At 63.2% G+C, this 57,671-nt stretch carries 46 protein-coding genes (1 of these 46 running past the window's edge); 27 read left to right on the top strand and 19 right to left on the bottom strand.

The genetic code is table 11. From position 1 onward, the window contains the following. From acs to G3480_RS03125, 5 genes are all read right to left on the bottom strand, one after another. Positions 1-623, bottom strand: partial view of an acetate--CoA ligase gene (acs, locus tag G3480_RS03145; RefSeq protein WP_164652213.1) — the 5' portion only. The gene continues 1,324 nt to the left of window position 1, outside the view; only the first 623 of its 1,947 coding nucleotides appear in the window; its start codon is at positions 621-623; its stop codon lies off the left edge, out of view. Positions 624-772: 149 nt separating this feature from the next. Next, positions 773-1,450, bottom strand: a complete 678-nt coding sequence (locus tag G3480_RS03140; RefSeq protein ID WP_164652212.1) for an exonuclease domain-containing protein — start codon at positions 1,448-1,450, stop codon at positions 773-775. A gap of 48 nt (positions 1,451-1,498) precedes the next feature. Continuing rightward, on the bottom strand, positions 1,499-3,364 hold the full coding sequence (locus G3480_RS03135) for a putative nucleotidyltransferase substrate binding domain-containing protein (RefSeq protein WP_164652211.1): 1,866 nt from the start codon (positions 3,362-3,364) through the stop codon (positions 1,499-1,501). Positions 3,365-3,854: 490 nt separating this feature from the next. Continuing rightward, the gene (locus G3480_RS03130) at positions 3,855-5,660 is read right to left on the bottom strand and encodes a sodium:solute symporter family protein (RefSeq protein WP_164652210.1); all 1,806 of its coding nucleotides are present in this window, start codon (positions 5,658-5,660) and stop codon (positions 3,855-3,857) included. A 13-nt stretch (positions 5,661-5,673) separates the two neighbouring features. Then, positions 5,674-5,931, bottom strand: coding sequence for a DUF4212 domain-containing protein (locus G3480_RS03125; RefSeq protein WP_164652209.1), 258 nt, complete (start codon positions 5,929-5,931; stop codon positions 5,674-5,676). Between the two features lie 408 nt (positions 5,932-6,339). On the opposite strand from G3480_RS03125, the gene thrC reads away from it, so the two are divergent. Together thrC and G3480_RS03115 are read left to right on the top strand one after the other, a co-directional pair. Further along, complete coding sequence (gene thrC / locus G3480_RS03120; protein WP_164652235.1) at positions 6,340-7,737, top strand: threonine synthase; 1,398 nt, start codon at positions 6,340-6,342, stop codon at positions 7,735-7,737. Next, the gene (locus G3480_RS03115; RefSeq protein ID WP_164652208.1) at positions 7,734-9,344 is read left to right on the top strand and encodes an alpha-isopropylmalate synthase regulatory domain-containing protein; all 1,611 of its coding nucleotides are present in this window, start codon (positions 7,734-7,736) and stop codon (positions 9,342-9,344) included. Before thrC ends, G3480_RS03115 begins: the two co-directional genes overlap by 4 nt. A gap of 126 nt (positions 9,345-9,470) precedes the next feature. Here G3480_RS03115 and G3480_RS03110 read toward each other — a convergent pair whose 3' ends face one another. Then, positions 9,471-12,161: a DUF2339 domain-containing protein gene (locus G3480_RS03110; protein ID WP_164652207.1), complete on the bottom strand. Its 2,691-nt coding sequence runs from the start codon at positions 12,159-12,161 to the stop codon at positions 9,471-9,473. 180 nt (positions 12,162-12,341) lie between these two features. On the opposite strand from G3480_RS03110, the gene G3480_RS03105 reads away from it, so the two are divergent. The 6 genes from G3480_RS03105 (at position 12,342) to G3480_RS03080 (ending at position 17,942) form a co-directional block, all read left to right on the top strand. Then, positions 12,342-12,725 carry a DUF6394 family protein gene (locus G3480_RS03105; protein WP_164652206.1) on the top strand — a complete coding sequence of 128 codons (384 nt, stop codon included), beginning with the start codon at positions 12,342-12,344 and terminating at the stop codon, positions 12,723-12,725. A gap of 35 nt (positions 12,726-12,760) precedes the next feature. After that, complete coding sequence (locus G3480_RS03100; protein ID WP_164652205.1) at positions 12,761-14,467, top strand: potassium channel family protein; 1,707 nt, start codon at positions 12,761-12,763, stop codon at positions 14,465-14,467. A 45-nt stretch (positions 14,468-14,512) separates the two neighbouring features. Next, the gene (locus G3480_RS03095) at positions 14,513-15,064 is read left to right on the top strand and encodes a hemerythrin domain-containing protein (protein ID WP_164652204.1); all 552 of its coding nucleotides are present in this window, start codon (positions 14,513-14,515) and stop codon (positions 15,062-15,064) included. A 13-nt stretch (positions 15,065-15,077) separates the two neighbouring features. Continuing rightward, a complete protein-coding gene (gene hemH, locus G3480_RS03090) occupies positions 15,078-16,178 on the top strand; it encodes a ferrochelatase (protein WP_164652203.1) in 1,101 nt (366 codons plus the stop codon). Between the two features lie 135 nt (positions 16,179-16,313). Further along, positions 16,314-16,754 carry a gamma-butyrobetaine hydroxylase family protein gene (locus tag G3480_RS03085; RefSeq protein WP_164652202.1) on the top strand — a complete coding sequence of 147 codons (441 nt, stop codon included), beginning with the start codon at positions 16,314-16,316 and terminating at the stop codon, positions 16,752-16,754. Positions 16,755-16,775: 21 nt separating this feature from the next. Beyond that, a complete protein-coding gene (locus G3480_RS03080; RefSeq protein ID WP_164652201.1) occupies positions 16,776-17,942 on the top strand; it encodes a PQQ-dependent sugar dehydrogenase in 1,167 nt (388 codons plus the stop codon). A 38-nt stretch (positions 17,943-17,980) separates the two neighbouring features. Here G3480_RS03080 and G3480_RS03075 read toward each other — a convergent pair whose 3' ends face one another. After that, positions 17,981-19,201 (bottom strand): argininosuccinate synthase, encoded by a 1,221-nt coding sequence (locus G3480_RS03075; RefSeq protein ID WP_164652200.1) that lies wholly within the window; start codon positions 19,199-19,201, stop codon positions 17,981-17,983. Between the two features lie 262 nt (positions 19,202-19,463). Between G3480_RS03075 and G3480_RS03070 the strand changes: the two genes are divergently transcribed. The 10 genes from G3480_RS03070 (at position 19,464) to ald (ending at position 31,908) form a co-directional block, all read left to right on the top strand. Beyond that, positions 19,464-20,276: a UDP-2,3-diacylglucosamine diphosphatase gene (locus G3480_RS03070; RefSeq protein ID WP_164652199.1), complete on the top strand. Its 813-nt coding sequence runs from the start codon at positions 19,464-19,466 to the stop codon at positions 20,274-20,276. Between the two features lie 812 nt (positions 20,277-21,088). After that, positions 21,089-21,904: a response regulator gene (locus G3480_RS03065; protein ID WP_164652198.1), complete on the top strand. Its 816-nt coding sequence runs from the start codon at positions 21,089-21,091 to the stop codon at positions 21,902-21,904. A 25-nt stretch (positions 21,905-21,929) separates the two neighbouring features. Beyond that, positions 21,930-22,310, top strand: coding sequence for a response regulator (locus tag G3480_RS03060; RefSeq protein ID WP_164652197.1), 381 nt, complete (start codon positions 21,930-21,932; stop codon positions 22,308-22,310). Beyond that, the gene (locus tag G3480_RS03055; RefSeq protein ID WP_164652196.1) at positions 22,307-22,837 is read left to right on the top strand and encodes a chemotaxis protein CheW; all 531 of its coding nucleotides are present in this window, start codon (positions 22,307-22,309) and stop codon (positions 22,835-22,837) included. Before G3480_RS03060 ends, G3480_RS03055 begins: the two co-directional genes overlap by 4 nt. A 185-nt stretch (positions 22,838-23,022) precedes the next feature. Further along, positions 23,023-24,828, top strand: a complete 1,806-nt coding sequence (locus G3480_RS03050) for a methyl-accepting chemotaxis protein (RefSeq protein WP_164652195.1) — start codon at positions 23,023-23,025, stop codon at positions 24,826-24,828. Positions 24,829-24,841: 13 nt separating this feature from the next. After that, positions 24,842-28,360 carry a hybrid sensor histidine kinase/response regulator gene (locus tag G3480_RS03045; protein ID WP_164652194.1) on the top strand — a complete coding sequence of 1,173 codons (3,519 nt, stop codon included), beginning with the start codon at positions 24,842-24,844 and terminating at the stop codon, positions 28,358-28,360. Beyond that, positions 28,361-28,993: a COG4315 family predicted lipoprotein gene (locus G3480_RS03040; protein ID WP_164652193.1), complete on the top strand. Its 633-nt coding sequence runs from the start codon at positions 28,361-28,363 to the stop codon at positions 28,991-28,993. Positions 28,994-29,038: 45 nt separating this feature from the next. Continuing rightward, complete coding sequence (locus G3480_RS03035) at positions 29,039-29,803, top strand: bacteriorhodopsin (RefSeq protein WP_164652192.1); 765 nt, start codon at positions 29,039-29,041, stop codon at positions 29,801-29,803. A gap of 495 nt (positions 29,804-30,298) precedes the next feature. Then, positions 30,299-30,643: a phenylpyruvate tautomerase MIF-related protein gene (locus tag G3480_RS03030; protein WP_164652191.1), complete on the top strand. Its 345-nt coding sequence runs from the start codon at positions 30,299-30,301 to the stop codon at positions 30,641-30,643. A 134-nt stretch (positions 30,644-30,777) separates the two neighbouring features. Then, positions 30,778-31,908: an alanine dehydrogenase gene (ald, locus tag G3480_RS03025; RefSeq protein WP_164652190.1), complete on the top strand. Its 1,131-nt coding sequence runs from the start codon at positions 30,778-30,780 to the stop codon at positions 31,906-31,908. Positions 31,909-32,235: 327 nt separating this feature from the next. On the opposite strand, the gene G3480_RS03020 is transcribed toward ald, so the two are convergent. Next, positions 32,236-32,613 carry a PIN domain-containing protein gene (locus G3480_RS03020; RefSeq protein WP_276611664.1) on the bottom strand — a complete coding sequence of 126 codons (378 nt, stop codon included), beginning with the start codon at positions 32,611-32,613 and terminating at the stop codon, positions 32,236-32,238. Next, the gene (locus G3480_RS27605; protein WP_240905547.1) at positions 32,614-32,898 is read right to left on the bottom strand and encodes an antitoxin; all 285 of its coding nucleotides are present in this window, start codon (positions 32,896-32,898) and stop codon (positions 32,614-32,616) included. It abuts the gene before it with no gap. A gap of 791 nt (positions 32,899-33,689) precedes the next feature. On the opposite strand from G3480_RS27605, the gene G3480_RS03010 reads away from it, so the two are divergent. Both G3480_RS03010 and G3480_RS03005 read left to right on the top strand, forming a co-directional pair. Continuing rightward, positions 33,690-37,985, top strand: coding sequence for an EAL domain-containing protein (locus tag G3480_RS03010; RefSeq protein WP_164652189.1), 4,296 nt, complete (start codon positions 33,690-33,692; stop codon positions 37,983-37,985). A gap of 287 nt (positions 37,986-38,272) precedes the next feature. Beyond that, the gene (locus tag G3480_RS03005) at positions 38,273-38,626 is read left to right on the top strand and encodes a PilZ domain-containing protein (protein ID WP_164652188.1); all 354 of its coding nucleotides are present in this window, start codon (positions 38,273-38,275) and stop codon (positions 38,624-38,626) included. Positions 38,627-38,837: 211 nt separating this feature from the next. Here the strand turns inward: G3480_RS03005 and G3480_RS03000 are convergent, their stop codons facing one another. From G3480_RS03000 to G3480_RS02990, 3 genes are all read right to left on the bottom strand, one after another. Beyond that, positions 38,838-40,277, bottom strand: coding sequence for a methyl-accepting chemotaxis protein (locus G3480_RS03000; protein ID WP_276611663.1), 1,440 nt, complete (start codon positions 40,275-40,277; stop codon positions 38,838-38,840). After that, positions 40,267-40,785: a PAS domain-containing protein gene (locus G3480_RS02995; protein WP_164652186.1), complete on the bottom strand. Its 519-nt coding sequence runs from the start codon at positions 40,783-40,785 to the stop codon at positions 40,267-40,269. The genes G3480_RS03000 and G3480_RS02995 overlap by 11 nt, the downstream gene beginning before the upstream one ends. Positions 40,786-41,733: 948 nt before the next feature. Beyond that, positions 41,734-42,660 (bottom strand): hypothetical protein, encoded by a 927-nt coding sequence (locus G3480_RS02990; RefSeq protein WP_164652185.1) that lies wholly within the window; start codon positions 42,658-42,660, stop codon positions 41,734-41,736. Between the two features lie 254 nt (positions 42,661-42,914). Between G3480_RS02990 and pabB the strand changes: the two genes are divergently transcribed. Further along, the gene (gene pabB, locus G3480_RS02985) at positions 42,915-44,318 is read left to right on the top strand and encodes an aminodeoxychorismate synthase component I (RefSeq protein ID WP_420824604.1); all 1,404 of its coding nucleotides are present in this window, start codon (positions 42,915-42,917) and stop codon (positions 44,316-44,318) included. 269 nt (positions 44,319-44,587) lie between these two features. Here the strand turns inward: pabB and G3480_RS02980 are convergent, their stop codons facing one another. Further along, a complete protein-coding gene (locus tag G3480_RS02980; RefSeq protein WP_240905546.1) occupies positions 44,588-44,911 on the bottom strand; it encodes a hypothetical protein in 324 nt (107 codons plus the stop codon). 1,122 nt (positions 44,912-46,033) lie between these two features. Here G3480_RS02980 and G3480_RS02975 point away from each other — a divergent pair. Next, positions 46,034-46,285, top strand: a complete 252-nt coding sequence (locus G3480_RS02975) for a hypothetical protein (protein WP_164652184.1) — start codon at positions 46,034-46,036, stop codon at positions 46,283-46,285. Between the two features lie 655 nt (positions 46,286-46,940). Here the strand turns inward: G3480_RS02975 and G3480_RS02970 are convergent. Further along, positions 46,941-47,690, bottom strand: coding sequence for an IS5 family transposase (locus G3480_RS02970; RefSeq protein WP_164652232.1), 750 nt, complete (start codon positions 47,688-47,690; stop codon positions 46,941-46,943). A 375-nt stretch (positions 47,691-48,065) separates the two neighbouring features. Here G3480_RS02970 and G3480_RS02965 point away from each other — a divergent pair, with 375 nt between their 5' ends. The 4 genes from G3480_RS02965 to G3480_RS02950 are packed head-to-tail and all read left to right on the top strand — an operon-like array spanning position 48,066 to position 51,613. Beyond that, a complete protein-coding gene (locus G3480_RS02965; protein ID WP_206171465.1) occupies positions 48,066-49,475 on the top strand; it encodes a ribonuclease J in 1,410 nt (469 codons plus the stop codon). 34 nt (positions 49,476-49,509) lie between these two features. After that, a complete protein-coding gene (locus tag G3480_RS02960; RefSeq protein ID WP_164652183.1) occupies positions 49,510-50,547 on the top strand; it encodes an amidoligase family protein in 1,038 nt (345 codons plus the stop codon). Then, positions 50,520-51,185, top strand: a complete 666-nt coding sequence (locus G3480_RS02955; RefSeq protein WP_164652182.1) for a gamma-glutamyl-gamma-aminobutyrate hydrolase family protein — start codon at positions 50,520-50,522, stop codon at positions 51,183-51,185. The genes G3480_RS02960 and G3480_RS02955 overlap by 28 nt, the downstream gene beginning before the upstream one ends. Further along, a complete protein-coding gene (locus G3480_RS02950) occupies positions 51,182-51,613 on the top strand; it encodes a YqaA family protein (protein ID WP_164652181.1) in 432 nt (143 codons plus the stop codon). Before G3480_RS02955 ends, G3480_RS02950 begins: the two co-directional genes overlap by 4 nt. A 164-nt stretch (positions 51,614-51,777) precedes the next feature. Here G3480_RS02950 and G3480_RS02945 read toward each other — a convergent pair whose 3' ends face one another. The 4 genes from G3480_RS02945 to G3480_RS02930 all read right to left on the bottom strand — a co-directional run bounded on the left by G3480_RS02945 (position 51,778) and on the right by G3480_RS02930 (position 54,283). Further along, positions 51,778-52,272 carry a PIN domain-containing protein gene (locus G3480_RS02945; protein ID WP_164652180.1) on the bottom strand — a complete coding sequence of 165 codons (495 nt, stop codon included), beginning with the start codon at positions 52,270-52,272 and terminating at the stop codon, positions 51,778-51,780. After that, the gene (locus G3480_RS02940; protein ID WP_164652179.1) at positions 52,269-52,529 is read right to left on the bottom strand and encodes a hypothetical protein; all 261 of its coding nucleotides are present in this window, start codon (positions 52,527-52,529) and stop codon (positions 52,269-52,271) included. The genes G3480_RS02945 and G3480_RS02940 overlap by 4 nt, the downstream gene beginning before the upstream one ends. An 81-nt stretch (positions 52,530-52,610) precedes the next feature. Continuing rightward, positions 52,611-53,678, bottom strand: coding sequence for a Druantia anti-phage system protein DruA (locus tag G3480_RS28185; protein WP_338114046.1), 1,068 nt, complete (start codon positions 53,676-53,678; stop codon positions 52,611-52,613). 422 nt (positions 53,679-54,100) lie between these two features. Continuing rightward, positions 54,101-54,283: a flagellar basal body-associated FliL family protein gene (locus G3480_RS02930; protein WP_164652178.1), complete on the bottom strand. Its 183-nt coding sequence runs from the start codon at positions 54,281-54,283 to the stop codon at positions 54,101-54,103. Between the two features lie 633 nt (positions 54,284-54,916). On the opposite strand from G3480_RS02930, the gene G3480_RS02925 reads away from it, so the two are divergent. After that, positions 54,917-55,519, top strand: a complete 603-nt coding sequence (locus tag G3480_RS02925; RefSeq protein ID WP_164652177.1) for a DUF308 domain-containing protein — start codon at positions 54,917-54,919, stop codon at positions 55,517-55,519. A 62-nt stretch (positions 55,520-55,581) separates the two neighbouring features. On the opposite strand, the gene G3480_RS02920 is transcribed toward G3480_RS02925, so the two are convergent. After that, positions 55,582-57,171: a BCCT family transporter gene (locus G3480_RS02920; protein WP_164652176.1), complete on the bottom strand. Its 1,590-nt coding sequence runs from the start codon at positions 57,169-57,171 to the stop codon at positions 55,582-55,584. Between the last annotated feature and the right edge of the window lie 500 nt (positions 57,172-57,671).

Genomic DNA, 57,671 nt, shown 5'->3' with positions numbered 1-57,671 from the left:
TTCAATGCAGTGTCCGCATTCTTCTTGAGCGGGATGTGGCGTCCGCCGCGCACACTCTCGTCGGAGGTGATGACCAGCTTGCACTCGGAGTCCAGCACCCGATCGCGCAGCGAATCCGGGGAGAAGCCGCCGAAGACGATCGAGTGGACCGCGCCGATCCGGGTGCACGCCAGCATAGCAACTGCGGCCTCTGGGATCATCGGCAGATAGATGCAGACGCGGTCGCCCTTCTTGACGCCACGCGACTTGAAGACGTTCGCCAGCTTGCTGACTTCCTCGTGCAGCTCGCGATAGGTGATCTTGCGGTCTTCCTCGGGATTGTCGCCTTCCCAGATGATGGCGACCTGGTCGCCCCGGGTCTCGAGGTGGCGATCCAAGCAGTTGTAGGAGACGTTGAGCTTCCCGCCCTCGAACCACTTGATGTGGAGATTGTCAGCGTCAAAGCTGTAATCCAGGACCCTGCTCCAAGGCTTGGTCCAGGTCACGAATTTCTCGGCCTGCTCGGCCCAAAATCCACTGGGGTCATCGATCGAGCGCTGATAGAGGCTGGCGTATTGCTCTGCGTTGACGTGCGCTTGGGTTGCGATGTCCGCGGGGACTGGATAGACCTTTTCTTCAGACATGGGTGTCGTCTCCTCAGCAGTAGTTTGCTTGGGGTATTGAGCCAGCGGGGCGCCTTATAGATTTCTTTCGACGGCTGTCTGGCGGTGGTGGGGAATAGTAACCCTTTGAACGACCGACTATCTAGACAGTGCTTATGGTGAATTTAGCCTCAGCAGAGGAAGTCGGCGAGGGGCAGTCCCTTGCCGTCATCGCGGTAGGCGGCTTGCGCCAGGAAAAGTTCGGCCGCCGTCAGAGCATCACTCAGCGCGTTGTGTGCGCCATAGCGCGGCAGGTTGTAGCGGCTGGCCAGTGCGAAGAGTCGCAGATCGGAGACTTGATAGGGGATCTGCCGTCGCTCGAAGGTTCGGTAGGCCAAGATCTGTGTATCGATGGTCCGCATCAAGAGTCCGCGCCCCCAGCAAGCCTTGGACGCATTGCCTAGAAACCCCTGCTCGATCGTGGCGTGATGGGCGATCATGACCTTTCCGGTGAGTGCCGCAAGCACTTCCTCCATGACATCAATGAGTTCACTCCCCTGCGCAGCCTGATCGTCGGTGATTTGGTGGATCACGGCGCTGGCCTCGGGAATCGAACTATCGATGCGAACGATGCGGTGACGTGCGGTCGAAAGGTCGATGCTGGCGCCTCGGACGGTGACATAGCCAACACTCAAGATCTGGTCCTGTCGTGGGTCGAGTCCGGTGGTTTCGAGGTCGACCGACAAGAACTCCTGCTCGCGATAATCCGTGCGCGTCCGTGGGAACGGCTGGCTCAGATAATCCCTCAAGGGACCTGGCGGCGCTCGGCGCAACTGCCACCGGCGTTGCCAATCGAGAAATAGCGCCATCAGATCAGGCTCTGCCAACGGCGAGCAGGCTCGCCCGGTCGCGCGAGACTAGGCAAAGCGTCCGGCCTGATAACGTTGCCCCATCGATTCCTGCATGGTGTTGATCAAGAGAAATGCCTCCTTCAAGTGGCCCCGCTCAAGCGGTGAGAGTTCGTCTGGCGACAGGAAGTTGTCGGCCTTCTGTCCCTGGCGGAGCTGTCCGGCTTGGTGTCGAATCCGCAAGGTGCCGATGAATTCCAGGGCGTCGACGAGATTCGCCGCGCCGTCCTTGCTCAGTGCGCCGCGCTCCGCCGCGGCCTGCAACCGCTCGATGGTATTGGTCTCGGCGATGCCCGCCGTCAGCGCATAGACCCGGGCCAGGTCGATGATGGGGACGATGCCGCGGTGCTTGATATCGAACGTATGGTCGTGGTCGCCACCGTGGATGAGCACGATATTGCGGAAGAAACCGAGTGGTGGGCGGTTCTTGACCGCATTGGCGGCCATGTAGGCGATAAAGATGCGGTTGGCACGTGACTGATTGAGCACGCGCTCCTGTAACTCGGTGAAGAGGTCGGCTGGGTCGTGCAGGGGGCGTAGGTCGAAAAAGACGCTCGAGAGCATCAGTGCCATCGGCTCGGGTTTGAGAATCCAGTTGGTGAAGTATTTGTTCCAGATCCGCAGCGGCTGGCGCCACTTGGGGTTCATCGCCATGACATCGCCTGGGCAATAGACGAAGCTGCAGGCGTTCAGTCCGTCGTTGACGAACTTGGCCAGCGTCGCGAAATAGGGCTCGTCGTCGGGCTTCATCTGGTCCGAGATGACCAGGGCGTTGTCCTGATCCGAGTGCGATGATTGCTCGCGGCGGGCCTGGGAGCCGCCAACCACCCAGGCATAGGGCACTGGTGGGCTGCCGAACTCCGCCTCGGCAAGCTCGATGAGCCTTTGGGTAATGGCGTCTGTGATGGCACTGACCGCTTGGCCAACGTGGCTCGCGGTTGCGCCGCCAGTGACCAAATGAACCTGCAGCTCTGCGACCTTGGCGCTGATCTTGACCAGGGTGTCGATGGAGTCGGCGCGATGAATGTCGCCGACGAGATAGACCGAGTTGGAACTCTGAAAGCGTGTGAGGTCCGTCGAGGAGATCAGCCCGGCGACGCGGCCGTCTTCCAACACCGGCAAGTGGTGCACGTTGAGTCGCGTCATGGTGATCAGCGCCTGAAAGCCCAGCGTCTCCATGTCCACTGAGACCAGCTTTTCGGTCATGATCTCACGCACTGGCCGGTCGGTGGACAGTCCCGCCGCAACGCAACGATTGCGCAGGTCGCGATCAGTGATCATCCCGTTCAGACGCGCTTCGTCCATGATCAACAACGACGAGACGTGGTGCTCCGACATGATCTTGGCGGCGTCACGGATACTCGTCTCGGGACCTGTGGTGATGGGGCCGCGCTTGACCATGTCGCGGACGCGGACCGTCATGAGTCCGGTCCCCGTGCTCGGAGCGTCGACCACCACATCCAGCGCCTTGCGCAGCCGGCTCGACAGCGATTGATCGAAGTGCTCGGAGAACGCCTCGGATTGGCCGCGCAGCTCGGCGAGCTCCGCGCAGGGAAGCGCATAGACCAGGGTATCCTCCGAGGTCTTCCCTTGATAGCCGGGCTCGGGTAGCTGCTGGCGGCAGTGCTGCTCGCAGAGATCACCTTCGGCCAGCTTGCCGACCAGCTCTCCCTCGGCGTCCCGCAGCTCCACGGCGCCGCGTCTCAGGATATAGAGACAGGGCTGCTTCTCATCCGCTGGCGGAAAGGGCGTGCCGCGACGGAAATACCTGACCGACAGACGCTTTGGCAGTCGCTGTAGCACCTCCGCCGGGAGCTGATCGAAGGGTGGATGACTGGCAAGAAACTCTTGGATCTCGATGAGCTCGACGTCCATCGCGGATTACCCCTTCGGTATAGAGGGAAAGGAAGTTCTGGTTTCCTAGCTCGTCTGCGGGTCTTAGCGCCGCTCTAGGAGCCTGTCCGACTTAGGATGAATCGGCTGCGGAATCGGGAGAACGGTCCCTTTCGCCCCGCTTTTTCGTTACATAGAACCACTATGCGCCTCAAAACCGGAACGAAATGGCCTCGCTCTCCCACTTCCTCGCTTCGATCCCCCAAGTCGGACAGGCTCCTTGGAAGTCGTGCTGGCGTGTTGAGTCTACGCCAATCGGCAATTGAATCATGAAAGAAACATCCTGTTTCGGCGCTAAACGAATTTATTGAATTTACGCCCTCAATAATTGGCGCTCTCAATGCTAACTGGCGCGGCAGGGTTCGCGGATTCCTGCCATGCGATCCCATGACGATCCGATGTCGCACGTCCTTGAGGGCGCAACGAAAAAGCCCCGCCGAGGCGGGGCTTTTCAGCATTGCTGCTGACTGGGTCAGTGACCCGTGGGGGCTCCAGCGCCGCCCGGGACGCGGACGTCCTCGACCAGATGCTGGATGTGCTCCGGCGGAGGCGCCGTCACTGTGGACACGATGTAGGCCACGATGAAGTTGACCAGGGCGCCAACTGCACCAAAGGCATTCGGCGAGATGCCGAAGAACCAGTCTGGACCCATGCCCATCTCGGGCATGAGGAACTCTGTGCCAGGCACGAAGAAGATGCCTTTGTGCTGGAACACATAGAGCAGGGTAACGGTGATACCTGCGGTCATGCCCGCGATGGCTCCCTCCTTGTTCATCCGTTTCGCGAAGATGCCCATCATGAGCACTGGGAAGATGGACGAGGCCGCGAGACCGAAGGCGATGGCCACGGTTCCCGCCGCAAAGCCCGGCGGATTCAATCCCAGATAGCCCGCGACCAGGATGGCGACAATCATCGAGAGTCGGCCGGCGGTGAGCTCAGCCTTCTCCGAGATGTTTTTCGCGATGACGCCCTTGAGGAGGTCGTGCGAGATGGAGGAGGAGATCGCCAACAGCAGACCTGCGGCCGTGGAGAGTGCAGCGGCCAGACCACCGGCGACGACCAAGGCGACGACCCAAGCCGGTAGATTCGCGATCTCCGGATTGGCGAGTACCATGATGTCACGGTCGACCTTGACCATCTCGTTGCCCTTCCACCCGAAGGATTCAGCCTTTTCGGCGAACGCGGGGTTCTTGTCATCGTAGTACTGGATGCGACCGTCGCCGTTCTTGTCCTCATACTGGAGGAGGCCGGTCTCTTCCCACTTCTTGAACCATTCCGGACGCTCGTCGTAGAGCAGGTTGCCATCCTCGGCGCCGACGGGGCCGATTTGGATGGTGTCCATCAGATTGAGGCGGGCCATGGCGCCCACCGCCGGTGCGGTGGTGTAAAGCAGCGCGATGAACACCAGCGCCCAGCCCGCCGAGTAGCGTGCGTCACGCACCTTGGGTACGGTGAAGAAGCGGATGATGACGTGGGGCAGACCGGCGGTGCCGATCATGAGCGAGAGGGTATAGACGAACATGTTCAAGGAGCTGCCCATGACCTGGGTGGTGTACTCCTTGAAGCCCAGCTCGGTGACCACGAGGTCGAGCTTGTCGAGCAGGGACATGCCGGTGGCGACGCCGTCCTGAACGTAGCTGCCGCCGAGTCCGAGCTGCGGAACGGGGTTTCCGGTCAGGTTCAGCGAGATGAAGATGGCCGGGACCGTGTAGGCGAAGATCAGAACCACGTATTGGGCGATCTGGGTGTAGGTGATGCCCTTCATGCCGCCGGCGACGGCGTAAACGGCGACGATGCCCATGCCGATATAGAGGCCTACGTCATAGGGGACCTCAAGGAAGCGGGAGAAGGCCACGCCGATGCCCTTCATCTGACCAATGACGTAGGTGATGGAGGCCAGGATCAAGCAAACCACGGCCACGATGCGCGCTGCTTGCGAGTAGTAGCGGTCGCCGATGAACTCGGGCACCGTGAACTTGCCAAACTTGCGCAGATAGGGCGCAAGCAGCAGGGCGAGTAGCACGTAGCCGCCGGTCCAACCCATGAGGAAGACGGATGCTCCGTAGCCGTTGAAGGCGATGAGCCCGGCCATGGAAATGAAGGACGCCGCAGACATCCAGTCGGCTGCAGTCGCCATGCCGTTGGCGACGGGGTGGATGCCGCCGCCGGCGACGTAGAATTCGCCGGTCGTTCCGGCTCGGGCCCAGATGGCGATGCCGATGTACAGCGCGAAAGTCGCGCCGACAACGCCGTAGGTCCACATATCAAGTGCAGTCATTGATTCGCGCTCCTCAGTCTTCTTCGACTTCGAACTTCTTGTCCAGCTTGTTCATGCTGGTGGCATAAACGAAGATCAGGACGAGAAAGACGTAGATCGAGCCCTGTTGGGCGAACCAGAACCCGAGCGGATAGCCGCCCAGCTTGATGGCGTTCAGTGGTTCGACCAGCAAGATGCCGAACCCGTAGGAGACGATGAACCAGATAATCAACAGGATGCTTAGAAGGCCGAGGTTGGCCCTCCAATATCCCGCGCGGTTTTCGGGTGTCATTTAAGTTGTCACTCCGTTCAAAGTTTGCGGTGGTTGCAGAGTTGCTTCGGGGTGACGGGGCGCACCGACCTGCAGCCCGCGGACGCGGACTGGTCGGTCCAAATACTGGCAGAAGGCCCCCTCATTCTTCGTTATGTATCATCCGCTGTTATCTGCCTGATTCGCGGATTGTCGGCATTGTCTGGTCGCTCTTGCCAAGATGTCAACGCTTGCCGCGCGTCCAGCCGTCGGGAAATGCGGGCGAAGGACGCTGTATCGAGCCTCAAAGCCTGCGCAACGGGCGGTTGTTGCGCCTGATTGGGTGGTTGCCAATCCCCAAGGGTTTTCTTAGTCTGATCCATCACCGCACGCATGCGAGTCGTGCTGCGGATCCTTCTTGACCGAGCTAGAATTAATTTTGTGAATACAATGAATTACCTCAGTACCCGTGGTGGTGTCGAGCCCGTCGGCTTTGCGCAGGCAGTCATGATGGGACTGGCGACCGACGGCGGTCTGCTTGTTCCCGAGCGCATTCCCCAGGTCGATGCTGCCACACTGACAGCCTGGTCGAAGCTCGGTTTTCAGGACCTCGCACTGGAAGTGTTGACACTTTTTGTCGGCGAGGAGATTCCGCGGCAGCATCTCCGGACCCTGATCGAGCGCTCCTACGCCACCTTTACACACCCCGAGGTCACTCCGGTCGTGGAGCAGGATGGGCTTCGAATCCTGGAACTCTTCCACGGTCCGACCGCCGCCTTCAAGGACGTTGCGCTGCAGTTTTTGGGGAATCTCTTCGAATACCTGCTGGAGCGGGATGGCGGGCAGCTCAATATCCTCGGGGCTACCTCTGGAGACACGGGCTCTGCCGCGATCTATGGCGTGCGCGGCAAGGAGCGCATCCAGATTTTCATTCTGCATCCCAAGGGACGCGTCTCGCCGATCCAAGAGCGGCAGATGACGACGGTGCTGGATGCAAATGTCCACAATATTGCGGTGCGCGGCACCTTCGACGACGCCCAAGGCATCGTCAAGGCCCTCTTCAACGACCTCTCATTCAAGTCCAGCTACCGTCTCGGCGCGGTCAACTCCATCAACTGGGCGCGGATTCTGGCGCAGACCGTTTACTACTTCTATGCCTGGGGGCGCGTCGCTGAGGGAGATCCCGGCAAGCGCATCAGCTTCTCGGTTCCGACGGGCAACTTCGGGGATGTCTTCGCCGGCTATCTGGCCAAGCGCATGGGGCTGCCGGTCGACCGCTTGGTCATTGCCACCAACCGCAACGATATCCTGACGCGCTTCATTCAGACGGGTCGCTATGCCGTCGGCGACCAGGTCTATCAGACGCTGAGTCCCGCCATGGATATCCAGATCGCCTCGAATTTCGAGCGCTATCTCTACTATCTATACGACGGCGATAGCGCGACAGTGCGGACGCTGCTCGAGCAGATGCAGCGGAGCGGACACCTCGAGGTCGACGCCGCCCGTCACGCCCAAGCCTGTGCCGATTTCGACGCGGCCGCCGTCACGGACGAGGAGACGCAGGCGCAGATCAGGGCGACCTTCGCGGCAACTGGCTACATCCTCTGCCCGCACACCGCCGTTGGCGTCCACGCGGCTCGCGGCAGGTCCGACATCATTTGTCTTGCCACGGCTCATCCGGCCAAGTTCGTCGATGCGGTCCGCGACGCCATTGGGCGCGAGGCCGCTCAGCCGCTCTCGCTGCAGGGTTTGATGGACAAAGCGCCGCGCTGCGTCGATCTGGACGCGACCGTCGACGCCGTCAAGGCCCAGCTGGAGGCGACCCTGTCGACGGGGGCGGGCGCATGAGCGAGGCCGCCCGCTATGTCCGCATCATGGACACGACCCTGCGCGATGGTGAGCAGACCCAAGGCGTGTCCTTCTCGCCGGACGAAAAGGTCAATCTTGCGAAAACGCTGCTCGAGCAAGTGTGCGTGGACCGGATCGAGGTGGCCTCGGCACGGGTGTCCTCAGGTGAGGCGAGCGCGGTCTCGCAAATCGTTGCTTGGGCGGAAGAGCGCAACCTTGCAGAGCGGGTCGAGATCCTCGGCTTCGTCGATGGCGGTCGGAGCGTCGATTGGATCGCCGGCGCTGGCGGACGTGTGATCAACCTGCTTGCCAAGGGCAGCGAGAAGCACTGTCGGGGACAGCTCGGCAAGACCTTGGAGCAGCACCTTGCCGATGTGCGCGAGACCGTCGCCCATGCTCAGGCGCGCGGCTTGGCCGTCAACCTCTATCTGGAGGACTGGTCCAATGGCTACCGTGACAATCCCGACTATGTTTTCGGCCTGGTCGAGGGGCTCGCCGACACCGGCATCGGGCATTACATGCTCCCGGATACGCTGGGCGTGATGACGCCGGAGCGCGTCTTCGCTGCGGTCTCCGACATGGTGCAGCGATTCCCCGGGCTGCAGTTCGATTTCCATCCGCACAACGACTACGGCTTGGCGACCGCGAACGTCCTGGCAGCGGCCCAGGCCGGAGCCGCGGCGGTGCACTGCACCATCAATTGTCTGGGCGAGCGCGCGGGCAACGCCTCGCTCGCCGAGGTGGCGGTGAATCTGCGCGATCAGCTCGGCGTCGAGATTGGTATCGACGAAAGCCATCTCGCGCGGGCCAGTGAGCTGGTCGAGTACTTCTCGGGCAAACGGATCGCCGACAACGCCCCCATCGTTGGCGCCGACGTCTTCACCCAGACCGCCGGCATCCATGCCGACGGCGACAAGAAGGGCAGCCTCTACCACAGCCGCCTGTCGCCCGAGCGCTTTGCGAGGCGGCGCAAGTACGCACTGGGGAAGCTCGCCGGGAAGGCCTCGCTGGCCAAGAATCTCGAGCGTCTGGACATCGAACTCTCCGAGGAGAACCAGCGCAAGGTCTTGCAGCGGGTCGTCGAACTCGGGGACTCCAAGAAGACCATTACGACCGAGGACCTACCCTTCATCATCGCGGAGGTGCTGGAGAGCAAGGACTACGACCATGTCGAACTCCTGGCCTGCAACCTCTCCTCGAGTCTGGGGCTGGACTCGACCGCGAGCATCAAGGTCCGGGTTGGCGAGCAAGCGCATACCGCCGTCGGTAGCGGCAACGGCGGCTATGATGCCTTTACCAGTGCGCTGGCCAAGGTCGTCAAGAAACAAGGGCTGGTCTTGCCTCAGCTGACGGACTTCGAGGTGCGCATCCCCAAGGGCGGTCGCACGGATGCACTCACCGAGTGCAGCATCACCTGGCAGACCGATGAGGGTGAGTTGCGCACCCGTGGTGTGCATGCCAACCAGGTGTTCGCGGCTGTGGGTGCCACGGTACGGATGCTCAATATCCTCATGCACCGCAGGCTGGTCGAGCCGAAAGAAGCGACCTCTGCCTCAGCGTCGACATCCGGGCCGGAACTCGAGCCCATGCGGGTCGCCGCGAGCTGATCTGCTCAGGTCCGGCAATGCGAACCGCACAGCCGTAAAGGACGCCAAGACATCGCAGTGCAGGGAGAGCCCCGTCCCGTCTACGCCATGCCTTGCGACGCATCGAGCGTCTCCGCTCCTTCGCGGTCACACCGCTGCTTCAGAGTGCACTCCGCGCTCGTCTTCCCGAGCGCCGCCACGCGGCGGCAGCGGTGACCACCAGCCGATCCCAACCAGCAGTCCGCCGACCGCGAGGAAGGAGACGATCCGCTCGATCGTGCCGCTCGCGGCGAGATCGACCGCGAAGAGTTTGACCACTGCCGCGGCGAGGACGCTTGCGCCAGCGATCCAGAGCGGACGCGAGCGCCGTGCCCGTGCGAGCAGCAGGAGCCCGACGCCGACGAGTCCCCAGAGCACGGCGAGCGCGGTCTGGGTGAGATCCGAGCGGAAGAGTGCATCCCATTCGTAGGGAATCAGCCACAGGTGGTGCAGGCTGCGTAGCAGCACCAGATTCACCCAAAGAAATGCTAGGAAGCCGAAGACCGCTCGGAACAGATCCGTCTCGCCAGGCGTTGGTCGGATCAAGGGCCGGCGCTCGAGATCCCTGCGCCATTGCCAAAGTGCCGCGAGGACAAGCGCAAAGGTTATGTCCGAGGGATTGAACAGGGGCAGCCAGCGGAGCGGTCCAGCATCGCCGGCGGAACGCACCGACCAGAGCGCCCAAAGCAGCAGGCCGAACGCCAGAACACTCCCCGCAACGACCCCATAGCCAAAGGCCCAAGGTCCGATGGGCCAGGTCCGCAGCTTGGTCAAGAGCGGCAAGGCGGCGAGTGGCACCCAGGCCACGGCCGCCGCGCGCCAGCCTGAGGCCAGCTGGGATTGCTCGATCACGCGCCAAAGCAGCTCCCACTCCAGGACAGCGATACCCAAGAGGGCGAGTGCGACGTGGCTCCAGGCGAGGAAGGGCCGGGTTTCGCGGCGCTCGACCCGCCACAGCAGACCATAGGCCGCGATCAGAAAGGCTGGCCAGGCCGCCAGACCACCGGAGCCGCCCGGGTGTGCGATCCGCTCGATACTGGCGCCCAAGGCCGCGATACCCAGGAGCGGCAAGGCGGCCTGCGCGCGATGCAGTCTTGGCCAAGGCAGGATGCTGGCGACTGCCTCGCTCAAGACGGCTGTCAAGACGCCATACCAGAGCAGGTTGGCTGGAAAGGCTCGGTCTGCGTCCAGTTGCAAGAGTTCGACCACCCCGGCGCAGAGCCACCAGGTCAATCCCCAGAGCAGCAGCCAGGGTGGTCCGCCGCGCTCCCAGCCGCGTCGACTCGGATCCTCGCGGTCCAACCAATAGGCGCTGACGACCCCAGCGCTCGCCACCATGACGGCGCCGAGATAGGCGCTGTTGATGAAGGGGCGATCGCTCGGGTAGGGCAAGCCGGCGATCAGCGAGAGCGCCGCGCCGGCCTGCAGCAGCAGGCCGATGGCGCGTATCAGTGGACGGCCTTGGCGGCTGCCGATCCAGATCAGGCCCGCGCCCTCCAGCGCCCAAACCCCGGCCGTGGTGTCGGCGGCCAGCGCAAAGGGCACGGCGACCGACAGGAAGATAATCCCCAGCACGCCGAAGGCTTGAGCGAGCAGCTTGAGGCCAGGCGGCTTGAGCAGGCGCAGGCCGCCGCTCAGCAAGAGATAGAAGCCCCCGAGCGCGGCGGACGAGGTGGCGATGCCATGCTCGAAATGCCGCACCAACTCGATCTGGCAGGCGAAGGTGACGATCGGCGTGCCGAAGACCAGTGTTGCGTCGACATAGCCGCGCAAGCGCGGTGGCTGCCGGCTGGCGTAGAGCACGGCGATGGCGACATAGAAGAGGAAGAAGAGCAGCAGAAAGGGCTCGGTGATCGCGAAACGGCTGGGGTCATAGCGCAGCACGCCCCAGAGGATCGCGACCCCGAATGTGAAGCCGAACCCCAGCAGGTTGAGTGCACGCCAGCTGCGCATCCAGGCGACCGCGAAGATGGCGGTATTCAAGACGGCGTAGTAGCCGAACAGGGTGACCTGATCATTGTTGCCGGCCCCGGTGATCACCGGGGCCAGGAAGCCGCCCGCGAAACCGAACCAAGCCAAGGCGGACGCGTTCTGCGCCACCGCTAATGTCGCTGCCGTGAGGCCGATCAGCGCGAGGAGTGCGAAGGCCAGGGGCGGCTGCAGCAACTGCGCAAGCTGAAAGGCGCCGTAGGTATCGAGATAGAGAATGCCGATGGCCGCGCCCTGCAGCAGCAGGCCATAGTCGCGACCTCGTGTCCGCAGGATCCAGCCGAGACCCAAGAGTCCAAGCCCGGCGAGGGCGACGGCCATGAGGCGCAGCTGCAGGGTGAAGGTCAGCCACTCCTGGTCCACGGCGTACTTGATGAGGAAGGCGACGCCGAAGAAGACCAGCAGGATGCCCACCCTGACGAAGAGGTTGCCGGTGGCCAGCCAGTCTCGGGCCAGGTCCAGTGCGCGTGCTCCGGGCGCGGGTGCGAGCACCGGGTCTCCGTCGGGTTGGGAGATCGGCTTGGCGACTGCCGGCGCGGGCCAGTCCAGCTCAAGCGGTTGTTCGGCGGGCTCGGCGTGCTTATCCAGGTCGGGTGGACTGGCGCTTCGGGTGGGCGTGTGAGCGGCGCTGTCCTGCGGCTGAACCCTGGGTGGCTCTAGGTGCGTCACTCTGGCCTGCAGTGATCGCAGGCGCAGCTCGAGCGCAAGGGTCCTTCCGACGATCAAACCGAGGAGCGCGTAGAGCAGCGGGCTCTGCTGCCAAAGGCCGACGGCGAGTCCTAACAGCGCTGCAAGGAGGGTAATCAGCAAGGGCCTGTCCGGTTTAGGTAGGATCTGATGCTAGCATACGGCGATGGGCGCGGACGGCGGATGCTGGTCCGCAATCGCTTCGCCCCTTGGTGTTGACTTCTGCCTGCCTGCCGCAAGGTGCGGCGGATCCGACCAGCGGACGCGCCCCCCTCTCCTTAAGCCTTGCAGGAGCCCCCGCTCATGAACCCCGAGAAAGTCGTCTTTGGCTTCTTCATCGTGCTCGCCCTGACCCTGAATTTCGGCTTCTTCGTCGGCGAACTCGACAACCCCAATCATCATCATGCCTGGGAGCTGTTCGTCGTTATCGTCGTCAATATGATTGCGACCGTGCTCAAGTTCGGTGATCGCACCCAGATGGGCGCGGTGCTGCTTGCGACCAGTCTGGTGGCCATGATCCAGCTCATCGCGGCCAGCTTGGTTTGGACCTTCGCCGTCTACGCCTCGGATGGCGGGCTGACCAATTCGGTCATGGCCAGCATCGTATCGCTCTCGGGCGGGGCCATGATCGCCAACGTGGTGTCTGTCACCTTGCTGGTGATCGAGACCGTCATGCTGCGCCGCTAGCCCGCGGCCGCGCCCCAGTCGAGGCGTCTTGCCCGATGGATACCATCTTCTTTCTCATTCTGCGGCGGATGCGCACGCCGCTGCTGACGCTCATTGTCGCCTACGCGGTCGCGATGGCGGGTATGGCGATCATTCCGGCTCAGGACGCCGACGGCAATCCGACGACCACGAGCTTCTTCCATGCCTTCTACTTCGTCAGCTACATGTCGACGACCATCGGCTTCGGTGAATTGCCGAACCCCTTCACGGATGCGCAGCGCATCTGGGTCTCGGCCTCGGTGTTCGTGACCGTCGCGGTGTGGATTTACGCCATCGGCAATCTCATCGCGCTACTCCAGGATGCGACCTTGCAGCGCGCCATCGCGGAACGGCGCTTCCGTCGTCGGGTCGAGAGCTTAACGCACCCCTTCTATTTGGTTTGCGGCTATGGTCAGACCGGGAGTGCCTTGGTCAGGGGGCTGACCGACCGCCACCTGCAAGCCGTGGTCATCGATATCGATCCGGAACGTATCAGTCTCCTTCAGCTCGACAATCAGCGCGAGTTCGTGCCCGCGCTCTGCGCGGATGCGCGCAGCCCTGATGCGCTCGAAGCCGCTGGACTCAAGCATGCCCGCTGTCGCGGCGTGGTGGCGCTCACCAATGTCAACGAGGCGAACCTCAAGGTCGCTATCGCGGCCAAGCTGCTCAATCCAGACAGCAAGGTGATCTGCCGTGCGGATTCACACGAGATCGAGGCCAATATGGCCTCATTCGGCACAGATCACATTTATGACCCCTTCGATGCCTTCGCCCTCTATATCGCCATTGCGATCCAGGCGCCCTGTCAGACATTGCTGGTCGATTGGCTGTCCGGATTCACCGGCGACACCATTAGCGAGCCGCACTATCCGCCGCATCAAGGGCGCTGGGTGATCTGCGGCTACGGCCGCTTCGGCAAGGCGATGTACAAGCACTTGAAGCAGCAGGGGCTCGACCTGGTAGTGATCGAGGCCGAGCCGCACAAGACTGGCATCCCGGCGGAGGGTGTGGTCCATGGGCGTGGCACCGAGGCCGTGACCTTGGAGGAGGCCGAGATCCGCCGCGCCGTTGGCTTGGTCGCCGGCACCGACCACGATGCCGACAATCTCTCCATCGTCATGACTGCGCTTCAGCTCAACCCGGACCTCTTCGTCATCGCGCGCGAGAACCGCCTCCAGAACAAGGAACTGTTCGATGGTGTCGGCGCCCAAGCCATCATGAACCCCAGCACCATCATCGCCCGGCGGATTCGCGTGCGCCTGGTCACGCCGCTCCTAGCGGATTTCTCCAATCTAGCGCGCTTCCAGGATGAGGCCTGGGCGAGCACCCTGGTCGCGCGCATCATCGCCCTGGTCGAGGAGCGGATGCCCTACGTCTGGGAGGTGAACATCGACCAGGAGCACGCCTTCGCGCTGCATGATGCGGAGGATCGGGGGTTGCGCGTCACACTCGATACCTTGCTCCGCGATCCGCGCGATCGCGACCGGTACCTGCACGCGATACCGCTGCTCTTGCTGCAGAACGGTGAGCGGATCCTCTTGCCGGACCTCGATGAGCGGGTCGAGGTCGGTGATCGTTTACTCTTCTGCGGCCGCGAGGATGCACGTCGACGCATGGATTGGGTCTTACAGAACATTCACGCCCTGCGCTACGTGGCCATTGGCGAGAGCCAGCGCGAGGGCGCCGTGTGGCGGTGGATCGCGGGTTGGCAAGGACCGCGGTGATGGCATACTGATCGATCCTTGCGCGCCTATCTGAGGAGAAGGCAAATGCAACAAATCATGACCAGACTCGCGCAAGACCACGCGCGTTTGACTCAGGTACTCAACATGCTCGACGGGCTCCTGGATCGCTTTCATGAGGGGACGGAGCCGGACTACGAACTCATGAACGAGCTGCTTGAATACATGGACAGCTACGCCGACATTGTCCATCACCCGACGGAAGACCTGCTCTTTCAGCGCGTCCTGGAGAGGACGTCCGAGCGCAGCGAGGTCTTCGAGGTGCTGATGCGTCAGCATGCCGGACTGAGCCAGGTGACCAAGCGCTTCCGCGCATCCATCGAGGGCATCCTCAATGAGGAGGTGCTGCTGCGTGAGGACGTCGAGGCGAACGGCCGCGAGCTGGTGGCGACCAACCGCGCGCACCTGCTTCTGGAAGATACCGAGGCCTTCCCGATCGCCATGCAAGCCTTGACGGACGCGGACTGGAAGGAGATCGCGGACGCCGCCCCGGCGGCCGAGGACCCGGTCTTCGGCAGCCCCGATCCGCAGCGCTTCAAGGCCCTCTACAAACAGCTACACGCACAGTCGAACCTCTGATCGAGACCGCTGGATGACATTTGTAAACACGCTCGACTACCGCCACGCTGCGCCCGAAAGCCTTGGCGTCCTGCTGGTGAATCTAGGCACGCCGGATACGCCCAGCGTCGCCGACGTTCGACGCTATCTGGCCGAGTTCCTTGCGGACCGGCGCGTGGTCGAGATGGCCCGGCTGCCCTGGATGCTCCTGCTGCACGGGATCATTCTGCGGACGCGGCCGAAGCGTTCCGCCGAGGCCTATCGCTCGGTCTGGACGCCGGAGGGTTCGCCGCTGCTCGAGATCTCCAGACGCCAGCAGACGGCGCTGCAGGGGCTGTTGGACCAGCGCTTCGGCGGGCCGGTCAAGGTGGCGCTTGGCATGCGCTACGGCAATCCGTCCGTTCCGGCCGCCCTCGCCGAACTCAAGGCGGCCAACGCCCGCCGGGTCTTGGTCTTCGCGCTCTACCCGCAATACTCCGCCTCTACGACTGCCTCGGTCTTCGACGCCGTCACGCGCGAGCTGCAACGCTGGCGCTGGCTGCCCGAGCTGCGTTTCATCAACCAGTATCACGACGAGCCGGGCTATATCGAAGCCCTTGCGGCCAGCATCCGCGCCTACTGGGCGGAGCATGGTCAGGCCGAGCGGTTGCTGCTCTCCTTCCATGGCATCCCGCAGGAGTACTTCGAGCAGGGCGACCCCTACCACTGCCATTGTCAAAAGACCGCGCGGCTGCTCGCCGAGCGCTTGGAGCTGCCGTCCGAGCGCTGGTTTCTCAGCTTTCAGTCACGTCTTGGCAAGAGCGAGTGGCTCAAGCCCTACACAGATGCCACGCTCGAGGAATGGGGGCGGCAGGGCGTCAAGTCCGTCCAGGTGCTGTCGCCGGGATTTTCCGCCGATTGTCTGGAGACCCTGGAAGAGGTCTCCATCGAGAACCGCGACCTCTTCCTCGAGGCCGGCGGCGAGTCCTACAGCTATATTCCTTGCCTGAACGACAATCCTGACCACATGGCGCTGCTGGCGGATCTCATCGTCAGACATTGTGCGGGCTGGCCGGAAGTCGAGGGTCCGGCCGTGGCCGCGGCGGAGCTGAGCGCGCGCGCCGATCGGGCGCGGGCGATGGGGGCGGCGGGCTAGTCGACTCTCGAAGCGCTGAGTTAGCGGCTCCAGCCCCCTCAGTCGCTGGGCTTGATTGCCTGGGCAACGTCCCTAGCTTAGGCGCAATCCTCAACTCAGCGGTCCGGCTCAGGACGCTTTCTGCGCACCAACGCTATGGAACATCAGCCAAACCCAGTCGAGATCCAGCTTCATCAACAGTCCCGTATCCTCGAAATCGCCTTTGACGATGGGGCCGTCTTTCGCTTGCCCTGCGAATACTTGCGGGTCTATTCACCGTCAGCGGAAGTGCGCGGGCATTCACCGGCGACCGCCAAGCTCCAGTTCGGCAAGGAGGGCGTCGGAATCACAGATCTCCAGCAGATCGGCCACTATGCCCTCAAGATCTTCTTCGACGATGGCCACAACTCGGGCCTCTACGATTGGCCCTATCTCTATAAGCTCGGGCGCGCCTGGCAGCCATTCTGGATCGATTACCTGAAGCGGCTGAGCGATTCCGGCCGCGAGCGCCAAGGGCCAGACCCCTTCGAGCAGATGAAGGCGCGGGGTGAGGCGCCGTCAAGGCTGCCGAGCCAGGCAGCCGCTGCGGAGCCATAGACTGCAATCTGGGAGCGTCGCATGAAGCTTGGTCCCTCGCTCATTCTGCCCCTCCTCCTCTGGATTCCGCTCGCCAACTGTGCACCGACGGATGGTCCCGTGGCGCCGAGCGGCGACGTGCCCGAGGCCAAGGGTTGGCGCACGGAGGTCGTTGTCAGCGGGCTCCAGCATCCCTGGTCCATCGCCTGGCTGCCGGACGGCTCCGCCTTGATCACCGAGCGCCCTGGGCGGCTGCGGATACTGCGCGACGGCGCGCTGGACCCAGAGCCTCTCGCTGGCGTGCCCGAGGTGCTCGCCTATGGACAGGGCGGGCTCCTCGACGTGGTCGTGCACCCCGACTTCGAGCAAAATCGGCTGATCTATCTGACCTACGCGACCGGCACCAAGGACGCCAATCGCACCACGCTGGCACGCGCGCGACTCGGCGACGGGCGGCTCGAGGATGTGGAGGTCATCTTCCGCAATCCAGATCCCAAGGCAGACGGTCAGCATTTCGGCTCGCGCCTGCTGTGGCTGCCCGACAAGACGCTGTTGATGAGCATCGGCGATGGCGGGAACCCGCCGGTCGCCTTCCAGGGCGAGCACATTCGCAAACAGGCACAGAGCCTCAAGACCCTCTTTGGCAAGATCATCCGGCTAAACGACGATGGGTCTGTGCCCAAGGACAATCCCTTTGTCCATGAAGCGGGGGCGCGCCCCGAGATCTACACCTACGGGCACCGCAATATTCAAGGTCTCGCCTTGGATCCCAAGACCGGAGCTGTCTGGGCCAATGAGCACGGCGCCCGGGGCGGCGACGAGCTGAACCTCATCCTCGCCGGCCAGAACTACGGTTGGCCCGAGGTGACCTACAGCATGGAGTATTGGGGACCCGAGATCGCGGACGAGACCAGCCGGCCGGGGATGCGCGACCCTAAGGTGGTTTGGACGCCGTCCAAGGCGCCGAGCGGTCTGGCCGTCTACAGGGGGAATCGCTATCCCGGCTGGACCGGCAACCTCTTCAGCGGCGCCCTGAAGTTTCGCCAGATTCGCCGCATCCAGCTCGATGGCCGAGCGGTCGTCGGCGAAGACAAGCTGACCATCGGCAAGCGCGTGCGTGATGTGCGGCAAGGGCCAGACGGCTATCTCTATGTCCTGACCGACGAGCCCGACGCTGTCTTGCTCAGAGTCCTGCCGTCCAGGTTCTGACGCGCCAGCGGGCGATGACGCTCGCTGGCGGTTGGCCGCTACTTCTTCATCCGCCCTTGCACGCGCAGGCGCAGCGCATTGAGCCGAATGAATCCGGTCGCGTCCTTCTGATCGTAGGCGCCGGCATCCTCCTCGAAGGTGGCAATGGAGCTGTCGAAGAGGCTGTTGGTCTCTGACTTGCGTCCGGCCACCATGACATTGCCCTTGTAGAGCTTCAGACGCACCACACCGTTGACGACGGTCTGGGTCTTGTCGATGGCGGCTTGGAGCATCTCGCGCTCGGGCGAGAACCAATAGCCGTTGTAGATGAGGCTGGCGTAGCGCGGCATCAGCTCATCCTTGAGGTGTGCCGCCTCGCGGTCGAGCGTGAGCGACTCGATGGCGCGGTGGGCCTTGAGCATGATGGTGCCGCCTGGGGTCTCATAGCAGCCGCGCGATTTCATGCCGACATAGCGGTTCTCGACGATGTCGGCGCGGCCGATGCCGTGCTCGCCGCCGATGCGGTTGAGTTCCGCCAGGACCTCGGCCGGCGACATCGCCTTGCCGTCGATGGCCACGATGTCACCCTGCGCGTAGGTCAGCTCCAGCGTTCTTGGCGTATCTGGCGCCTGCTCGGGCGAGACGCTCCAGCGCCACATGTCCTGGCCGGGCTCGACCCAAGGATCCTCCAAGTCGTAGCCTTCGTAGGAGATGTGCAGCAGGTTGGCGTCCATGGAGTAGGGCGACTTGGTGCCATCGCGCTTCATCTCGACCGCGATGCCATGCTGCTCCGCATAGGTCATGAGTTTTTCGCGCGAGAGGAGATCCCACTCGCGCCAGGGGGCGATGATCTTGATCTCGGGATTGAGCGCGTAGGCGCCCAGCTCGAAGCGAACCTGGTCGTTGCCCTTGCCGGTGGCGCCATGGGAGATGGCGTCGGCGCCGGTCTCGGCGGCGATCTCGATCAGACGCTTGGCGATCAGCGGGCGGGCGATCGAGGTGCCCAGCAGATACTCGCCTTCGTAGATGGCGTTGGCGCGGAACATCGGGAAGACGAAATCGCGCACGAACTCCTCGCGCAGGTCGTCGATGTAGATCTCCTTGATCCCGGCGGCCGTGGCCTTGGCGCGCGCCGGCTCCAGCTCCTCGCCCTGGCCGATGTCTGCCGTGAAGGTCACGACCTCACAGCCGTACTCCTCCTGCAGCCACTTGAGGATGACCGAGGTATCCAGTCCCCCCGAGTAGGCCAGGACCACCTTTTTGACTGCGCTTTGCGCCATCGTCTCGCTCCGAATCTCTGGTTGAACGGCCCTGTGCGGGCAAACGCACAGTATAGAGCGCGCGCCTGGCGAGTGGGAGCCGCGGGATGCCTTGAGGTGCGTGCCGTCGAGCTGTCTCGAGGTTGCTATGGGTCAGTCGCAATCGCATCCAAAAAGGCTCAGTAAAACAGCAGTCTTCATCGCATCTTCACCTGGTCTCAACGGCCTCGTAACCAAGTTTCGCGACCATGCCGGGCAACGAATCTAGCGGCAGGTCGAGAGGATGTCCGAAATCAAACGCATGCACCCCCTGAAGTACCGCAGTATCTTTCTGTCGGATATTCATCTGGGGTTTCGGGGCTGTCAGGCGCAGTTCCTGATCGACTTTCTGCAGTCGACGCAATCCAAGCAGCTCTATCTGGTCGGCGACATCATCGACCTTTGGGCGATGAAGAATGGCGTCTACTGGCCAGAGGCGCACAACCAAATCGTGCGCGAAATCTTCGCGAAGGCGCGGCAGGGTACCGAGGTCATCTACATTCCCGGAAATCATGACGAACGCTTCCGCGACCACTTGGAAGCGCGCTTCGGTGATATCGTCGTCAAGGACGAGGTCGTCCATCGGACCGCCGATGGGCGCCGCTTCATGGTGCTGCATGGCGACAAGTTCGACGGCGTCGTTCAGCACAGCCCTTGGCTCGCCGAACTGGGCTCGCACGCCTACGACAAGCTGTTGGCGCTCAATGTCTATCTCAGCCGCGTGCGTGCGCTCTTCGGCATGAAATACTGGTCTTTGGCCGGCTATCTCAAGCACAAGGTCAAGAACGCCGTCAGCTATATCGGCAACTACGAGCGGGCGGTGGCGACCGAGGCCGGGCAGCGCGCGCTGGACGGCATGATCTGCGGTCATATCCATCACGCCGAGATGCGCGAGATCCAAGGTGTGACCTACTGCAACTGCGGCGACTGGGTGGAGAGCTGTACCGCTTTGGTCGAGCACCATGACGGTCGTTTGGAGCTGCTGCGCTGGACCGATGCCTATCCGGAGTCCATCGGCGCGGCGGAGCCCCTGGTGGCCTTGGCTCAGGCCAGCTGAGGCGCGGGGCTCGCATTTCTATACACCAGGGTCTAACGTCGCTCTTTCTTCACTGAGGGCAGCCCCTTGCTCATGTGAGCCTGCCCAAGATGTGCTTGCCAACTCGGATGCCGCAATGGCGTCCGCGCTGTTCCTGGCCGCCGCCCTCGGCGTGCCTGCTCCTTCACTCCCACGCTTCCGCCTGCGCGCGCTTCCGGTTCTTCCGGGCTTGCCCAGCCTTCTTGCGTCGCTGTGGCGCAAGCGGTTGCTTGATCGATGGAACGCCGAAATACAGGCTTGACTGCGAAGGACCGCATCAGAGCGGTCCGGCTGTCTGACGCAGAGATCGAACCTTCGAGATGATTTGCTCCTTGTCCAGATGACGTGGATTCGAAGCATCGTATTCGAAACGTTTTCGCGCTTGCGGAGCACTTCTGAACATCCTGTGACAGAGTTCAAAGCGACCTGCCGATAAGCCTGATTCAATCTGTAGCGAAGTCGGAGTGGAGTGTGCGGGGGAGTTGGAGGGCCAGGACGGCCGAACCTGGACCGACCTCTTCTTCGTCGAGCCCCGAAATCGGCGTCCTGTCAGCTGTTCTTGAAAGCCTCGTGCTGGGATGTCCGGACCACTGGGTTCGGCGAGGCTCCTGATGAAGTGATCCACAGTTTCTCGATGATGTTCTGTTTCGGCTTGATCACCGCTGCCGTTCGCCAGGTGCCTGCCGAGCCGGCTGGGCCAGCGCGTCGCTGAGCGTGCCCAGAGGTTGTCGTTCCTGGAACCATGACGAGGTTCGGGTCTCCATTTGAAACGGATTTATGCGCTGGGGTGACACATGGGTGCGGCCGAAAGTAGAGAGTTTGCAATTGCCCTCTGCGGTTTCCCGGATACCGACCAGAAGGCGTTGAATCGCGCCTTCATGCTGTCGAAGGTGCGTCCCCGGCGTTACTGCTTTTGGGAGGACGGTCGGCGGCGTCCGGACTTCTTTGCCGTAAACGAAGATCTGCCCGCGGGTCTGGAGGCATGGGCCGATCTGCGCGCCCAGTTCTCGGAGCACGTCATCCCGGTCGTCCGCATCGGGGCCGCCGACAAGCTCGAGGGTGACTTCAAGGGCGTGGTCAATGTCTTCTTCAAGCGGCCCGTCCTGGCCAATCGCATCCTCAAGACGCTGGATGCCTTGGTGATCGAGGTCTATCAGTTTGCCCCCGAGCTTGCGATCCACGATGACATGGCGATGCCGCTGCGGAGTGAAGAGGCGCCGGCCGTCGAGGTCGCGGCACAGGCACCGCTGTCGGCGAAACGCATCCTGGTGGTCGACGACAGTGAGTCCGTGCGCAAGATGATGGAGATGCGCCTGGTGAAGAAGGGCTACGCCGTGGACTTTGCGGTGACCGGCGAAGAGGCGCTGACCAAGGCGCGCGAGCAGTCCTACGATCTCATTTTTCTCGACGTCATGTTGCCGGGTATCAGCGGTTATGACGTGTCACGCCACCTGAAGAAGGACATCCAGGTTCGCGCCCCGGTCGTGATGCTGACCGGCAAGACCTCTCGCATCGACAAGCTGCGTGGGACGCTCGCCTCCGCCGATGCCTATCTCACCAAGCCACTCACGCTCGACAACCTGAACGATACGCTGCAGCGCTATCTGTGACGCACGCCCAAGAGGTACCTATTCGATGGCCAAGTTACTCATCGTCGACGACTCCGCGACCGAGCGCGATTTCTTGCGAGACATGCTGATCAAGGCGGGCCATGTTGTGGTGGCCGCGGGCTCCGGGCGCGAGGGCGTCGAAGTCGCACAGCGCGAGCGTCCCGATCTGATCTTCATGGATATCGTCATGGACGATGTCGATGGTTATCACGCCACCCGTACGCTCAAGGAGGACCCAGAGACCTCCGCCATTCCAGTGGTGATGGTCAGCAGCAAGAACCAAAAGGCCGACAAGGTCTGGGCTCAGCTCCAGGGCGCCAAGGCCTATGTCGTCAAGCCCTGCACGCCTGAAGCTGTCCTCAAGCACGTCAAGGAGCTTGCAGGCGGAGGCGGAGCGACCGCATGAGCCTTGCTCTGGCCAGCCAAGCCGCGTCGACGCTCGCGCATCCGGCTGACCTGCGTTGGCTGTCGCGGGCGTTCGCGGAGGACGAGACGGAAGAGGCGTCCCAGGCCATCGCGCATGCCTTCAGGATCGGGGAGCGCTGGTTTCTGATCCCGATGGATCTTCCGGCGGAGGTGTCCCCGGCCATCATGAGTGCCAGGCTGCCCTTTACCCAGCCTTGGTGTCTGGGGCTGGTGAATTTCCGCGGCGAGCTGGTCCCTGTCTATGACTTGGGCCTGCTGCTCAAGGAGGGCGCCGGCGGCGGTCTCTTTCTCATCTTGGGCCAGCGCGACGCGCGTGCCTGTCTGCCGATCGATGAGATCACGGTGGTGACGGTGCCGGCGGACCTGACGCCCGGATCACTGGACGGCCTGCCCAATCTACCGGACGAATTGGTCTGTCTCGGTCTGACGTTGGAAGGCAGAACCTACATCGAACTCGACCTCGGAGGCTTGCTGGGCCTGCTTGCGCAAGGTGCCAGTCTGCTCTGAACGCGAGCTGGTCGACCGCCTTCCTGGCAGCCAATCAGCCGATGACTCGCGATCATGCTAGAGGAGTCACCTGATTTTAATGGGTTTTTAGTTGCCTGAAGAGACCGGGCCATCCATGACATGGGCAGGCGACGCGAGCAATCAGCGATGCCCTAAGCCGGTGCTATTTCGTTGAAGGACTTCACATGAAACTTACCGATCTCACCATCTCGGCGAAACTCACCATTGCGACCACCGCCGTGGTGCTTATGGTCTTCGTGCTTGTCTCAGGCGCTATCCTCGGAGGGCTTTACGGCCTCTCAACTGAGCGCGACCAGGTCGTCCAAAGCCTCAGCGCCGGATCCGAGTCTGAGGTCGCCAGTCTGTTGCAGCAAAAGACCATCCACTCCATCGAGACCGCAGGTGCCTTGCTGGCCGACATCGCCGGTCGGGTCAAGGATCCAGGTTCGGACGCTCAGCTTGCCTCGCTGGTCGCCCTGACCGAGCAGGACCCTGAGATTGCAGCCGTCGCCATCCAAGACGACCAGGGCGCGAGCCTCATCGGTACGTCGGATGCGACCGGCGGCAGCTTCCGCGAGTTTCCCATCGAGCGCGACGGCAAGCAGATCGGCAAGGTTGTGGTTGGGCTCGAGCAAGGCTTCGAGCCGGCGGCGATCGCCTATTTGGATGAGCGTCTGTCAGCGGCATTGGTCAGCGGAGCGGATCAGCGCGAGATCACCATGGCGCTCGTCATTGCCTTGCTCATCCTCAGCGCGCTGCTGATCGGCGCCGTCATCTATCTGTCGATCGGACAGCTCTCCAAGCGCTTCATCCTGAGTCCGGCCGAGCGCATTCGCGCTGCCCTCCAAGGCATGGAGAAGCGCCGCGACTTCTCGGAGCGTTTGGCTCCGGGCGCCGATGACGAACTGGGCCGCACGGTGCTGGCCTTCAACCAGGGTATCGATTTCCTCGAGCGCCAGAACGACCAACTCAACGACTCCATCATCGAGATGCTGCAGGTCGGTGCGGACATCAGTCAACGGCGCGACCTCACGCTCAAGATGCCGATGAAGGAAGACATCACGGGTCCGCTGCGCGACGCGCTCAATCAGATCACCTCGGAGAGTGCGCGGGTGCTGGTACAGGTGCGCGGGATCGCCGAGCGTGTCGGCCAGGCGTCGGCGCAGGTGCAGGCGCAGGGCGCGCGCGTCGTCGAGGTGGCCGCGACCGAGCGTGAGCTGATCGAGCAGGCGGCTGACGAACTCGCCGAGGCGGTCGAGGCCATCAACGGCATCGCCGAACTCGCACGCTTCTGTCACGAATCCGCTGGGCAGGCCTCCGCGTCGACCGACCAGGCACTGGCTTCCGTGAAGGGTGCGGTGGAGGGCATGTCGCGGATCCGCTCGACCATCCAAGAGACCGGCAAGCGCATCAAGCGGCTCGGCGAGCGCTCGCAGGAGATCAGCGGCATTGTCGATATCATCAACAGCTTCTCCGAACGGACACACGTCTTGGCCATCAACGCGGCCATGCAGGCGGCGACGGCCGGTGAGGCCGGACGCGGATTCGCCGTGGTGGCCCAGGAGGTCCAACGCCTGGCGGACAGCTCGCGCAGTGCCACCAGTCAGATCGAGACCCTGATCGCCAACATCCAGGTCGAGACCCAGGACAGCATTCAGACCGTCAACGAGGCGACCGAGGCGGTGGGCACCGAGTCCCGCACCATCGAGAATGCCGGCGAACTCATGCTCGAGACCCAGCAGGGGACCGCCAAACTGGCCGAGGCCGTGCGCCAAATCGACGCGCGCGCCCAAGCGCAGGTGGAGGCCAACCATACGCTCATGGATCGCGTCGCATCCATGCGGGCCAGCACCGTGGAGACCACGGATCAGCTCGACCACCAGACCCGTGAGACCAACCAGCTCGTGGATGACTCCAAGAGTCTGCTCGAGGCCATCCAGCTATTCCGTCTGCCAGCTCCGGCCAAGCCCGAAGCACTCGGTCAAGCCTAGGAGCGACATCATCATGAGCTCCGGCGCGATCGCCGAGGTCTTTTCAAGCGCGGTTCCCGCTCTGCAGCAGGCTGTCGAGCTTGCGGGGGACTGCTCCGCGCCCAGCGATGACCGCCTGGAGGCGGCGAACGACTTTGCCGAGACCCTGGCGGAGCTGTGGCCGTTGTTCGAGGCGCAGGGCGAACATGTCATCGAGCTGCTCGGTTTGATCGATATGGCGGTCGCCGGTCTGCCTGAGCAGGCCGAGAACGGCAACGCCGAGGCGACCGTTCCGCTGCTCGAGCTGCTGGCGCTGCTCGAGGCCCATTTCGAGGCGCCGGCTGACGCAGAGGTCATCGAGGCCCTGCTCGAGATGGCGACCTCCGATGTCTTGGATGCGCCCTTGAGCCCCGAGGCCGCAGCCCTGTGGTTGGCGCTGCAGGATGCCGCCGATGTCTCCGCGGAAGCGGAGGCAGTCGCTGAAACCGTTGTTCCCGAGCCTGAGCCTGAGCCTGAGCCAAAGCCCGACTTTGAAGCTCAGCCCGAAGCCGATGACGCGGCGGTCGCCGAGACGGCAGGGGAAGCGCTAACTTCCGACGCGCCTGAGATTGCGGCCGAGTCCGCGATGGCAGCCGGCGCGACTTCCGCGGATCTGAGCGATGAGGCCGTCGAGCTGCTCGCGATCCTCGCCTCGGCGATCGAGGAGATGGGCGAAGAACTCGCCGCGCGGATCGAAGACATCGCCTATAACGATGCGCCGGAGTGTCGCAAAGACGCCGCAGTCGCCGCTCAAGAGATCCTAGTCTGTCTGGCCGATGCCTCCTCTCAGGCCGGCTTCCTCGCCTTCTCGAGTCTCTGTGCCAGCCTCGGCTACAAGATGGCGGCCATGCCAGCAGGCGAGGTCTGGGCGGATGCCCATGTTGAGGCCCTTCGGCAGCTGCCGGAGCGTATCCAGGCCTATCTCTTCGAGCCCTTGGCGGAAACCAGGCGCCAAGGGCTCGTTGATCTCCTCTGCTTGCCCGATTGGACCGAGCCGACCTCCCAGGAGGATGCGGCCGAGCTGCTCATCGGACTCTACCGCGACCCGCTCACGCTGGAGACCGACAAGGGACCCGCACGGCCCGAGCGGATCGAGGCCGAGGACCTCGTCCTCGCCCTCGCCGACGACATCGACGCGGCCGTCGTCGCCAGCTTCAGACGCGAGGGGCCAGACCTCGCCAACCAGCTCGCGACCGTCATCCAATCCATCATCAATGGCGGTGGCGGCGAGGATGCGCTGCGTCACGCGCAGCGGCTGGCGCACACCATCAAGGGCTCGGCCAATGTTTGCGGCGTGCGCGCCGTCGCGCTCCTCGGGCACCACCTGGAAGACCTGCTCGAGTTTCTGACCGAGGAGGAGCTGGCGCCTGGTCCCAACCTGGGCGATACCCTGGCCGCCGGTGCCGATGGCCTAGCGATCATGTTCGACGTCATCAATGGCGTCGAGCCCTATGACCCAGATGCCTTCCAGGCAATCATGCAGGAGGTCCTCGACTGGGCCAATCGCATCGATCGCGAGGGCAAGGCGGCGCTCGCCGAGGCCGCGCCTGATATCGAGATCGCCACCGTCGCGACGGCGCTGGACGCGGAGACGGAGCAGGGCGACGCGCCCGAGGTCGCCGTCGAGACAGCGACCCAGCCAGCGCCCGCGAGCGAGGCCGATCAGGAAGACAGCTATCTCCAGGTGCCCGCGCGCACCGTCGACGAGTTGCTGCGCCTCGTTGGCGAACTCTCCATGGCCCTCTCGCAGTCGGAGGAGCAGCTGGCACAGGCCCAGCGCACCCTAGGCGAGAGCAGGGAACTCGATCGCCGCAATCTGCTGCACGTCGCCGAACTCGAGCAGCTCGTGGACCTGCGCGGCTTGGGCACCCGCAGTGGTGCGCCTGCATCCGCAGCGCTGGAGGAGTCGTTCGACCCCATCGAACTCGAGCAATACAACGAGATGTACATCGCCACGCGCCGGTTGAACGAGGGCGTGAGCGATGCCCGCGAACTCGCCCAGACCCTAGATGGCACCCTCAGGAGTATGACCGAGCTGTCGCTCCAGCAGGTCAAACTCAGTCAGCAGCTGCGCCACATCACCATGGCGACACGCCTCGTGCCCGTCAGCAGCGTTGTGCCGCGATTGCTGCGCGCGGTGCGCCAGACCTGCCGCGCCACGGGCAAGCAGGCCGAGCTGAATGTCCAGGGCAGTGATGTCCGCATCGACGGCGACCTGCTGGATCGGCTCATGCCCGCCATGATGCACATGGTCCGCAACGCCATTGATCACGGAATCGAGCCGCCCGAGGAGCGGGAGGCCGAGGGTAAGCCGGGACAGGGCCTCATCGAGGTTCACTTCAAGCAGCTCGGCGATCAGGTCGAAGTCGGCATTGGCGACGACGGCCGCGGCCTGGATCTCGATCGTATCCGGACGAAGGCGATCGATAAGGGCCTCATCGACCCCTACGCCGAGCTGACGAACCAGGAGCTGGCGATGCTGACGCTGCGGCCCGGCTTCTCGACGCGCGATGAGGTCACGCAGGTCTCGGGGCGCGGCGTCGGCATGGACGTCGTCGCCAGCACCGTCCGGTCCTTGAACGGCTCACTGGAGCTGGAGACCGTGCCCGGCAAGGGCTATCGCTTCACCGCGCGCATGCCCTCATCGCTGTTGGCCATGTACTGCCTGCTCGTGGAGTGCAACGAGCAGCTACTGGCGATTCCTGCAAATGAGATCCGGCTTGCGGTGCTCTCGGACGAAGGCGACGTCGAGGAGACCCGAGAGGGTTGGATCTTCAAGCACGAGCAAGGCCGCTGTCCGCTCACTCGGCTCAACAAGCTGATAGGGCTTAAAGCGACTAAAGGGCTTAAAGCGACTAAAGGGCTCAAGGGACAGGATCCGGGCTGCGGCCGCCAGGTCGTGCTGCTCATGGATACCGACACCGGCGAGCAGGCCGTTATGGTCGACGCGCTGCTCGATGGACGTGAGCTGGTCGCCATGCAGCTCGGCCCCTTGGTGCCGCGTATTCCGGGACTCTTGTCTGCGTCCATCCTCGGCGACGGCCGCGTCGTGCCCATCATCGAGCTGCGCGCCCTGATTCGGGTGACCTCGGGCACAGATCTGTCCGAGCTGGTCGCGCAAGACGTGCGCGAGGAGATCAGGCCGCCGACCGTGCTGATCGTGGACGACTCGCTCTCCATGCGGCGTCTGCTCTCGAGGCTTGCCGAAGACGGCGGCTTCCGCCCGCTGACCGCGCGTGATGGCCTGGAGGCGGTGCAGGCGCTGACGCGCGACACCGTGGATGTGCTCCTAGTGGACATGGAGATGCCGCATATGAATGGCCTCGAGCTGACCGCGCATCTGCGCTCCTCGCCCGAGACCAGCAGCCTGCCCATCGCCATGATCACCTCGCGCTCCACCGCGAAGCACCGGCGTGAGGCCTTGCAGGCCGGTGTCGACGAATACTTCGTCAAGCCCTACCAGGAAGACGATGTCTTGGACTTTCTTCAACAGGCACTCGAGCAGGTGTCTTGAATGGACAGAGAAATGCGCATTCTGGTCGCGACCCTATTGGCGCTGTCATTCGTGTCGGCCGTCCAGGCCGAGCAAGCAAAGCAGCAGCCAGCCCAGGGCTATTATTACTATCCCCAGCCGGCCTACTACGCCCCCTACGGCGGCTACCAGGCGCCGGGTTATCCGCAGCCGCAGCCTGCCGCGCCCGCACCGGCCAAGCCGGCCGCAGGTGCAGCCGTGAAAGAGGTGCCGACCGAGGCGCCATCTCCGCGCGCCGAGGTGGATCCCAGTCGCTATCCGGTCGCCGAATCCGAGGCCATCGAAGCCGCCTCCGGCAACTTCAAGGTCGAGGAAGGGCGACTCGGTCCAGTGCTGGCCAATTCAGCGGGGCGGACCCTCTATGTCGCCTTTCGTGGGACCGCCGAGGGATCTGGCTGTGATCCCAGCTGCTCCCAACTCTGGCGACCCTATCTCGCGATCGGGGCCGAGGGTGCCAGCGGAGGCTTCGCCACCGTTCAGCGCGAGGACGGCTCACAGCAATGGAGCTATGAGGGTCATCCGCTCTATGAGTGGGCGGGCGACCAGGGCGCGGGCGAGGTTACCGGCGACGGCGTCGACGGAGCCTGGTTTGCCGTTCGTATTCGCCGCGGTTGATGGCATCACCGCACTGACTCTGGGCTTCGATCGGGAACCGATACCATGACGACGCTTTTCAACCTCACCTACTTTTCCTTCCTGACCTGCGGTCTCGCGGCCATCCTCGCCGTGGTCTATTTCGTGATCCAGGCCCCCAAGCTGACCGGACGCCTGCGCTTGCTGGCCCTGCTCAACATCATCGTCTGCGCCGCCTCCAGCGTGCTGCACCTCTACTTCTTCACACGATTGCAGCCCATCGCGGCTGGCGCCGCGGGCGTGCAGGAGATGGCCGCCGCCATTGGTGAGCTGCCGCTCATGGTGCGCTACGGTTACTGGCTGGCGACCACCGCCATGCTCATCGTCATGTTCCCGCTCCTCATGGGTATCGAGCGCGTCGGCGCGGCCTTCGCGGTCAAGCTGGTCATCATCGACTTCGCCATGATCTCGACCGGCTACCTGGGCGAGCGGTCGATCCTCTCGGGAGACGGCGTGAGCCTGACCGCCCTGACCTGGTTCACCGTCAGCGGCATGCTCTGGATGTACATGACCTTCTCCATCTTCCAGGCCCTGCGTCGCCTGCCGGGCGAGGAGCTGATCCCGGCCCAGCGCGACGCCCTCATCTATATGTTCTTCTTCTTCCTGATTGGCTGGGCCATCTTCCCGGCCGGCTTCTTCTACGCCATGGTGTTCGATTCCGGCGTCGGCGTGGTGCTGCGGGAGTTCACCGTCAACGTCGGCGACATCGTCAACAAGGTCCTTTGGGGCTTCCTGGTCGTCTACGCGGCTCGCGAGATCTCCAAGTCACTGCGCGCGGAAGGCGGCGCCTAGTCCCTGTTACCCTGGGCTAAAACGGCGGGGTGGTTATGTTGTAGGGTGGACGAGCGAGAGCGAAGTCCACCGAATCCCGCGTCGGCGTTGGTGGACTGCGCTGCGCTTGTCCACCCTACGACTAGGTTTGCGTTCGTCTAGCCTTCCTCATCGCGCCTTGGCGGTTCACATTCCCGAGTCTGGGATTATCATCTGCCCCATCCGCAACCCGATGGAGACGCCAAGATGCCCACCCTTCGCATCACCACCAACGCTCAGGTGTCTAGCGCCGAGCGTGCTAGTTTTCTCGCCAAGGCATCCCAGTGTTGTAGGGTGGACGAGCGAGAGCGAAGTCCACCGAGTCCCGCGCCGGCATTGGTGTTGGTGGACTGCGCTGTGCTTGTCCACCCGACTAGGTTTGCGTTCGTCTAGCCTTCCTCATCGCGCCTTGGCGGTTCACATTCCCGAGTCTGGGATTATCATCTGCCCCATCCGCAACCCGATGGAGACGCCACGATGCCCACCCTTCGCATCACCACCAACGCTCAGGTGCCTGGCGCCGAGCGTGCTGGCTTTCTCGCCAAGGCATCCCAGACTGTCGCCGAGATGCTCGGCAAGCCCGAATCCTATGTGATGGTCGTCCTCGAAGAGGGTCGCGATATGCTGTTCGGCGGCACGGATGAGCCGACCGCCTATCTCGAACTCAAGAGCCTGGGATTGCCTGAGTCCAAGTCGGCCGACTTCTCCAGTGCGCTCTGCGCGCTGCTTGGCGAGACCCTGGGTATCGCGGCCGGGCGCATCTACATCGAATTCGCCGCGCCGCCAAGGCACCTCTTCGGCTGGAACGGCGGGACCTTCTGAAGTCGAGCAAGCCCTGGCCGCATGCTGTCGCGGAAGCGTGATGAAACACAGATCCCTGACCCCCAAATCTTGAGCATCGGGGCGAGCCTAGTCGGCCGGCCTCGCGGCTTGCGCAGCCTCTGGAGGGCTTGAGGATGAAGGTCGGTGTGCCACGCGAGATCAAGAACAACGAGTACCGGGTGGGTCTCACCCCGGCAGCGGTCAAGGAACTCATCGCGTCCGGGCATCGGGTGCTGGTCGAGACCCAGGCGGGCGCTGCCATCGGCTTTTGCGACGAGGAGTACCTGTCCGCCGGTGCCGATATCCTCGGCTCCGCTGACGAGGTTTTCGCGCGCGCCGAACTCATCGTCAAGGTCAAGGAGCCCCTGGCGGTCGAGCGTGCAAGGCTGCGCGAGCATCATAGTCTCTTCACCTTCCTCCATCTCGCCCCAGATCCCGAGCAGACAGGCGACCTCATGGCGAGCGGCGCGCTCTGTATCGCCTATGAAACCGTGACGGACGAGGCGGGCCGGCTTCCCTTGCTCGCCCCCATGTCCGAGGTGGCGGGCCGCATGTCCGTCCAGGCTGGCGCCCACTGTCTCGAAAAGGAAGCTGGCGGGCGCGGCGTGCTGCTCGGCGGCGTGCCGGGCGTGGAGCCCGGCGTGGTCACCATCCTCGGGGCCGGCGTCGTGGGACGCAACGCCCTCGCCATGGCGGTTGGGCTGGGGGCGGACGTGACCATCCTCGATCGCAACGTCAACGCCCTGCGTGCCATCGACGAGCGCTACGGCAACCGTGTCCGCACCTTGCTGGCGACGGCGCATGCCCTGGAAGACTGCGTCTTGCGCGCGGACCTGGTGATCGGCGCCGTTCTGGTGCCTGGGGCCACGGCGCCCAAGCTCGTGTCGCGCGACATGGTCGCGCGGATGAAGACGGGCGCCGTGCTGGTCGACGTCTCCATCGACCAAGGCGGCTGCTTCGAGACCTCTCGCCCGACCACACACCAGGACCCGACCTTCGAGGTCGAGGGGGTCATCCATTACTGCGTCGCCAACATGCCGGGTGCCGTTGCCCGCACCTCCACGCTGGCGCTCAACAACGTGACCTTGCCCTATGTGCTCGCCCTGGCCGACAAGGGCACCACGACGGCCTTGCTCGAAGACCCGCATTTGCGCAACGGTTTGAACGTCGCGCGCGGCCGCCTCTGTCGCAAGGAGGTCGCGGAGGCGCAAGGGCTGGAGTATCAATCGGCCCTCGATGTCTTGGGCGCCTTCACTGCCAGCTAGCTGGATGGGAGTGCCGCCCTCCAGGGCGATACGAACTCAGCGTCTCTCGGCAGAGCGACGCAAGACAGCCGTTCCCTAAAGCGGAAAGCAGCTTCCGATCACAGGGACGAAATGGCCGGCGTGCAACTGCCATCCGCGCACTTTAGCAAGCGTCCATCAACAACTTCCCCCCTTTCGCAAAGGGGGTTTAGGGGGGATTTCGGGCGGCATCGCTCGCATCGGGAAACAATTGATGGACACGTTCTTAGGATGTACATGTAGGGCATGGCGATGCTCATCCTCTCGACTTGGCTAGGGGGAACGGACGGCGGCCTTCGGCCTCCGCGTTCATAGCGACACCACCCAATTTTCCACCGCGAGTCCGTCCAGACGCAGAAACTCTCGCTCGTTGTTGGTCACCAGCGTCGCCGCCTCGGCCAGGGCATGGCAGCCGATCCAGAGGTCGTTTGCGCCGATCGGCGTTCCCGCCGCTTTGAGGCGGGTGAACTGTGCGGCGTAATGGCGGCAGATGTCGGCGCTAGCCGGGTAGCTGATGGGCACTTGGCGGGTCAGTTGATCGAGACGCCGCATCACCTCGGCCTTGCGGGTGCTGCGTTCAGCGCCCTTGAGCAGCTCGGCGTAGGTGACGAACGACATGCAGAGGCTGTCCGTCACTGGAAGGCTATCGACGCGTGCCGCGAACTCGGGCGGGTGATGCTTGAGCAGTTAGATCAGGATGTTGGTGTCGAGCATGTATCTCACAGCGGCTCGCGTTCCTGCATCGACGGCTGCTCGGCGCGGTTTGCTTCCAGTGCGGCTAAAGTCGTCGTCGAAACCTTCCAGGGCACGCAGCAGGGCCGCTCCGCGACCTTGGCGGATGGGATGCAGCAGCAGATCGCCGTCCGCCGTCCGGGTGATCTCGACGCGATCCGTATCGAGCCGGAATTCGGCGGGGATGCGGACGGCCTGGCTGTTGCCGTTCAGGAAAACGCGCGTGGTCAGGGTGCTCATGGCATCGACTCCGTGTACATACGTCAATGCATTTACTCTGGGCGTGCGCTGGTTTCCAGGCAAGGGTCGTCCGGGAGGATGGGGAGGGAGGTCGCCTGGCCAGGGTTGCACGCTGCCTCGCTGCCCTCCAGACGTCCCTAGCCAACCTCCGCGCTCGCCCCGAGCAGTGATTCCAGCTCTCCCCGCCCCTCGGCAATCTCCTCCTTCAAGCCGGGCCAGTCGCTGCAGAATCTCCTGAGGCGAATTATGCTCCACCGCCTCGTATTCCACCTCCTTGTAGCGGTTGAGGGAGAGGTCGTAGTCGTTGCCGGCGATCTCGGCCTTGGGTACCAGGAAGCTGCGGTCGGTGCGCTGGCGCCCGGTCTCGTCCTTGCCCCCGGATCGGTAGGCTTGCCAGCGAGCGAGGATGTTGGGCAGGTCGCTCTTGTCCGGCTGCGGGGTGCGCTTGTCGTCCAGCGAGTAGCCGTCGCACTGCCTGTCGTAGAACCAGACCTGGTCGGTGGCGCCGGCCCACAGGCTGTCCCAGATGCGGTCGACCTTGGATTTGAGTTCACCGGTAATCAGGCGTTTTCTGTGCCGAAAAGCTCAACCCTAACGAAAACACCAACCGCGAAACCGACAAATCTCAGGCCGAACGCTGAGACCTCTGACGCGAGCGTCGCTTCGCGCCCTATAGGGAGCGCTCCGGCAGACTATGCTCTAGCTATGACACAGGTGATCAAAGGGCCTTCGAAAGATGACCGCCCCCCTCGGGAGCACGCGGTCGGCTTGCGTGCCGGGCCGGATAGAACATGAAGGCCTTCAGCACCCTGCCCCCGCTCGGCCGCTTCGGCGGATGGCGCCCCTTCCTGCTGCCCGCTATGATCCTGGCCATCGGGCTCATGGTGACCGCTGGGCTTTGGTCGATCGCCCAGGAGGATGTGCGCCAAGACCGGGAGCAGGAACTCGATGAGTTGGCGAGCAAGGTCGCTGGCCTGATCGACGAACGGCTCCGGGACAACGTCCAGTTGCTGCGCGGCGCGGCGGCCCTCTTCGATACCCCCGAGTGGATCACGCACGAGCGCTTTCGCCGCTATTTCGAGGGGCTCAATCTGCAGGATCTGTATCCCGGCATCCAGGGGATCGGCTTCTTGCTGCTGATCCCCGATGACGAGAAGGACGCACGGGTCGCCGCCGTGCATCGGGAAGGGTTTCCGCAATTCGAGATCCACCCCGAGGGCGAGCGGGCCTTCTATGCCGCGGTCCTCTATATCGAACGCTTCTCCGGTCGCAATCTGCGCGACTTCGGCTATGACATGGCCCCGGAGCCACGGCGCTGGGAGGCGGCGACCCGTGCTCGGGATGAGGATAGGGCGGCCCTGTCGGCCCGAGTGACCTTGAAGCAGGAAGACGCCACCGATGTTCAACCGGGCTTCGTCTTGTTCCTGCCGGTCTATCGCGCCAACGCCCCCCATGACAGCCTGGCGGAGCGGCGCGCGAATCTGCTCGGCTGGGTCTATTCGCCGCTGCGGATGCACGATCTGATGCAAGACGTGCTGCGGCCTGTACAGTCCGACCTCGAGCAGCCCGGACTGCGGTTGGATGTCTACGCTGGCGAGCGCCCGGCGCCCGAGCAGCGGCTGTTCACCTCAGGGCCAGCGCGGATCAGCCCAGATAGCAATGGAGCCTTGCGCAAGGTCCAGCTGGTGGCATTCGGGGGGCGTCAATGGTCGGTCGCCGTCACGGTGGCGCCCTTCTTCAAGCACGACCTAAGCAGCGACAGCACGACATGGATCGGCCTGAGCGGGCTCACCCTCAGCCTGCTACTGGCACTGCTGGTCGCCCTTCGGACTCAGGCACAGCAGCGCGTTGCCATCGCCATGGGGGCGTTGGAAGGTAGCAACCAGCACCTCGCCGAGCAGGAGCGGGCGCTGCTGTGGGCACAGCGGACCGCCCAGCTCGGGAGTTGGACCTTTGACCCCAACACCAGACAGGCGAGCTGGTCGGAGGGCATGTTTCCGATCTGGGGCCTGAACCCCAAGGACGGACCACCGAGCTACGAGGCGCATCGTCGCTACATCCATCCCGACGATTGGGCCGCCTTCGACCAGGCCGTCCGCAGGGCCGCGGAGCGGGGAGAACCCTACCGGATCAAGTTGCGCATCCGCCGCCCCGACGGCGAGGAGCGCACCATGATCAGCATCTGCACGCCCAATCTGGACGCCCAGGGCAAGGTCGTCCGGCTCTCCGGCACCGTTCAGGACGTGACCGAGCGCGAGGAACTCTATAGCCGCATCGAAAGGATTGCGGCCCATGTGCCGGGCGTGATCTATCAGTACCAACAGTGGCTCGACGGGCGCACCGCCTTTCCCTATGCCAGCGCGGGCATCCGCGACATCTATGGCGTGGAACCGGCTGAGGTCGCGACGGACGCGACCGCCGTCTTCGACGTGCTGCATCCTGACGACCGGCCAGAGGTCGCGGCCAAGATCGCGGAGTCGATGCACCACCTGACCACCTGGCGCGACAGCTTCCGGGTCAAGCGTCCCGAGGGGCGCGTGATATGGGTCGAGGGGGAGGCATCGCCCGAGCTACAAGCGGACGGCAGTGTTCAATGGCACGGCTATATTCGGGATATCACCGACCGTAAGCAGGCAGAAGTCGAACGGCGTCACCTGCAAACCATGCTCGCCCGCACCGAACAGCTCGCCCATGTCGGCAGTTGGGAAATGGAGGTCGAGACGAACAGTGTCAGCTGGTCCGAGGAGCTGTTTCGCATCTTTCAGATGGACCCGGCCGAGGGCGTGCCGCCATTCACCGAACACCATCGGCTCTTCTGTCCCGAAGACTTCGCGCGCCTGAAAACGGCGATGGACGCGGTGATCAAGGAGGGCACCCCCTACGCCCTGGAGTTGCGTGCTCGTCGCCGCGACGGCAGCACACGCCAGTGTTTCGCGCGGGGGTATCCCGAGGCTGGATCGAACCGCAGCGTCACGCATGTCTACGGGACCTTCGAAGACCTCACCGAGCGCAAGCAGGCTGAGCGGGACTTACGCCTCGCCGCCAGCGTCTTCGCGCACAGCTTCGAGGCGATCATCATCACCGATGCCGAGAACCGCATCGTCGACACCAATCCTGCCTTCAGCGCCATTACGGGCTACGAGCGGGCGAGCGTGCTCGGCAAGGATCCGAACATCCTCGCCTCCGGTCGCCATGATGAGGCCTTCTATCGCGAGATGTGGGATGCGATCACGCAAACAGGGGCTTGGCAGGGCGAGATCTGGAATCGGCACAAGGATGGCGAGATCTACGCCGAACTCTTGGCGATCTCGACCGTCCAGAATGCCGACGACTCGGTCCAGAACTATATTGGCGTCTTCTCCGACATCAGCGAACTCAAGGCACACCAGGCGGAACTGGACCGGATCGCCAACTACGATCATCTGACCGGGCTGCCGAACCGGCGGCTCTTGAGCGACCGCCTTGAACAGGCGGTCGCCAGAACGCGACGTTCGGGTCGGCTCATGGCCATCTGCTATCTCGACCTCGACGACTTCAAGCCGATCAACGATCAGTACGGGCACGAGGTGGGCGATCAGGTGCTGATCGGCATTGCCAATCAGCTGCGCAAGCTGTTGCGCGCACAGGATACGGTGGCCCGACTCGGCGGTGACGAGTTCGTCCTGCTCTTCAACGACCTGGCACGAGCGGAAGACAGTTATGTTCTGCTCGAGCGTGTGCTGGCCACGGCTACGAGTCCCATCGTCGTGCGAGGGGTGAGCCACCGTGTCTCCGCCAGCATCGGGGTGACCCTGAGTCCGCCTGATGTCGAGAGCGCCGACATCTTGCTGCGCCATGCCGATCAGGCCATGTACCGCGCCAAGGACGCGGGGCGGAATCGCTATCACCTCTATGACGCGGAGCAAGATCGGCTGATTCAAGACCGCCGGCTGAAATTGGAATGCATCAAAGATGCATTGAGCGGACAGGAGTTTGAACTCTACTACCAGCCCAAGGTCGACATGGTCAGTCGCGAGGTCATCGGCGTCGAGGCGTTGATCCGTTGGCAACATCCCGAAAAGGGTCTGCTGTTGCCGAGTGCTTTCCTGCCGATTGTCGAAGGGAGCGACCTGGAGATTGCCATCGGTGAATGGGTGATCGCGACGGCACTGTCCCAGGTCGCCAGCTGGCAGCGCCAGGGTCTCAAGTTGCCGGTCAGCGTCAATATCAGTGCCGGGCATCTGTTGCAACCGAGCTTTGCCAAACGCCTGGAGCGGTTGCTCGCCGAGCATCCCGAGTGCGATCCCGGTTGCCTTGAGATGGAGATCCTGGAGACCTCGGCCTTGAGCGACATTGTGCGCGCCGGTCAGACCCTGACGGCCTGCCACGCACTTGGGCTGCGCTTCGCCCTGGATGACTTCGGTACGGGTTATTCGTCACTCGCCTACTTCCGCCGCTTGCCGATCGACGTGCTGAAGATCGACCAGAGCTTCGTGCGCGATATGCTCGACGACCCGGAAGACATGGAGATTGTCGAGAGCGTCGTCCGCTTGGCTCAAGCCTTTAAGCGGTCGGTCATTGCCGAGGGTGTCGAGACGCCCGAGCATGGGGCTCTACTGACCTCGCTCGGCTGCCGCTTGGGTCAGGGCTTCGGCATTGCCCGCCCCATGCCCGCGGCTGCGATCCCTGTGTGGGTGTCGACCTGGCCGGAGCAGGGCGATGGCATGGTCGTCGACGAGGGCGTTAGCAAGGATGACATCCCCTTGATGATGGCCATGCAGAACCACCGCCGCTGGGTCGACGAATTTGTTGATGCGCTCAATGACGGGGACATCGCGAGACTGACCGAGATCGACAGAGACCCTTGTCGTTTCGAACGCTGGTACCAAGGCAGCGGATCGACCCACTATGGGGCACTCGAAGCCTTTGAGGCGATCGGTCGGAGTCACCTCAAAGTGCATGAGCTGGCGAGCGGCATCATGGCACTCGCCGAGCATGGCGAGATGGCGTCGGCGCAGGAGCGGCTGCCGAGTCTCTTCGAGGCGCGTGACGCGCTGATCGGACATCTCGGGGAATTGATCCTGAGACTGGAGACGGCGGGCGAATGAGTGTTCGCCACAAGGCGCCGGCGCAGCAGCGGCCGGAGGCTGATGACTGACAGCGCTAGGACCACCTCAAGCGCTGAGCTGAGGCAAGCAGAGGAGGGCGTTATCGCAGCTTGCCTTCTTCGCCTGCTTGCTCCTAATGTCAGGCTGGGCGTCGGGCGCTGCCGTGCTGCACTCGGACAATCTTCTTCTCAGTAAGGGGGCGCGGCCTCGCAAAGATCCCCTGACTCTTGCTCGCCGTTCGCATCAAGCAAGGCGCATCCATGAGTCCGCGCTCGGCAGGACCAAAAATGAACGACATTGGGTACGGAAATGGCCGAAGGGCACATGAGCGGCGCGCGCTTCACGGCGCCGCCGAGATCGTTGCTGAGGGCTACGGGACAGTTCCGGTGTCCATTGTCGACATCTCTGTCGAAGGTATGCGGATCGTTGCCCCCTTCAATCCGCGCGAGGGAGTCCTCTTCCTGCTCAAGACCCGACTGCCTCTGCGACCGTCTGGCAGCTTGGGCGTCGAGGTGAATGTTCGCGTGGCCAACAGCATCCTGACAGGACACGAGGATGGGTTCACGGTCGGTCTGACGTTCCTGAACCTCTCGGACGAGGCCGAGCAAGCCATCCGTGGCTACATCCGGGTTCCGGACTAGCACCTTGGGGGCGCTGGGCTCCCGTCTGAAAGGCGAACCACAGCTGTGCGCGGCCTCATGGCAGGGCTCGGCGGTGCTGTGCGCCCTCGTTGCGCAGCGCGCCTTTGGTCCTCGCCTTCCGCGCCCGGCGCGCCTGTCGCGCCGGGGCGGCGCTCCCACGGGCGGCGCTCCCACGGGCGGCGCTCATACGGGGGGCGTTCCGACGCCCCACTTAGGCCCCGTGCTTCTCCATCACCATGCGATCCACGATCTGCATGACCTCGGCGCTGGCGGACTCGGTCTCGCGCATGGCGTCGACGATGGATTCTTGGATCTCCAGATTGGCCTCCCAACCGGTGCCGAGGTAGTCCATCATGCGGTGGGTGTTGGCGTGGACGCGTGAGTGCGGTGCCTCCAGGGTGGCATAGGCCCGGGTCTCGCCGAAGTGCTGCTTGCCTGTGGTGTCGTACCACTTGCCGAGGCGGCAGTGGTGGTGGTCGACCTTGATCGGGTCGGTGTAGCTGTCGTCCTTGCCGTCGGTGCCGATGGCCATGTAGGCGCGCTGTTTGTAGATGACGTGGTCGACCTTGACCAGGGTGCCGAAACCGAGGTCCTGAGCGCGTGCAGCCAGGCTTTCGGTCTCGCGTGCCGAGCGGGCGAAGTGGCCGAAGCGCCCTTCCATCTCGCCGATGAGCTTGCTGGAGTGGCTGGCCATGTCGCGCATGGCGTCGGAGTCTTCCAGCATGCGCTCGGTCTCGCCCTTGAGGGTGCCCATGACCTGGGCGATGGATTCCGAGGCATTCTTGGTGTTTTCAGCGAGGGCGCGGACCTCGTCGGCGACCACGGCGAAGCCTCGGCCCGCCTCGCCGGCGCGCGCCGCCTCGATGGCGGCGTTGAGGGCCAGCAGATTGGTTTGGTTGGCGATGGCCGTGATGAGTTCGACGGCCGTGGTGATCTCCTGTCCGCGCTCGTTGAGTTCGAGGGCGGTATTGGCAACCTGATTGATGCGCTCGGCAATGGCGTTCAGTTGAGTCACGACCTGACTGACCGAGGCGCGGCTCTCTTCGGCGTCGCCCGCCGTGGCGGTGGCCAACTCGAGCACCGACTGCATCTCCTGATTGACGCGCATCAGGTCTTCCTGATTGGACGCCAGATTCGCGAGCAGATTGCTGGCGTTGAGCTGCTGGACCTGGCCGATCAGCCGGTTGTGCATCTTCTCGCGCTGCACTTGCTCGATGCCATCCAGTAGCTGGTTGTGGCTCTCCAGTGCGCGCTTGAAGCCGCCATGGAGTCCCGCCGAGAAGGCCTTGCGCTCGAAGTGTCCATCCATGTGCAGACGGAAGGCGGTCGCCTCTTCACGAAAGAAGGCCTCGAGCTGATCGAGCATGTCGTTCATGCTCCAGCACAGCTGGCCGATTTCGTCGTTCTCCCGGATCCCTGTGATGCGCTGCTCGAAGCGGCCTTGGCTGACGGAATTCACCAGTGCGGTGAGCCTGCGTATGGGCTCCAGGCAACGCCCGAGCAGGGTCTGGCCCCAGACGGCGATACCCATGCCGAGGACGGGAAACACTGCCATCCAGGGGTCGATACCGAATCGGAACCAGACGTAGGCGGCGGAGAGGAGGGTCAGTCCTGTCACGGACCAGAGCAGAACCGCGATCTTAGATTGCAAGGACAAGCTGGTCATAGGTCATGCCCTTTTCACTGAGGAGTGCGTTGAGGATCTGGGTTGACGCCTGGATGGCGTCCCTGGGACCAGCGGTTTGCTCCGCGGCGAGCATGGCGCGGTAGAGGTCGGCGACCGTAGCGACCGCCGAGGGCTTGGGCTTGCGCCGCACGGACAGGTAGCCGGTGATGTTGCCGTTGGCGTCGAGGTCTGGGGTGACATTGGCCAACACCCAGTAGAAGCTGCCGTCCTTGGCCATGTTCTTCACATAGGCGTTGCACTCGCGCTTAGCCTGGATGCTGTCCCAGAGGAGCTTGAAGACACCTCTGGGCATGTCCGGGTGGCGGATGATGTTGTGCTGACTGCCGATCAGCTCAGCCTCGGCATAGCCGGAGAACTCGATAAAGATGCGGTTGCCGTAGGTGATGCGGCCGGTGGGATCGGTTTTGGAGACGATGAAGTCGTCATCCCGCATCACCTTCTCCACACCTGTGGGGGTGATTTCTCGTTTCATGTGAGTCCACTCGTTGCGAAAAGCCGTCGGCCAGGATCGGCGGGGCGAGCGGGGGCGCGGATGGCTGGTCGGGGTGCTCCGTTCGGAGCATCCGGTGTATCAGGTCGACGTGACCGTGGGTGGGGTCTGAGTACAGCAGATCGCCGAACGTGATAGACAAGCACCCTCGGCGGATCAGCTCGAAGTGCCTGGACTCGGGAGCCTTCAGCCACCCGGCTTGTCGCGAGCTGTCCTCCAGATGCCAACTCGGCATGCGACAGCGTCTCCAAGCGTCAGCAGTTCGATGATCCGTCCGTGTCTCTTCCCTCGTGAACACTCGACCGAGATCGGATAGACAGCGAAATCATTTTCTTCAACCCTGGTGCGGCGGGCTTGGTCGGGCGCCTCTTCCTTGACCGGCACATGACCGGGCGCGCTGCCGGCCTTCACAGACCACAACCCAGCCGCAACCAGGGATGCTTTCGATCCTACGACGGTGACTGTTGCGTCACAACCCGGGCCAATCCCAAAGCGTGACGGGGGGCCGGTTTTCTGCCGTTCGTCGACTCGGGTGGTTATGCAGGCAGCTCAGGGGCGAGCGAGGCGCCATCAAGGCTCGCTAAGAAAGTGTCCATCAACAACTTCCCCCCTTTCGCAAAGGGGGGCTAGGGGGGATTTCGGGCGGCATCGCTCGCAGCGGGAAATAATTGATGGGCGCTCTCTAAGACCGTGATGCTGGACGCAGGAAACTCCCGTCAGCGAGGCAGGTGCTTCGATCTGGAACAGATCGCCGGGGACGCGCACAGCAGTGATATGAGGTGCCGTGCTAGTGCTTCGCTGCGCAAGTTCCGAGACCGTTGCCTCCTCGTTGTCGTTGTCGTTGTCGTGATCGTGATCGCGGTCTCGACATGGCGAATATTCGATTACGACAACGACCTGAGACGGTCTCGGGACTTTCGCACAGTTGCACTAGTCGGCGGGAGCGACAGGATGTCTGGTCATGTACAGGATCCGCGGCCGACTGTCCCCGATCGAGATCTCATTGACGTCTAGGCTATTGATCGAGGTCGTGGGCTCCGCCTGAATGCTTGTGACCTTCACCCCCATGGCATTGATGGATAGCTGATGGTTTTGGACGGCGAGCAAGTCGCGAGGCAATTCCAGCAATTGCTTCAATGTCTTCAGGTAGACCACCGGATTTTTGAGATTCCTGGACGGATCGAGGGCATCCTGTCGTTGCTCTTCGGCGCTGCGCGCGTGGCGGATGCTGAGCGTCTGCTGCCGGATATAGGAGACGATGCTCTCGAACAGGGTTCGCTTCAGGGTGGAGCGAAGCTCCGTCTCCGTCTCCTCGAGGGCAATGACCTGATGCCCGACGAAGTTGACGCAGGTCTGCAGGACATCGGAGACCATAATGTCTCCCTGCAACTCGGCTCCGAAGCCTTGTTTCTCGTGTTTGAAGAGCGAGAAGAGCGCGTAGATCTCGGTGGACTGAGCAGCCGTGTCGGTGAAGGGCTTGTCGCGAGTGACCCGCCGCTCCTGGATGAGGCGGTCCACCTGGGTCAGATCCGGAAAGATGGGACCAATCCTCTGATCCATCACCAGGGTCTCTTTGGTGATCAGCACAGGGGCAGGCAGCCGCGAGACGATGTCTTCGATGTGCACCAGGAGTTCGCGCGTGCTCTGCCTCAGCTGTTGCTGATAATTGGACAGGGCGCGCAATCGGGCATCGGTCCCGCTGACGATGGTCTCAACCGCCTCGTCAAGGGCGCGACGCTGCGCTTGCTCGTCGAGCCGAGTGTTCTGCCAGTTCGCGATCAACTGACGCAGCAGATCCCCCTGCTCCTGAAAGAGCAGTCTCAGCGAGGCGGCTTCTGGGACGCGTCTGTCGATCATGTGTCAAGTATAGTAGCCGCCGAAAACCGGGCAGTCCTTTAATTTGATGCCGAGGCGATAGGCGGCGGCACGACAGCTTCTGACTTGAGCCGGCGCCGCGCATCGCTCAGGCAAGGCGACGTAGGAGCGATGCCCCGCCGCGATCGCAAGCCCCTCGCGGCGGGGCGCCGCTTCCACCGACAGCGCGGTTGGATCAGAGGACGATCGAGGTGCCAAGGCTGCCGTAGTCTGTCCGCGGCGGAGATGAGCCGAAGATGAGTCTCCCTGAAATGAGCGCATTGGCGGTCCAAGATTTTCCTTATCATTCAGATAGCTCGATGCTCTTCGAGGCCCTGGTGGAGCGCGCCTGGCCGGTCTTCTTGGACAGCGGGCGTCCGCTCAGTCGTCAGGGCCGTTTCGATATCCTGACCGCTGACCCGAGCCGCACCCTGATGACCTACGGGCTGAGGACCGAGGTTCGCGCCCAGGACGAGGGATTTTCTTCTCTGGCCGATCCCTTCGCACTGCTGGCCGAGGCCTTGGGTCCGCTGCGTGCTCGGGGGGCGGGCCTGCCTTTTTGCGGTGGCGCGATCGGCTATTTCGGCTATGACTTGGCCCGTCGTCTCGAACGTCTGCCGAGTCGGGCACTGGATGCCGAAGGTATCCCGGACATGGCCGTCGGGATTTACGACTGGGCCTTGGTCGTGGATCACCGCGAGGGTCGCAGCGCCCTGGTCGCGCGTGATTCACGCATGCTGCGCGAGTATCGGGGATTACTGTCCTCTGCCCTCCAAGGGCGTGTCCGCGCCAGACCCAGGGGCGGTTTCCGAGTCCTCGACCGGGTCGTGCCCAACATGAGCCATGGCCGCTATCTCGAGTCCATTGCCCGGATCCAGGACTACCTGCGGGCGGGCGACTGCTATCAGGTCAACTTCGCCCAACGCTTCGCAGTCCCGGCCGAGGGCGATCCCTGGCAGGCCTACAAGGCGCTTCGCGAGCTGAATGCAGCACCCTTCGGCGCCTATCTCGGGACGCCCGAGTGCCAGGTGCTGTCCTCCTCACCGGAGCGCTTTCTTCAGGTCCGGGAAGACGCCGTCGAGACCAAGCCGATCAAGGGGACGCGCCCGCGCGGGGCGGATGCCATCAAGGACCTGCGGCTTGCCGATGAACTGCGCCAAAGCGCCAAGGATCGGGCTGAAAATGTCATGATCGTCGATCTACTGCGCAACGACCTCGGCAAGGTCTGCGACTTCGGGAGCGTCAAGGTGCCGCGGCTCTTTGACATCGAGAGCTTCGCGCGTGTCCACCACCTGGTGAGTACGGTGACCGGTCGCCTGGCTCAGGGCCGGACGGCGGTTGATCTCCTGCGCGCTTGCTTTCCTGGCGGCTCCATTACCGGGGCGCCTAAGGTGCGCGCCATGGAGATCATCGAGGAGTTAGAGCCGCACCGTCGCGGCGTCTACTGCGGCGCCATCGGTTACCTCGGCTACGACGGCGCAATGGATACCAATATCGCCATCAGGACGCTGGTCCACTCAGGTGGGACGACAAGGCTGTGGGCAGGTGGCGGCATCGTTGCGGACTCAGATCCCGAGTCCGAGTACCGCGAGACCCATCACAAGGCCGCGCCCCTGCTCGATTTGCTGGAGCGCATGCGTCTGGGCCATGTCGGGAGTTGAGGCGATGTCTGTCAGAGCGCATCCCTGCTGACGTGTCTCGAGGAGAGATGATCGGGTTCGCATGGGCGATATCGACCGATCTTCCTATCCTGCTCCATCGACTTGAAGTCGGATGAGGGCACGACCTCGATATCCCCGTCGAGGGCTTCGCTCAAGCGCTCGGCCATGGGCTTGAAGCTCGACGCGGCCAAGGCCCGTCTGGGCCGCCATCGGTCTTGGGGAAAAGTGGAGAGGATCCGCCGCGGGGCTGTTGCGGCTCGCTGCGCGCTCTACTGGTTCTCGAAGCAGGCAATGCCTGTGCGCGTCTTCAGTTCCGAGCAGGTCGTCATGTAGGAGACGCTGTTGTTCTTGTGGATGCGGACGACCTGGCGCTCACCATTCTTGCAGGCGACGGCCACCAGCGTGTCGCCACTCGACGCGGTACCTATGGGTTGGGTCCGGTCGATTGCGTCGCAGCTCACTCCGGCGCGCGCCAGCACGATCTCAAATGCTTGTAGCGCCAGTTGTGCCAGCGCAGGCGTTGCGGCCAGTGCGAGTCCCATCCAGGCGACCCGCATGGCTGCTTGCGGAAAGGAGATGGAGTTCTTTTTCAATTGCTTACCTCGACGCCCGCTCTGTGCCTTGCCCGCTCCATAACGAACAGAGCGCATGTCTTCCGCGTGCTTCGGACTGCTCGCGGGCATTCGCCGCCCGGGTCTGATCAACGGCATTCTGCTGTCATTGTCGGGGCGGCGGATGGCGGCAGTGTTTCGCGAAGGAGGCAAGGCTCACACAAATCGGCGGGCTTTGCACCCAAAATTCACGTCATGTCCTTGGCGTTTGCTGGAAGCCCTGGCTACATAAAACCGATAGGTGGTGAGGTCAAAGCACTAAGGCCCGGTGAAATTCGAGCAGACCACTTGGCGCTGCGATGTGATCGCAGCCTCCATCAAGGCTGGTCGGCTCCCGCCCTTAGCGCATCTGAAAGCGATGTTCTATTTCCGCTCCGTTCGAAGAGACATGGGTTTCTTCGGTTGGGAGACTGACCAACCTGTACGCAGAAAGTGACCATCAACAACTCCCCCCCTTTCGCAAAGGGGGGGCAGTGGGATTTCGAGCGGTGTTCGTCTTCTGGAGCTTGTCCTTCGCGCTTTCGTTTCAGTGGTGGAGTTCTACCGAAAGGGGCGGCAAACAAGCTGTCAACCTCTTGTGTTACCGTTGCACCACACCGCAGCCGCTCGGTGGGAGCGGCGCCCCGCCGCGACGAGTTCGCAGACGGCTGCGGCCTCTGTATCCATGCTTTGGGGGGCGGACATCACGGCATGAGCCTTCGCGTGGCCTTGGCCGCATCCGCCGGACGATTCGTGCTTACCAGCAGTCCCTCGGCGTGCCTTGGGCGTGCAGCCCAGAGCCGCCAACTGCCGAAGCCAGGATGAAAGGGACCGCCCCAGATCAAGTCCTGGGATGGCCTGCTTGGCGGGCAGTGAGCGAGGGTGTGAGTTCCGCCCGCCCTGTGACGGCAGCGGTTGGTCAACGCCCGCAGCATCTCGGACAGAGCCGGAGTAAGATCGAGTCGCCTGGCATCCGCATTGCGTGCTTCTGTTGTCAGGAATTCTTTCGCGTCCGCGTGGTCAGTGATATCTACACGGGCACCGAGCCGATTACGCTCAAAGACGGAGCCAGTCGGTTTCCCCACTGGAAGCGACCGAGAACCCAAAATGAAAAGAGTTCTGCACATGCACAACGATCGTCATTCTCGTCCCTGGCTCGAAGACTTTGCGCGCGCGCTCATCCACAAGGGCACCGACGCCCGGCGTTTGCTCGAGGCGGATTTCGATGGCTGGAGCCATACGGGCGATGAGTCGGCAGAGGGTCCGTCCCGGTTGGAGGCGCGCATTCGCAGTCTCTTCAGCGGTTTCGCCGCTGCGACCTTCACGAATCCTGCGCTCAACGGCAGCTTGCTCGCACGCGATCGTCGCTGGGGCTGAGCCAGGGTTGCGCGATTGGTGGGAGCGGCGCCCCGCCGCGACGAGTTTGCGAGCCGCTCTGACGCCTCTTCCCTGATCCGGGCTGCCGGAATCGCGCCTGCATGCTCGTTAGCGAGGACGCTGTGGTCGAGCATCCGTTAACTGCTTGCGGCTGTTCGGGCTGCGCGATCTGATCGTCTCAGTCCCAAGAAGTCTGTCCGACTTGGGGGGAGTTCATCCTAAGAAGCTGTCTGGAAACTCCTAGGGAGGCCCCCGCCTCAGACCGACGAGTCATGCCACCGGGATCGCTATCGGGATCGGAATCGCTATCGTCGGTTCGATCCCGATCCCGATCCCGATCCCGATCCCGATCCCGATCCCGACGGCCTTGGATGGTCGGACACTTCATCTAAATTTGACTCATCTGCGAGCATTTTGCGCCCTCAAGGATCCTAGGAGCCTGTCCGACTTAGGATGAATCGGCTGCGGAATCGGGAGAACGGTCCCTTTCGCCCCGCTTTTTCGTTACATAGAACCACTATGCGCCTCAAAACCGGAACGAAATGGCCTCGCTCTCCCACTTCCTCGCTTCGATCCCCCCAAGTCGGACAGGCTCCTAGGGGCCTCTACGATGATTTCCAGACAGCCTCTAAGAAGCTGTTTGGAAACCCCTGGTTCAAGCCAGTCGGTTAGCCATCAGTTTGATCATCGACAAATAAATCCAGGTTTCGCTGGTTGTCATCAGGCGCTCATAATCCTTGCTGAGGCGTCGGGAATGGTTGATCCAAGCGAATGTTCGCTCGACCACCCAACGCCGGGGCAGCAAGACGAACCGGCGGCTTTCCTTGGGGCGCAAGACGACCGACAGGACGAATTGGAAGCGGCTCGCTACCCATGCGACCAAGCGCCCACTGTAGCCGCCATCGACCCAGATCTTGCGCAATTTTTTGCAATGGCCGGGCAGGTGTCGCAGGAGCATGCGTGCACCGTCGCGATCCTGGACGCTGGCCGCCGTGACCAGCACCACCAGCAACAGTCCCAGGGTATCAACCAGGATGTGGCGCTTGCGTCCATTGATCTTCTTGCCGGCATCGTATCCGCGCTCGCCCGGCGTGGCGGTTGCCTTCACGCTCTGGCTGTCCAGACAGCCGGCGGTGGGGTGTTTGTGGCGCCCAAGCCGTTGGCGCAGACGCGCCCGCAGGGTGTCGTGGAGGCGCACCCAGGTTCCATCGCGACGCCAGCGGCGAAAGTAATAATACACGGCGGTCCAAGGCGGGAAATCACGCGGCAATTGGCGCCACTGACAGCCGGTCTTGAGCACATAGAAGATGGCGTTCAGGATCTGGCGCATGCTCAGGGTGCGCGGTCGGCCCACTGATGATTCGGGCAAGAGGGACTTGACGGCATTCCACGCCCCGTCGCTCAGATTACTCGGATAACGTTTCCGGCGGTTTTTTTGCGCATTTCGATAACTTACATATAAAAATCAATATATTAAAATTTTTCCTGAGAATTTCCAAACAGTTTCTAAGAAAGTGACCATCAACAACTTCCCCCCTTTCGCAAAGGGGGGCTCGGGGGGATTTCGGGCGGGATCGCTCGTATCGGGAAACAATTAATGGGCGCTTTCTAAGATCCGAATAGACTCCTAGGGCCACTCCTTGGCCAGGAAGCCGACCCCGATGACCTGGGCCATCTGTGGCTCCCGGTGTTGCGTGAGAGCGAGCAGATAGCACATGCTTACCGACACCGACACCGACCACCGATCGAAACCGTCCCCATCTGCCCTTATCCTAAGAAGATGGCAGTCGATGATCCCTCCGACCTGATTCCCAAGCTCGACGAGGTCCTCTTCCTTCCGCTCGGCGGTGTCGGCGAGATCGGGATGAATCTGGCCCTTTACGGGCACGACGGCGCTTGGGTGATCGTCGATCTCGGCATCACCTTCGGCGGTGACGACTTCCCCGAGCAGCGGGTGATGATGGCGGATCCGAGCTTCATCGCCGCTCGCCGTGAGCGCGTCTCGGGCATTCTGCTGACCCACGGACACGAAGACCACATCGGCGCCTTGCCCTATCTCTGGCGTCGGCTGCGCTGTCCGATCTATGCCACGCCCTTCACCGCCGCACTGGTGCGCTATCGGCTCGCGCAGGCCGGCTTGGAGGACGCCACCGTCGAAGAGGTCAGCTGCGGTGAGCGCTTCCAGATTGGCCCCTTCGGTGTCGAGTATATCGGCATGACGCACTCCATCCCCGAGCCCAACGCCATCCTGCTGCGCACCGCGGCCGGTGCGGTTCTGCACACGGGTGATTGGAAGCTGGACGACCGTCCCGTGGTCGGCCGCCGCTACGATGCCGCTCGTCTCAGCGCCCTGCGGCGCGAGTCCTTGCTGGCGCTGGTCGGAGATTCCACCAATGCCGTGGTCCCCGGAACCACGGGGTCGGAGGGTGACCTCTTCGAGCCGCTGCGCGAGCTGGCGGAGCAGGCGACCGGCCGTGTCGTGGTGACCAGCTTTGCGAGCAATGTCGCGCGCCTGGTGACGCTGGCGCGGGTGGCGGAGTCGGTCGGACGGCGCTTCGGCGTCGTCGGTCCGGCGATGGAACGCATGGTCGCCGTGGCGCGCGGGACTGGCTACTGGCCGGAGGATCTGCCCGAGCTGGTGGACGCGCGTCATCTGGGCTTCTTACCGCGCGAGGAGGTCTTCGCCGCCTGCACCGGCAGTCAGGGTGAGCCAGGCTCGGCCCTGATGCGCATGGCTGCGGATCGGCATCGCGACCTGCTTCTGGATCACGGCGACAGCGTCATCTTCTCGTCCAAGCTGATTCCAGGGAACGAGCGCTCGGTCGAGCGCCTCCAGGCGCGCTTGCGCGCGCTGGGCGTCGAGGTGACGACCGACACGGATGCGGAGATCCACGTCTCCGGACACCCAGCGCAGGGGGATCTCGCCCGACTCTATGGCTGGATTCAACCGCCGCTCCTCATCCCGGTGCACGGTACCCCCAGGCATCTGGCGGCCAATGCGGCCGTTGCCAAGTCCTGCCATATCCCCCAAGTCCGACTCATGGCCAACGGCGACCTGTGCCGACTGACGCCGCAAGGCGCACAACTGCTCGGCAGCGTGGAGAGCGGACGCTTGTCGCTGGGCGAGGATGGTCGGCTCGTCCCTGTATCAGGTGACTTGCTCGAGGAGATGCGGGGCAAGGCGCATTGAATCTTGATCACAAGCAAGGAGACAGACTGAGCGCATGACGAATCAGGAAGAGCGCGACCTTGAGCGTGCGCAGACGCCCCGGTCATCGGGGCGAGATGATTTCAGGCGGCCGCCGAGCCTGCGCAACGCCGAGGGCGCGCTGCGGACCGTCGGCTTCGAGCTGGAGTTCTCTGGGCTCTCGCTTGATGAGGTATCGTCAGCGCTCCGGTCGGCGCTGGGAGGGGAGCCGCAGACCCTTTCGGTCGCCGAGCAGCAGCTGGAGGTCGAGGGGCTCGGGCGCTTCAAGGTCGAGCTGGACTGGAGCTACCTCAAGCGCAAGGCCGCGCAGGCGGCCGAAGCCGACTCAGAGACCGACTGGGTCGACCTCTTGAGCCAGGCGGCCGCGTTCCTGGTGCCCACGGAGGTGGTGTGCCCGCCTATTCCTATCACGGAGCTGGCCGTCCTGCACCCCATGACCAAGGCGCTGCGTCAGGCCGGGGCGGTCGGGACGGAGGAGTCGCTGCTCGCGGCCTATGGCGTGCATATCAACCCCGAGATCCCGCGGCTCGATGCCGAGACCCTCGACGCCTATCTGCGTGCCTTCGCGCTGCTGCAATGGTGGCTGGTCGAGGCCCACGAGGTCGACCTGACACGCAAGGTCAGTCCCTACATCGACCTCTACTCCGAAGCCTATATCGTCCAGCTCCTGTCGCGTGAAACGCCCGACCTCGACCAGATCTTCAATGACTATCTGGAGCATAACGCCAGCCGTAATCGCTCCTTGGACATGCTGCCCTTGCTCGCCGAGCTGGACGCGGAGCGGGTGCGCGGCGCGGTCGATGATCCCAAGATCGGCGCGCGTCCCACCTTCCACTACCGTCTGCCCAACTGCCAAATCGAGCGCCCCGACTGGTCGCTCGCGGCCTCCTGGAACCGCTGGTGCGTCGTCGAGGATCTGGCCCATCGCCCCGCAGACCTGCACGCCCTCGGCGGTGAATTCCTGGCGGCTGCCTCGCGCCCCATTCTGGGCGTCAGTCGAAGCGATTGGGTAGAGAGGATGGAGACATGGCTGAAAGACCGAGGATTGGTATAACGGGCAACGGCAGGCGCTGGGCGCCGGCCTGGTGGTGCGCGCGTCTCGCCGTCCGACTCGCCGGCGGTGTGGCCGAGCGCATCAGCGTGCGTCATCCGCCGAGCGGTAAGCCCCTGAGCGCCCTCATCATCGGGGGCGGCAACGACATCAGCCCGGAGCATTATCAGGGAGACATCCTCGAAAAGGTCAAGACGGATCCTGAGCGCGACGCGCTCGAGATGGCGTGGATCCGCCAAGCGCTTGACCAGCGTACCCCCTTGCTCGGCATCTGCCGCGGCGCCCAGCTCATCAATGTGGTTCTGGGGGGGAGCCTGTATCAGGACATTCGCCCTCTGCGCAAGCTGACCAAGAATCGCCCCGGTTTGCTGCCGACCAAGCAGGTCAGGCTGAGCCCCGACGCCCGGCTGGTCGCGATCTGCGGCAAGGCCCGCTTGGCTGTCAACAGCCTGCATCATCAGGCCGTGAAGGACCCCGGCGAGGGTCTCCGCGTCGTCGGCTGGGACCTGGATCACCTCGCCCAGGCCATCGAGAGTACCGACGCCCGGCCAATCTTGGGCGTCCAGTGGCACCCCGAGTACCTCTTCTACCTCCCCTCGCAGCTCGCCCTCTTCCGCTGGCTCTTGAGCGCCGCGGCATGATCACCTCCTACCTGGTCCTCTTCGGCTCCGCCTTCCTCGCCGCGACCATCCTGCCCTTCTACTCCGAGGTCGTGCTCTTTGCCCTGCTCCGCGAGGGCGGGGACCCCGCCGCCTTGGTCATCACGGCCACAGTGGGAAACACCCTGGGCGCCGTCGTCAACTGGCTCCTCGGGCGCTATCTGCTGCACTTTCGCGACCGCAAGTGGTTCTACTTCAGCAGCACGCAGATCGACCGTGCGCAACGTTGGTTCCAGCGCTACGGCTATTGGACGCTCCTGCTCGCCTGGATGCCCGTCGGCGGAGATGCCTTGACGCTCATCGCCGGCATCATGCGTGTTCGGCTCTGGGTCTTTCTCATGCTGGTGGCTACGGGCAAGGGGCTGCGGTATCTGTCGGTGGTGTATTTGAGTGCTTGGTCGCCGATCTGAGTCGACAGCGGATTTGGCGTCAAGAACTCCATCGAGCGCAGATTCGGACGATGATTTGACGTCTGCTCTCGCAGATCGCATGACCCGTAAGCCGCTCCGCCTTGCCTGATTTCGAGGGGCAGGGCATTGAGAATCATGGATGTGTCCGTTGCTGATCGTTGCGCTCAGCGCTTGACCGTGTCCGTGAATGTTGCGCCGAGCTGAGTGCGGATCTGCTGGCGTACCTGGGTCGATAGGTAGAGACGGTGGATGTCCACCCGCTCGTCGACCTTGGTCATCGCGGTCGGTGCATCCAGGTGGCCAAGCCGCTGGGCCAGGACGATCAGACCGAGGGTGCCGCTGGGGCGCAAGCCCAGTTGACTGGCTCTGCTCCGCGCAGCCTTGTCATCGATGGCAACCAGATCGATCCCCTGCTCGCGCGACAGGACCATGGCTTCCAACTCCCCCCCCCCCCGGTGCAGAGCGCCGACTGCGCCGTGAACGAAGGCCTCACCGACCTCGGACAATTTCCGGCATTCGATGAAATCGGGCAGATCCAATCCGGTCTCGGCCACTACGGCGGGCGGGGCGAGCACCGGCGAGAAGCAGCTCCGCAGCAACGAAAGCAATTCGACCTTCGCCAGGAAGATCAAGGGGCTCGCATTGGTAACCAGTCTCAAGGGCGCTGCTCCACGAGTTCATCGACGAGGCGCAGGTCTTGCTGCACGGTTTCGTCCGCGACGATGAAGCCGTGACCGAAGTGCTCCTTGAGTCGGTCGTGGAATTCCTCATAGCCAAGGCCCGCGAGGGCCGCAGCGGCGGCGAAGCTGACCTGGTGCGCATGGTAGAGACCGGCCGCGAGGAAGAAGTTGCTAGCGCCGCTCCCGAGGGTTTCCAGTGCCGGGGCGAAGTCCGGGCTGATGGTTGGTGTGGGCATGGTCGGGTTCCAGGCTTGGTTAGCTGCATCGGATACTTGCGTTGGTCGGATTCGTCGCTGCCGTCTAGGAGCCTGTCCGACTTAGGGGCAGCGCGCCGACTTTTTTTCGGTGTGGCAGCTGTGGGCTTGATGGCCGACGGTGCTCGGGATGTGGCTCTGGCGGCCATCGGTGTCGATGGCATTGCACATGGTCTTGGCGTCGATGGCCAGCCCCTCGTCGGTGCTGGCCTGCTGGGCGTTCCAGCATTGCAGGGCAAGGTCCAAGGCCTGCGGGTCCACTCGGGTGAGCACCTCGCGGATGACGGTGCGACTGGGGACGGCGTAGTGCCCGTTGCGGTAGCAACAGCGAAAGCGTGCCCGCGCCTTCTGGCTCAGGTCTTTGGCCCACAGGCTGATGGCCTTGTAGCCGTGCATCCCGCATAGGGTGGCGCCCGCGGCGATGGCCAGCACCGTTGCGAGGGGATGGCGACGTCCCTGGCCGCGGCGCGGATCGGGGATGTCGGCAAAATAGGTGGGTAAAGAGACCATGTGCTCGGCGCTCAACATGAGTTTGGGGGCTCCGTGACGATACTGAGGGTCGAGAACAGGACGCGACAGGTAGGCTTGGGCGTTGGCCTGCAGAGGGCGGACAAAGACATGCTTGGCGCTACTCGGCGCGGCGCTGTAGCCGTCGCGGGTGCGTCGATAACCGCAGGTGTCACCGACATAGCGCCAATTGGCGGCGCGGTAGATGGTGCCGCGAAAGCGCTGCGGATCGACGAAGGTCTCCAGCAACAGCAGCGGATAACCGAAGCGCGCGCGCCAGTCCTGAGCCAGGCGTCGCTCGCTCAAGGCCAGCACCCGCGAGGCGAGGTTCGGGACGTGATGCTCGGGCAGGATTAGAAACCGACTGTTGTTGGCGATCAGGTGCAGGCGGTCGTATTGGTAGCGAAAATCCCAGCCGATCCAGGCGTCGCGCGCCGCGCATTTCCAGGCCGCTGCCGAGAAGCTCAGCAGGGCCAGCCACTGCTCCTTGTAGGTGGCGACATACCAGAGGGTGTGGCCGATCTTCGGCAAGGCCCCCAGGTAGTGATGGGCCGCCATCAGCTCCTTAAAGCGCGCCTCTTCATGCACCTCAACGCCTTCGACGACAATCTCTCGCAGGTTCACGTGCCAGGCCTCTCATCGGGGGAACGCTTGGTGTTATATCCTGAGGGGCGGGCGTTGTCCAGGATCGAGGGCAACTCGATGTCGTGTCAGGAGATCTTGGTTAGCCTGGTTCGCCCTGTCCGTCGGCTCAACACCTATCGGTTTCCCGAAATCAACCGGAACAGCCGCTCCAAGCCTGCGTAGCCAGGCCATCCTGGCCTGGTTTGCCAGGGCTGGAAGCCCTGGCTACATAAAACCGATAGGTGGTGAGGTCCGTCGGACGGAGCGATGACGTCTGATCCTATCAGGGTTCGTGGACCACCTGAGTTCGCAATCGATGCTGCGCTCCAGTGGTCTGCGCATGTGACGACTTATTTACCAAAAGGCGATGGGCGGCCCGCGATGCTCGCGGGCGCTACCCTGGCGTTCTTGTGGGCAGGCTGTCAATAGGCAGGGATCTTGTTTTGTCCGGACCCAGGCTCGGACGGGTAGGTCTGCTCGCCCTGTGGCGCCTTTTGTCGGGATTCTTGCTCGGGGTCTGCAGAGGACGTTTCGAGCAGGAAGACGAGCATAAGGGTCAGAAAAACGCCAATAACGATCAGGATGTCGCGTTTGATCAGAAACACGGATGTTCCCCTAGGAGATGGTCGAGGTCGAAGAGGCGTTACTTCGCGCCTATACCTTGGGGCTCAATAGCAACAGAGTCCCGAAATGCACTCAGTCCAGGTTGTCCGCCCATTTCCCGATCTTTCGATGGGGCTGGGGGCGCAGCCGCCCAACTGGCGGTCCTGTGACTCATGCTTACTCGCTTGTTCGCTCACAAGCATACCCACTTCCCTGCAGCTCACAAAGTCCATTGCTGGCCGAGGGCGTGACCACAATTGATGCCTGGTGTCGGTGGGGCCGAGGCAGGAACGGCAACCAAAGGGTGCAGGTTGGGTTTCGCACCTCGGCCCGACCTAGAGCCGCTGGCTGGCGCGCGTCGCTGATGGTGGTACCCGCTGGCCGATGCCGTCGTGCCTTGGCCTTCAGGATGCGCATGCCTCCGACCTGGCGACTGCCATTCGCGAAAACAACCAGGGCGCATCAGCTGGCGCGTCGTGTCGGGACCACGCGCGCTCGCTGCTCGGCGTCTAAGCTCTGCAAGTGTCGGGGCGCGGCTTGCTTGAACGCAGTAGTTTGTTTCTCCGAGCGTGGCCGCACGCTCCTGAGTACAGGCGATCGGCGAATTTGATGATCAAGACTTGAGGAGATCAAAAGTGAGTAAAACGACAACAACGACGGTTCCCAAGCTTCCCTTCGGTGACTTGCTGGACAAGTGGGGCTGGCTGGTTGGCTTCGGCGTGGTCTCGACCCTGCTCGGTGTCGCGGGGCTGGGAATGACCTTCGGGCTGACCCTGGCTGGAGTGCTCTTTTTCGGGGTGCTCTTGCTGATTGGCGGCGTGCTCCAGCTTTTCGATGCCTTCAAGTACAGCGGCTGGAAGGGCTCCTTGCTGCACGCGGCGATCGCCTTGGTCTACATCTTGGCTGGGTTTCTTATGATCGTCGATCCAGCGGGGGCGGCGGTGGCGCTGACATTATTCCTGGGCTCCGCACTCATCGCGGCCGGTGTGCTGCGCGTCGTGATCTGTGCTCAGCATCGGGATCAGCCGGGCTGGAAGTGGACGGCTGCCGGGGGGCTGGCATCCGTTGCGCTGGGTACTGTGATCCTGATCGGCTGGCCGGTCTCCGGCTTGTGGGTGATTGGCCTCTTCATCGCGATCGAGCTGCTGATCAACGGCTGGACGGCGATCTTTCTCGGCCTCGCCGCGCGTCGTGCCAAGCGGGCGCGGGACGCCGGAAGTGCTGAGGTGGTTGCCTAAGAGGACATCCGCTCCGCGGCGGCCGACAGGATGGCGTCCAGTCGACCGCTGCGGCACTCAGCCTAGGCGCTGCTTGCGGATGGCTGCCCGGCCTTGACGACGTACTTGCGCTCGTGGCTGAGGCCCATGTAGAGGGCAATGCACATGGCCAGGAGGACCAGCGTGAAGGGTAGTCCCACGGTGATCGCCGCGGCCTGCAGCGCGCCCAAGGCGTCGGCGCCGCCGCCGAACAGCAAGACCGCCGCAATGACGCCCTCCATGGTTGCCCAGAAGATCCGCTGTGGTACTGGAGCATCCAGTTTGCCCCCGGCGGTGATGCTGTCGATGACCAGCGACCCCGAGTCCGATGAGGTGATGAAGAACACCAGCACCAGGACGATGGCGAGCACGGAGCTTATGGTGGCGAAGGGCAGATTGGCGAGCATCTGGAAGAGCGCGAGTGAAACCTCGGAGACGCCATCGGCCAGCTCGCCGACGCCAGCCTGCATCTGCTCGATGCCCAGGCCGCCGAAAGCGCTCATCCAGACGATGGTCACCAAGGTGGGGACCAAGAGCACGGCGGTGATGAACTGGCGCACCGTGCGGCCTTTGGAGACGCGCGCGATGAACATGCCGACGAAGGGCGACCAGGAGATCCACCAGGCCCAGTAGAAGACCGTCCAGCCGTGATAGAACTTCTGGTCATCGCGTCCGATCCAGTTGCTCAAGGGAATCAGGTTTTCGATGTAGTCGATCGCAGTGGCGCCAATCATGCCGAAGATCCCGAAGCCCGCGCCAACCAGGATCACGAACAGCAGCAGCGCCAAGGCCAGGAGCATGTTGAGGTTGCTCAGGAGCTTGACGCCGCCGTCGAGCCCGCGGATCACGGAGATGATCGCCACGGAGGTCACGCCGATGATGATGGCAATCTGGAGGTTGATGGTGTTCGGCAAATCGAAGAGATAGTGCAGTCCACTTGCGGCCTGCTGAGCACCGAAGCCGAGCGAGGTCGCCAGGCCGAAGATGGTCGCCATGACGGCGACGACATCGATGACGTGCCCGAACCAGCCCCAGGACTTGTCCTTGATGAAGGGGAAGAAGGCCGAGCGGATCGTGAGCGGCAGGCCCTTGTTGTAGGTGAAGAAGGCGAGCGAGAGGCCGACGACTGCGTAGATGGCCCAAGGGTGCAGGCCCCAATGGAACATGGTCGCCCCGAGTGCCATCTTGGCTGCTTCTTCGGTGCCGGGCTCCACGTTGAGCGGCGTCCCGTACCAGTCGCTGAAATAGGCCGCGGGCTCGGCGACGCTCCAGAACATGAGGCCGATGCCCATGCCGGCCGCGAAGAGCATGGCAAACCAAGAAGTGAGCGAGAACTCGGGCTTGGCGTCCTCGCCGCCGATGCGAATGCTGCCAACGGGGAGCAGGACGAGGACGGCGCAGAAGATGACGAAGATGTTCCCGGCGACCAAGAAAAGCCAGTCGAAATTGTCGATGGACCAGCCTTTGGAGCCATCGAAGGCTTGCTTGGCTTCACCCGGGAATACCAGGGTGCCGATGACAAAGGTGAGCACCAATAGGCCCGAGATGATGAAAACCGGGTTGTGCAGATCCATACCCCAGGCGCGGATATTGTCCTGCCCGGTCTCGTAGTTGGTGTTGTAGCGATCTGGCATAAGGCGACTCCAGTGCTGCTAGTTGGAAGATGCTCGACACCGACCGGATGAGGTCGGGGATCCAGATGGATGCCGTCACTCTCGCGACTCGGCGATGTGGCAACGCCTTCCGTGGTCAGAGCGCACTGAAGACAAGAAGCGAGCCGGAAAACGGTCACTCGATCGTTTTCGCGGGCTCGCGCTGAGTTGCCTTGCGGCAGCCTTCGAAGAGTTGTCGTGGAATCGGCCGAGACCGACGATTGAGACGAAGACAGACAGCCTCTGGCGGATGCGCCGCCAGAATCGAAATCGCACGAGCTGCTGGGCCGCGCAAAGCCGGCGTGAGCAAGCGTCAGTGTCACTCGACCTTTTTCACCCTACAGGGGCGAACTCTTTGCTGCAACCTAGGGCGCGGCACGGCGCTGACTCAGTCGAGCGCAGTGCCTAGTGGTCTTGAGTGAAAGTCCTAATACTGTTTCTGGGCGATCGATGGCATCCTACTCATCTGTCTTGAGTTTCGC

It is taken from the genome of Thiorhodococcus mannitoliphagus, from assembly GCF_010915725.1.
Taxonomy (GTDB): Bacteria; Pseudomonadota; Gammaproteobacteria; order Chromatiales; family Chromatiaceae; genus Thiorhodococcus; species Thiorhodococcus mannitoliphagus.
This window is presented reverse-complemented; position numbering and strand designations above follow the sequence as displayed.

Coding starts and splice junctions, on each gene's coding strand:
- G3480_RS03140 (WP_164652212.1), bottom strand. CDS start 1,450: ATGGCGCTATTTCTCGATTGGCAACGCCGGTGGCAGTTGCGCCGAGCG.
- G3480_RS03135 (WP_164652211.1), bottom strand. CDS start 3,364: ATGGACGTCGAGCTCATCGAGATCCAAGAGTTTCTTGCCAGTCATCCA.
- G3480_RS03130 (WP_164652210.1), bottom strand. CDS start 5,660: ATGACTGCACTTGATATGTGGACCTACGGCGTTGTCGGCGCGACTTTC.
- G3480_RS03125 (WP_164652209.1), bottom strand. CDS start 5,931: ATGACACCCGAAAACCGCGCGGGATATTGGAGGGCCAACCTCGGCCTT.
- thrC (WP_164652235.1), top strand. CDS start 6,340: ATGAATTACCTCAGTACCCGTGGTGGTGTCGAGCCCGTCGGCTTTGCG.
- G3480_RS03115 (WP_164652208.1), top strand. CDS start 7,734: ATGAGCGAGGCCGCCCGCTATGTCCGCATCATGGACACGACCCTGCGC.
- G3480_RS03105 (WP_164652206.1), top strand. CDS start 12,342: ATGAACCCCGAGAAAGTCGTCTTTGGCTTCTTCATCGTGCTCGCCCTG.
- G3480_RS03100 (WP_164652205.1), top strand. CDS start 12,761: ATGGATACCATCTTCTTTCTCATTCTGCGGCGGATGCGCACGCCGCTG.
- G3480_RS03095 (WP_164652204.1), top strand. CDS start 14,513: ATGCAACAAATCATGACCAGACTCGCGCAAGACCACGCGCGTTTGACT.
- hemH (WP_164652203.1), top strand. CDS start 15,078: ATGACATTTGTAAACACGCTCGACTACCGCCACGCTGCGCCCGAAAGC.
- G3480_RS03085 (WP_164652202.1), top strand. CDS start 16,314: ATGGAACATCAGCCAAACCCAGTCGAGATCCAGCTTCATCAACAGTCC.
- G3480_RS03080 (WP_164652201.1), top strand. CDS start 16,776: ATGAAGCTTGGTCCCTCGCTCATTCTGCCCCTCCTCCTCTGGATTCCG.
- G3480_RS03075 (WP_164652200.1), bottom strand. CDS start 19,201: ATGGCGCAAAGCGCAGTCAAAAAGGTGGTCCTGGCCTACTCGGGGGGA.
- G3480_RS03070 (WP_164652199.1), top strand. CDS start 19,464: ATGTCCGAAATCAAACGCATGCACCCCCTGAAGTACCGCAGTATCTTT.
- G3480_RS03065 (WP_164652198.1), top strand. CDS start 21,089: ATGGGTGCGGCCGAAAGTAGAGAGTTTGCAATTGCCCTCTGCGGTTTC.
- G3480_RS03060 (WP_164652197.1), top strand. CDS start 21,930: ATGGCCAAGTTACTCATCGTCGACGACTCCGCGACCGAGCGCGATTTC.
- G3480_RS03055 (WP_164652196.1), top strand. CDS start 22,307: ATGAGCCTTGCTCTGGCCAGCCAAGCCGCGTCGACGCTCGCGCATCCG.
- G3480_RS03050 (WP_164652195.1), top strand. CDS start 23,023: ATGAAACTTACCGATCTCACCATCTCGGCGAAACTCACCATTGCGACC.
- G3480_RS03045 (WP_164652194.1), top strand. CDS start 24,842: ATGAGCTCCGGCGCGATCGCCGAGGTCTTTTCAAGCGCGGTTCCCGCT.
- G3480_RS03040 (WP_164652193.1), top strand. CDS start 28,361: ATGGACAGAGAAATGCGCATTCTGGTCGCGACCCTATTGGCGCTGTCA.
- G3480_RS03035 (WP_164652192.1), top strand. CDS start 29,039: ATGACGACGCTTTTCAACCTCACCTACTTTTCCTTCCTGACCTGCGGT.
- G3480_RS03030 (WP_164652191.1), top strand. CDS start 30,299: ATGCCCACCCTTCGCATCACCACCAACGCTCAGGTGCCTGGCGCCGAG.
- ald (WP_164652190.1), top strand. CDS start 30,778: ATGAAGGTCGGTGTGCCACGCGAGATCAAGAACAACGAGTACCGGGTG.
- G3480_RS27605 (WP_240905547.1), bottom strand. CDS start 32,898: ATGAGCACCCTGACCACGCGCGTTTTCCTGAACGGCAACAGCCAGGCC.
- G3480_RS03010 (WP_164652189.1), top strand. CDS start 33,690: ATGAAGGCCTTCAGCACCCTGCCCCCGCTCGGCCGCTTCGGCGGATGG.
- G3480_RS03005 (WP_164652188.1), top strand. CDS start 38,273: ATGAACGACATTGGGTACGGAAATGGCCGAAGGGCACATGAGCGGCGC.
- G3480_RS02995 (WP_164652186.1), bottom strand. CDS start 40,785: ATGAAACGAGAAATCACCCCCACAGGTGTGGAGAAGGTGATGCGGGAT.
- G3480_RS02990 (WP_164652185.1), bottom strand. CDS start 42,660: ATGATCGACAGACGCGTCCCAGAAGCCGCCTCGCTGAGACTGCTCTTT.
- pabB (WP_420824604.1), top strand. CDS start 42,915: ATGAGTCTCCCTGAAATGAGCGCATTGGCGGTCCAAGATTTTCCTTAT.
- G3480_RS02975 (WP_164652184.1), top strand. CDS start 46,034: ATGCACAACGATCGTCATTCTCGTCCCTGGCTCGAAGACTTTGCGCGC.
- G3480_RS02965 (WP_206171465.1), top strand. CDS start 48,066: ATGGCAGTCGATGATCCCTCCGACCTGATTCCCAAGCTCGACGAGGTC.
- G3480_RS02960 (WP_164652183.1), top strand. CDS start 49,510: ATGACGAATCAGGAAGAGCGCGACCTTGAGCGTGCGCAGACGCCCCGG.
- G3480_RS02955 (WP_164652182.1), top strand. CDS start 50,520: ATGGCTGAAAGACCGAGGATTGGTATAACGGGCAACGGCAGGCGCTGG.
- G3480_RS02950 (WP_164652181.1), top strand. CDS start 51,182: ATGATCACCTCCTACCTGGTCCTCTTCGGCTCCGCCTTCCTCGCCGCG.
- G3480_RS02940 (WP_164652179.1), bottom strand. CDS start 52,529: ATGCCCACACCAACCATCAGCCCGGACTTCGCCCCGGCACTGGAAACC.
- G3480_RS02920 (WP_164652176.1), bottom strand. CDS start 57,171: ATGCCAGATCGCTACAACACCAACTACGAGACCGGGCAGGACAATATC.